Source organism: Nostoc sp. 'Peltigera membranacea cyanobiont' 210A (assembly GCF_002246015.1).
Lineage (GTDB): Bacteria > Cyanobacteriota > Cyanobacteriia > Cyanobacteriales > Nostocaceae > Nostoc.
Genome location: NZ_NOLJ01000003.1, coordinates 370,929 through 428,599 on the forward strand (window position 1 = coordinate 370,929; position 57,671 = coordinate 428,599).

51 protein-coding genes and 1 pseudogene (1 of these 52 only partly in view) are annotated in these 57,671 nt (G+C 41.4%); 16 read left to right on the forward strand and 36 right to left on the reverse strand.

The window, feature by feature from the left end:
- Positions 1–551 (reverse strand): annotated as a pseudogene (locus tag CDG76_RS10745) (cobaltochelatase subunit CobN); the annotation flags it as partial.
- Positions 552–645: 94 nt separating this feature from the next.
- Between CDG76_RS10745 and CDG76_RS10750 the strand changes: the two are divergent.
- A complete protein-coding gene (locus tag CDG76_RS10750) occupies positions 646–2,679 on the forward strand; it encodes a GAF domain-containing sensor histidine kinase (protein ID WP_094349015.1) in 2,034 nt (677 codons plus the stop codon).
- 291 nt (positions 2,680–2,970) lie between these two features.
- Here CDG76_RS10750 and CDG76_RS10755 read toward each other — a convergent pair whose 3' ends face one another.
- Positions 2,971–3,801 (reverse strand): ATP-grasp domain-containing protein, encoded by an 831-nt coding sequence (locus tag CDG76_RS10755; protein ID WP_094349016.1) that lies wholly within the window; start codon positions 3,799–3,801, stop codon positions 2,971–2,973.
- An 85-nt stretch (positions 3,802–3,886) separates the two neighbouring features.
- Positions 3,887–4,780 (reverse strand): hypothetical protein, encoded by an 894-nt coding sequence (locus CDG76_RS10760; protein ID WP_094349017.1) that lies wholly within the window; start codon positions 4,778–4,780, stop codon positions 3,887–3,889.
- Between the two features lie 135 nt (positions 4,781–4,915).
- Between CDG76_RS10760 and CDG76_RS10765 the strand changes: the two genes are divergently transcribed.
- From CDG76_RS10765 to CDG76_RS10780, 4 genes are read left to right on the forward strand one after another with little or no spacing between them, the layout of a single operon-like run.
- Complete coding sequence (locus CDG76_RS10765; protein ID WP_094349018.1) at positions 4,916–5,833, forward strand: metallophosphoesterase family protein; 918 nt, start codon at positions 4,916–4,918, stop codon at positions 5,831–5,833.
- 5 nt (positions 5,834–5,838) lie between these two features.
- Entirely contained in the window at positions 5,839–7,185 is a 1,347-nt protein-coding gene (locus CDG76_RS10770) for an AAA family ATPase (protein ID WP_094349019.1), read from the forward strand.
- The gene (locus CDG76_RS10775) at positions 7,182–7,832 is read left to right on the forward strand and encodes a retron system putative HNH endonuclease (RefSeq protein WP_094349020.1); all 651 of its coding nucleotides are present in this window, start codon (positions 7,182–7,184) and stop codon (positions 7,830–7,832) included. Before CDG76_RS10770 ends, CDG76_RS10775 begins: the two co-directional genes overlap by 4 nt.
- A 47-nt stretch (positions 7,833–7,879) precedes the next feature.
- Positions 7,880–8,173: an antibiotic biosynthesis monooxygenase family protein gene (locus CDG76_RS10780; protein WP_094349021.1), complete on the forward strand. Its 294-nt coding sequence runs from the start codon at positions 7,880–7,882 to the stop codon at positions 8,171–8,173.
- A gap of 58 nt (positions 8,174–8,231) precedes the next feature.
- On the opposite strand, the gene pcrA is transcribed toward CDG76_RS10780, so the two are convergent.
- The gene (pcrA, locus tag CDG76_RS10785; RefSeq protein ID WP_094349022.1) at positions 8,232–10,553 is read right to left on the reverse strand and encodes a DNA helicase PcrA; all 2,322 of its coding nucleotides are present in this window, start codon (positions 10,551–10,553) and stop codon (positions 8,232–8,234) included.
- A 143-nt stretch (positions 10,554–10,696) separates the two neighbouring features.
- Between pcrA and CDG76_RS37245 the strand changes: the two genes are divergently transcribed.
- The 4 genes from CDG76_RS37245 to CDG76_RS10800 all read left to right on the forward strand — a co-directional run bounded on the left by CDG76_RS37245 (position 10,697) and on the right by CDG76_RS10800 (position 13,390).
- Positions 10,697–10,873 carry a hypothetical protein gene (locus tag CDG76_RS37245; protein ID WP_190240837.1) on the forward strand — a complete coding sequence of 59 codons (177 nt, stop codon included), beginning with the start codon at positions 10,697–10,699 and terminating at the stop codon, positions 10,871–10,873.
- Positions 10,874–11,375: 502 nt separating this feature from the next.
- Positions 11,376–12,344: a sodium-dependent bicarbonate transport family permease gene (locus CDG76_RS10790; protein WP_094349023.1), complete on the forward strand. Its 969-nt coding sequence runs from the start codon at positions 11,376–11,378 to the stop codon at positions 12,342–12,344.
- Between the two features lie 4 nt (positions 12,345–12,348).
- Positions 12,349–12,660: a P-II family nitrogen regulator gene (locus CDG76_RS10795; RefSeq protein ID WP_094349024.1), complete on the forward strand. Its 312-nt coding sequence runs from the start codon at positions 12,349–12,351 to the stop codon at positions 12,658–12,660.
- Between the two features lie 28 nt (positions 12,661–12,688).
- Positions 12,689–13,390 carry a carbonic anhydrase gene (locus tag CDG76_RS10800; RefSeq protein WP_094349397.1) on the forward strand — a complete coding sequence of 234 codons (702 nt, stop codon included), beginning with the start codon at positions 12,689–12,691 and terminating at the stop codon, positions 13,388–13,390.
- 287 nt (positions 13,391–13,677) lie between these two features.
- Here the strand turns inward: CDG76_RS10800 and CDG76_RS10805 are convergent, their stop codons facing one another.
- A complete protein-coding gene (locus CDG76_RS10805) occupies positions 13,678–15,351 on the reverse strand; it encodes a sensor histidine kinase (protein WP_190240820.1) in 1,674 nt (557 codons plus the stop codon).
- A 1,016-nt stretch (positions 15,352–16,367) separates the two neighbouring features.
- Between CDG76_RS10805 and CDG76_RS10810 the strand changes: the two genes are divergently transcribed.
- A complete protein-coding gene (locus tag CDG76_RS10810) occupies positions 16,368–16,805 on the forward strand; it encodes a CAAD domain-containing protein (RefSeq protein ID WP_094349026.1) in 438 nt (145 codons plus the stop codon).
- Between the two features lie 226 nt (positions 16,806–17,031).
- Here CDG76_RS10810 and CDG76_RS10815 read toward each other — a convergent pair whose 3' ends face one another.
- The 3 genes from CDG76_RS10815 to CDG76_RS39045 form a co-directional block, all read right to left on the reverse strand.
- Positions 17,032–18,204, reverse strand: a complete 1,173-nt coding sequence (locus tag CDG76_RS10815; RefSeq protein WP_094349027.1) for an S-layer homology domain-containing protein — start codon at positions 18,202–18,204, stop codon at positions 17,032–17,034.
- A 154-nt stretch (positions 18,205–18,358) separates the two neighbouring features.
- The gene (locus CDG76_RS10820) at positions 18,359–19,192 is read right to left on the reverse strand and encodes a Uma2 family endonuclease (RefSeq protein WP_094349028.1); all 834 of its coding nucleotides are present in this window, start codon (positions 19,190–19,192) and stop codon (positions 18,359–18,361) included.
- Positions 19,193–19,226: 34 nt separating this feature from the next.
- Positions 19,227–19,352, reverse strand: a complete 126-nt coding sequence (locus CDG76_RS39045) for a hypothetical protein (RefSeq protein ID WP_262984319.1) — start codon at positions 19,350–19,352, stop codon at positions 19,227–19,229.
- A gap of 101 nt (positions 19,353–19,453) precedes the next feature.
- Between CDG76_RS39045 and CDG76_RS10825 the strand changes: the two genes are divergently transcribed.
- Positions 19,454–20,812: a sensor histidine kinase gene (locus tag CDG76_RS10825; RefSeq protein ID WP_094349029.1), complete on the forward strand. Its 1,359-nt coding sequence runs from the start codon at positions 19,454–19,456 to the stop codon at positions 20,810–20,812.
- A 29-nt stretch (positions 20,813–20,841) separates the two neighbouring features.
- On the opposite strand, the gene CDG76_RS10830 is transcribed toward CDG76_RS10825, so the two are convergent.
- The 3 genes from CDG76_RS10830 to CDG76_RS10840 form a co-directional block, all read right to left on the reverse strand.
- Complete coding sequence (locus CDG76_RS10830; protein ID WP_094349030.1) at positions 20,842–21,921, reverse strand: sensor histidine kinase; 1,080 nt, start codon at positions 21,919–21,921, stop codon at positions 20,842–20,844.
- Between the two features lie 7 nt (positions 21,922–21,928).
- Complete coding sequence (locus tag CDG76_RS10835) at positions 21,929–23,086, reverse strand: FIST signal transduction protein (RefSeq protein ID WP_094349031.1); 1,158 nt, start codon at positions 23,084–23,086, stop codon at positions 21,929–21,931.
- Between the two features lie 582 nt (positions 23,087–23,668).
- On the reverse strand, positions 23,669–25,165 hold the full coding sequence (locus CDG76_RS10840) for a glycosyl hydrolase family 57 (RefSeq protein WP_094349032.1): 1,497 nt from the start codon (positions 25,163–25,165) through the stop codon (positions 23,669–23,671).
- A gap of 435 nt (positions 25,166–25,600) precedes the next feature.
- Here CDG76_RS10840 and CDG76_RS10845 point away from each other — a divergent pair, with 435 nt between their 5' ends.
- Entirely contained in the window at positions 25,601–26,860 is a 1,260-nt protein-coding gene (locus CDG76_RS10845) for a ScyD/ScyE family protein (protein ID WP_094349033.1), read from the forward strand.
- Positions 26,861–27,017: 157 nt separating this feature from the next.
- Here the strand turns inward: CDG76_RS10845 and CDG76_RS10850 are convergent, their stop codons facing one another.
- The 3 genes from CDG76_RS10850 to CDG76_RS10860 all read right to left on the reverse strand — a co-directional run bounded on the left by CDG76_RS10850 (position 27,018) and on the right by CDG76_RS10860 (position 31,969).
- The gene (locus CDG76_RS10850) at positions 27,018–27,839 is read right to left on the reverse strand and encodes an SDR family NAD(P)-dependent oxidoreductase (RefSeq protein ID WP_094349034.1); all 822 of its coding nucleotides are present in this window, start codon (positions 27,837–27,839) and stop codon (positions 27,018–27,020) included.
- Positions 27,840–29,060: 1,221 nt separating this feature from the next.
- A complete protein-coding gene (locus tag CDG76_RS10855; protein WP_094349035.1) occupies positions 29,061–31,205 on the reverse strand; it encodes a peptidase domain-containing ABC transporter in 2,145 nt (714 codons plus the stop codon).
- A gap of 575 nt (positions 31,206–31,780) precedes the next feature.
- Positions 31,781–31,969, reverse strand: coding sequence for a hypothetical protein (locus tag CDG76_RS10860; protein ID WP_094349036.1), 189 nt, complete (start codon positions 31,967–31,969; stop codon positions 31,781–31,783).
- A gap of 1,173 nt (positions 31,970–33,142) precedes the next feature.
- Here CDG76_RS10860 and CDG76_RS10865 point away from each other — a divergent pair.
- Positions 33,143–34,474, forward strand: coding sequence for an HlyD family efflux transporter periplasmic adaptor subunit (locus CDG76_RS10865; protein WP_094349037.1), 1,332 nt, complete (start codon positions 33,143–33,145; stop codon positions 34,472–34,474).
- Positions 34,475–34,717: 243 nt separating this feature from the next.
- Here the strand turns inward: CDG76_RS10865 and CDG76_RS10870 are convergent, their stop codons facing one another.
- Entirely contained in the window at positions 34,718–36,433 is a 1,716-nt protein-coding gene (locus CDG76_RS10870) for an alpha/beta hydrolase (protein ID WP_094349038.1), read from the reverse strand.
- 244 nt (positions 36,434–36,677) lie between these two features.
- Between CDG76_RS10870 and CDG76_RS10875 the strand changes: the two genes are divergently transcribed.
- Entirely contained in the window at positions 36,678–36,872 is a 195-nt protein-coding gene (locus tag CDG76_RS10875) for a hypothetical protein (protein ID WP_094349039.1), read from the forward strand.
- 20 nt (positions 36,873–36,892) lie between these two features.
- Here the strand turns inward: CDG76_RS10875 and CDG76_RS10880 are convergent, their stop codons facing one another.
- The 4 genes from CDG76_RS10880 to CDG76_RS10895 form a co-directional block, all read right to left on the reverse strand.
- Positions 36,893–37,810 (reverse strand): ion channel, encoded by a 918-nt coding sequence (locus CDG76_RS10880; protein ID WP_094349040.1) that lies wholly within the window; start codon positions 37,808–37,810, stop codon positions 36,893–36,895.
- A gap of 177 nt (positions 37,811–37,987) precedes the next feature.
- Positions 37,988–38,878, reverse strand: a complete 891-nt coding sequence (locus tag CDG76_RS10885) for a YsnF/AvaK domain-containing protein (RefSeq protein WP_094349041.1) — start codon at positions 38,876–38,878, stop codon at positions 37,988–37,990.
- A gap of 367 nt (positions 38,879–39,245) precedes the next feature.
- A complete protein-coding gene (locus tag CDG76_RS10890) occupies positions 39,246–40,154 on the reverse strand; it encodes a DUF2382 domain-containing protein (RefSeq protein ID WP_094349042.1) in 909 nt (302 codons plus the stop codon).
- Positions 40,155–40,604: 450 nt separating this feature from the next.
- Positions 40,605–41,417: a DUF2382 domain-containing protein gene (locus tag CDG76_RS10895; RefSeq protein WP_094349043.1), complete on the reverse strand. Its 813-nt coding sequence runs from the start codon at positions 41,415–41,417 to the stop codon at positions 40,605–40,607.
- A 235-nt stretch (positions 41,418–41,652) separates the two neighbouring features.
- Between CDG76_RS10895 and CDG76_RS10900 the strand changes: the two genes are divergently transcribed.
- Positions 41,653–42,387 (forward strand): DUF1995 family protein, encoded by a 735-nt coding sequence (locus CDG76_RS10900; RefSeq protein WP_094349044.1) that lies wholly within the window; start codon positions 41,653–41,655, stop codon positions 42,385–42,387.
- A gap of 185 nt (positions 42,388–42,572) precedes the next feature.
- On the opposite strand, the gene CDG76_RS10905 is transcribed toward CDG76_RS10900, so the two are convergent.
- The 3 genes from CDG76_RS10905 to CDG76_RS10915 form a co-directional block, all read right to left on the reverse strand.
- Entirely contained in the window at positions 42,573–42,908 is a 336-nt protein-coding gene (locus tag CDG76_RS10905) for a XisI protein (RefSeq protein WP_094349045.1), read from the reverse strand.
- On the reverse strand, positions 42,896–43,315 hold the full coding sequence (locus CDG76_RS10910; protein WP_094349046.1) for a XisH family protein: 420 nt from the start codon (positions 43,313–43,315) through the stop codon (positions 42,896–42,898). The genes CDG76_RS10905 and CDG76_RS10910 overlap by 13 nt, the downstream gene beginning before the upstream one ends.
- A 107-nt stretch (positions 43,316–43,422) precedes the next feature.
- Complete coding sequence (locus CDG76_RS10915; protein ID WP_094349398.1) at positions 43,423–46,443, reverse strand: zinc-dependent metalloprotease; 3,021 nt, start codon at positions 46,441–46,443, stop codon at positions 43,423–43,425.
- A 544-nt stretch (positions 46,444–46,987) separates the two neighbouring features.
- On the opposite strand from CDG76_RS10915, the gene CDG76_RS10920 reads away from it, so the two are divergent.
- The gene (locus CDG76_RS10920) at positions 46,988–48,757 is read left to right on the forward strand and encodes a pentapeptide repeat-containing protein (RefSeq protein WP_094349047.1); all 1,770 of its coding nucleotides are present in this window, start codon (positions 46,988–46,990) and stop codon (positions 48,755–48,757) included.
- Between the two features lie 171 nt (positions 48,758–48,928).
- Here CDG76_RS10920 and CDG76_RS10925 read toward each other — a convergent pair whose 3' ends face one another.
- The 14 genes from CDG76_RS10925 to CDG76_RS10990 form a co-directional block, all read right to left on the reverse strand.
- Positions 48,929–49,849: an NAD(+) kinase gene (locus CDG76_RS10925; protein ID WP_094349048.1), complete on the reverse strand. Its 921-nt coding sequence runs from the start codon at positions 49,847–49,849 to the stop codon at positions 48,929–48,931.
- A gap of 6 nt (positions 49,850–49,855) precedes the next feature.
- Positions 49,856–50,161, reverse strand: coding sequence for an NADH-quinone oxidoreductase subunit NuoK (nuoK, locus tag CDG76_RS10930; protein WP_006199065.1), 306 nt, complete (start codon positions 50,159–50,161; stop codon positions 49,856–49,858).
- A gap of 58 nt (positions 50,162–50,219) precedes the next feature.
- Positions 50,220–50,834, reverse strand: a complete 615-nt coding sequence (locus tag CDG76_RS10935; RefSeq protein ID WP_094349049.1) for an NADH-quinone oxidoreductase subunit J — start codon at positions 50,832–50,834, stop codon at positions 50,220–50,222.
- Positions 50,835–50,967: 133 nt separating this feature from the next.
- Positions 50,968–51,552, reverse strand: a complete 585-nt coding sequence (ndhI, locus tag CDG76_RS10940; protein WP_094349399.1) for an NAD(P)H-quinone oxidoreductase subunit I — start codon at positions 51,550–51,552, stop codon at positions 50,968–50,970.
- Positions 51,553–51,655: 103 nt separating this feature from the next.
- On the reverse strand, positions 51,656–52,774 hold the full coding sequence (nuoH, locus tag CDG76_RS10945; RefSeq protein WP_094349050.1) for an NADH-quinone oxidoreductase subunit NuoH: 1,119 nt from the start codon (positions 52,772–52,774) through the stop codon (positions 51,656–51,658).
- A 323-nt stretch (positions 52,775–53,097) separates the two neighbouring features.
- On the reverse strand, positions 53,098–54,234 hold the full coding sequence (locus tag CDG76_RS10950; RefSeq protein WP_094349051.1) for a citrate synthase: 1,137 nt from the start codon (positions 54,232–54,234) through the stop codon (positions 53,098–53,100).
- A 108-nt stretch (positions 54,235–54,342) separates the two neighbouring features.
- Positions 54,343–54,837 carry a phosphohistidine phosphatase SixA gene (gene sixA, locus CDG76_RS10955; RefSeq protein WP_094349052.1) on the reverse strand — a complete coding sequence of 165 codons (495 nt, stop codon included), beginning with the start codon at positions 54,835–54,837 and terminating at the stop codon, positions 54,343–54,345.
- Positions 54,838–55,097: 260 nt separating this feature from the next.
- The gene (locus CDG76_RS10960; RefSeq protein ID WP_223265209.1) at positions 55,098–55,382 is read right to left on the reverse strand and encodes a hypothetical protein; all 285 of its coding nucleotides are present in this window, start codon (positions 55,380–55,382) and stop codon (positions 55,098–55,100) included.
- Positions 55,357–55,602 carry a hypothetical protein gene (locus CDG76_RS10965; RefSeq protein ID WP_094349053.1) on the reverse strand — a complete coding sequence of 82 codons (246 nt, stop codon included), beginning with the start codon at positions 55,600–55,602 and terminating at the stop codon, positions 55,357–55,359. The genes CDG76_RS10960 and CDG76_RS10965 overlap by 26 nt, the downstream gene beginning before the upstream one ends.
- 58 nt (positions 55,603–55,660) lie before the next feature.
- Positions 55,661–55,846 carry a PIN domain-containing protein gene (locus CDG76_RS10970; protein ID WP_094349054.1) on the reverse strand — a complete coding sequence of 62 codons (186 nt, stop codon included), beginning with the start codon at positions 55,844–55,846 and terminating at the stop codon, positions 55,661–55,663.
- Positions 55,847–55,938: 92 nt separating this feature from the next.
- The gene (locus CDG76_RS10975) at positions 55,939–56,280 is read right to left on the reverse strand and encodes a hypothetical protein (RefSeq protein ID WP_094349055.1); all 342 of its coding nucleotides are present in this window, start codon (positions 56,278–56,280) and stop codon (positions 55,939–55,941) included.
- A 75-nt stretch (positions 56,281–56,355) separates the two neighbouring features.
- Complete coding sequence (locus CDG76_RS10980) at positions 56,356–56,844, reverse strand: DUF3368 domain-containing protein (RefSeq protein ID WP_094349056.1); 489 nt, start codon at positions 56,842–56,844, stop codon at positions 56,356–56,358.
- Positions 56,837–57,088 carry a UPF0175 family protein gene (locus CDG76_RS10985; protein WP_094349057.1) on the reverse strand — a complete coding sequence of 84 codons (252 nt, stop codon included), beginning with the start codon at positions 57,086–57,088 and terminating at the stop codon, positions 56,837–56,839. The genes CDG76_RS10980 and CDG76_RS10985 overlap by 8 nt, the downstream gene beginning before the upstream one ends.
- Before the next feature lie 101 nt (positions 57,089–57,189).
- Positions 57,190–57,671 carry the end of a DHH family phosphoesterase gene (locus tag CDG76_RS10990; protein ID WP_094349058.1) on the reverse strand. The gene runs 802 nt beyond the window's last position, so the window shows 482 of its 1,284 coding nt (coding positions 803–1,284); its start codon lies off the right edge, out of view; it ends in the stop codon at positions 57,190–57,192.

Consider the following 57,671-nt stretch of genomic DNA (forward strand, 5'->3'; position numbering starts at 1 on the left):
ACTCCCCACTCATACAATCCCACGCGCGGAATCGCCTGAGGTGGTGGGGGATTATATGCAGTTAATAAGCAACTATCGGAGATAAATTGCAGAGCATTAACGAAATTTTCCACGCCGCCTTCGCTAAAATACTGCCATATTTGGTTAACAATAGCCAAGGGCACGGTAGACTGGGAAATTAAATCGGGATCAAAAGCGTCATCCCCTGGCATTACAATGAGGGTTCTACCATTACGTTGCACAATTTCTTGCACTACTTCTAAGCCATAACCCCAGTAAGAGCGTCCTCCTAATAAGCGCAAAATAATTACTTGGGCAAGTTCCAAAACTTGCTCTCCATAAGTATCTATGCTTAATTGTTGCTGTAACTGCAATAGGTTGGCGACTCTTAATGCCGGAAAGCTTGGGGGTAACTTTGTCACCGCAGCTGCCAAGGTTTGAATGTCAGTATCAGCAGCCGTAATCAACACGAAAGGCGCGGGAGTTTGTTCTAAAAAAATTAAACCCTCTGACTGATTCCATCCACCCGATGTGCTACTTATACGATGCATAATCCTGTGTTACCGTTTTAAGTTATTGGTTAGTACATAATCAAAACAAACTTTTTTCCCTGGATTCAGCCCTCTCTTACCAAAATGATTGAAAATGCTTAGTTCTCCTGATTTGAGCTTTTCTCGAACCTTGCCTATTGTTGTATTTAATCAGCTTGGGGAGTTGTTAGAACAGATGGCTCAAACGGTGGGAAGTGCCGTTTTGATACTGACAGAAGCTGTGTTGGTGCGGATTTACATACCTGTGGAGTGGCAAAGGCAAAGGTTTACATTAGTGGTTTCTGAGCAGTTTAGCGTCCTTTTGGTAGGAACCTTTGAGCAAGGAAGCAGGGAAACAGAGGGGCAAGAAACTTACTCAGAAATCAATGCTCAGTTGACGTTTAATTTGGAGGCGATCGCTTCTTTTGTCTACGAATTGAGAGACTTGTTTGAGTGCGATTCTGATACTCACCAAAATCTCGAACGCTATCAGCAAATTATTAGACCTAATGATGCCACGCTCCAAAGTCAATTTACGCTGTTGTTATTAGAATATCTCCTAACTCAACCAAACCAAGAAATAATAGCACCTCTAAGCCCAGTTGGGCCAGCAGTTTATATCTGTCAGCCAGTGGAAGATGCTTTAAAAAAACAGATTTCCCAAGAGCGGTTGTTAAATCAGGTAACAACGCAGATCCGCAAAAGCCTGGATTTGCCTGTCATTATGGCAACGGTAATTACACAGGTGCGTAAGTTTCTGGAATTAGACAGATTAGTAATTTATAAATTTGAAGGTTCCCAAGTCAATAGTCAACAATACCAATCTGATAGTATTCCCCTCAATGAAACGGCACTGGCAATAGGCATGAAACTATCAGTTAGGGAACCTTCTGAAATCGATTTTTATATACACGAGAACAACAATAAAGACTCACCTTTTATATCAGTCAATAATCAACCTCTACTAGAAGATTATCAAAAATATGGAGGTTATATTGTCTATGAAGCCCGTGCTACAGATGCCATTGCATCGGTGTTGAATTACACGGAGAAAAATTGCTTTATCCGAACCTCTCAGTGTTGGGAGAAGTATCGACAAGGCTTTATCTTAGCTGTGGATGATGTCGAAAAAACTTATGCTCTGGAAGAGTGTTTGTTAAATTTTTTAAGGGAATGCCAAGTTAGGGCTAAGTTCGCTGCACCGATTATGTTTGAGGACAAACTGTGGGGATTGCTGATTGCTCATCATTGCGATGAACCCCACCAATGGAATGATAGCGAAAAAAACTTGCTGGTTGCGATCGCAGAACAATTAGCGATCGCTATTCACCAAGCTGAGTTAATGCAAACCCTCACCCAAGAAAAACAAAATCTCGAACAACGAGTTATTGAGCGCACAATGGCTCTGCGTGATGCTCTCCTCGCCGCCGAAGCTGCTAGCCGGATCAGAAGTGAGTTTCTCGCTACTATCAGTCATGAATTGCTCACGCCTTTAACTTATGTGATTGGAATGTCTTCGACGTTATTACGCTGGCCTTTGGGTGAATTGAGTCAACGACAACGCGGTTATCTGCAAACAATCCACGACAGTGGAGAACATTTATTAGAAATGATTAATGACATCCTCGATTTATCGCAAATCGAGGCTGGTAAGACAGCTTTAAATATTTCGGAATTTTCTTTGGTGAATGTTGCCGAAAATGCTGTCAAGTCACTGCGAAAAAAAGCAACAAGCGAACAAATTAATCTTATACTTGATTTGCAAATCGATCCCAGGCGCGATCGCTTTACCGCCGATGCAAAACGAGTAGAACAAATTCTTTTGAATCTGTTAACTAATGCGATTAAATTTACCCCTGAGAGTGGCAGCGTTACCTTACGTCTTTGGGTGGAAGACGACACCGCTATTTTTCAAGTAGAAGACACCGGAATTGGTATTCCTGAAGAACAATTACCATTACTGTTTGAGAAATTTCAGCAACTCGATACACCTTATCGCCGCCGCTACGAAGGAACTGGGCTTGGACTGGCTTTAACTAAACAACTTGTACAACTCCATCGGGGTCGAATTGAAGTAGAATCAACTGTAAGTATCGGCTCAATTTTTACTGTATGGATACCAACTCAGGCAGTGAGAGTGGTAGATTAGGAGTTAAGTAAGAGACGCGATGAATTGCCGTCTTTACAATAATCGGTATTTTGTAGAGACGGCGATTTATCGCATCTTTGTGATGATTTATATCATGTCCGCATAATTAATTATGCTAACCACGGTCATTGCACCCCACACGCCAGATGCTCCACTTGGGGAGACCCCAAGACCGCACTGGCTCCCCTTAATCCCCTCCCCGCTTGCGGGGAGGGGAGACAAAACGTAGTTTTGGCGGGGGTGGGGTTCTTCGGGTTAAATAAGCAATCAAGCGGACATGATATTGTTTCTTCAATTTGAGGCTAGGCTATCGAGCATTTTTTCAAAAATTTTCAACACATGCTCCTCTCCATTGTCTCTAATAAAAATGCCAAAATTTGGGTGAGAGTTGATTTCAATTAACCAATATTGATTATCTCGATCTAATACGATATCAAAACCACCATAATCAAGGTCTAACTCTTCAAAAACTGGTTGAGCAAAATTAGTAATCTCTGATATTATTTGTGGATCGTTAATATACTTGGCTTTCGCACCATCCCAGTGTAGAGGACTGAGATTACCGACAAATTTCGCATCAGATATATCTTTTTCATAGAGCAAAACCAACTCTTTATTTAAGAAAACGGCTCTATATTCAGATTTGATGTGAATAAATTCTTGAGCAAGAGCGACGTAATCATACTTATTATTGATATTAAAAATTTCTTTTAAAGCAGTCTCAATTTCATCTATATTCTTACATAAAAAGACATTATGTCCGCTTGCACCGGAGTTTCTTTTAATAATTACTGGTGTTTCAAAACTTTCTTTTATTTCCAATACGATATCTTGAATAGTTGGAAATTTTAAGTAAATCTTATATTTGGTGTCACAAAAAGGGGAAAGAAAACCCACTGTCCGAGGAAGTTTAACTTTTTTATTTAAAACATGATAAGTATATTCTTTGTCTTTGAGCAGGTGTGCTACTGCTTGATTAAGCAACGGAGTACTATAGTTACAAAAATAATGCTGTTTACGATTCAATTTTATTTTGACTAAGTTTTCCGAAGGATGAAGAATTTCATAGCTAATGTTTAAGTTTTCACAAGCTTTCAGCAATAGCAAAACATTGTCTAACATAAATACTTAAAGTTAAACTCCAAATTACGAATTACGTTAGCGTAGCGGGGCGTAGCCCATTACGAATTACGAATTACGAATTATTTTAACTTGCTGTTTGCCGTTTAAAAATTACTATCTCAGTCCCAACAACCGGGTTACGAGCTATGAGTGTATTTTGGGAGTCGATAATTTCTAAATGAGTAAAATCAAGTTCTTGAGAGCGTTGTAATATCTCCGCAGCTAGTTTGTCTTGCTGAGATTCATTGAGAGTGTACCAATCATTACTAATTTTGACAGTCAAGTTACTGGTACGGAAGTTGGCTTGAATAGACTTTATCAGACCAGAGGCAACGCGATCGCTAATTTCGGCTACCTGATTTTCAATAGCCGCAATCAAAGCTTGTTCAGGTGTCAATTCTATGATTGGTGTCGGCGTTGGTGTTGGGATTGGCGTTGGTGTTGGCGTTGGCGTAGGAATTGGTTCTGGTTCCGGCGTTGGTGGCGTAATCTGTACTTCTGGCAGTGGCGTAATTTCCTCTGGTGGCTGTGGTTCTGGTGCGACTGACTCCGGTGGAGTAGTTATCGTTGGTGTTGGTATCGGAACCTCTTCAACCGGGGGAACAGTTGCTACTTCAGTCGGTTTACCAGTAAAGATAGTCGTAGTTGTCCAAACGAGAATTACAGCAACTCCAGTCACAATTCCCGTCAAAGCTGTATCTGATAACTTTGTTGACAAATTTGATGGTAAAAACAAGCGGATTGTCCTTAACAGTCCACCCCATCGCAACTGAAGCTGCTGGAAAAAACTGGGTTTTTCCTCAGTACCAGGTGGGGGTGCTGTCTCTAGTTTTTCCACTGTTACTTCTAAAACCCCAATCGTTCCTTGGAGAAGTTGGATAATTTTAGCCTTCCAAAATGGCTGAACTCTCTGGTAAGGTTTTTGGGGAGGTTGAGTTATCTGCTCATCCGTCGGTTTTGACTGATTGTCTTGTGACATGGAACTTTCACCAAAAGCAGCGAATCAAAGACAAACAACGTACATTATTACTGGTGCTGCCTTCTTTTGCATTAATGTATCACTTCATTGCTCATTGTTTCCGCTAAACTGACTATTTATTAAATTTGGTGACTTATGAAACTGAAACGCCGTCAATTTTTATTTTTAAGTAGCGTCAGCGCCATTGGTACAGGATTTTTAAGCTGGATGTTAGCTCATCAAAATCATCAAAGTGCTGATATTAGTGATTCAACAACAGCTATAGCCGCCAACCCAGCCAAAAAAGACTTGTTATTACGTTTTGTGTCTGTAGCAGATACGGGGACTGGGGCTAAAGGACAGTATGCTGTGGCTGGAGCGATGAATGCGTACCATAAGAAAAATCCTTATGATTTAGTCGTTTTAGCTGGAGACAACATTTACAATAACGGCGAAATTGAGAAAATTAATGAAGTTTTTGAGCGTCCTTATCAAGGTTTACTCAAGCAAGGTGTGAAATTTCAGGCTTGTTTAGGTAATCACGATATTCGTACCGCCAATGGCGATCCACAAGTCAAATATGCTGGCTTTAATATGAAGGGACGTTACTATACATTTCGCCGTGGGACTGTGCAATTTTTTGCTTTAGATACTAACAGTAATGCTGATTGGAAAAACCAGCTACCTTGGTTAGAAAAAGAATTAAGTCTTAGTAATGCTCCCTGGAAAGTGGTGTTTGGTCATCATCCGATTTATTCATCGGGTCAGTATGGTAATAATCCAGATTTTATTAAAACTTTTACTCCCCTATTTAAAAAATACGGCGTTCAACTTTACATCAATGGCCACGAGCATAATTATGAACGGACTCGTGCGATTGATGGTACAACTTATTTAATTTGTGGCGCAGGTGCTGGTAATCGTCCTGTAGGGCGTTCTGAGTGGACAGGGTATTCTACTAGTGACTTAAGCTTTGCCTCTTATGAAGTGTATAAAGATAGAATAGAAATAAGTGCGATCGCTACTAATAATCGCGTTTTTGATAAAGGTCTTATTCAGTTAAAATCAGCGTAATTATTATGAAACTCAAGCGCTTGAAAATGCAATCCTTCCGTGGAATCGGCGATTTGACGCTTGAGTTCGATGAAACGAGTCCAACGGCGCTGATTGGTATTAACGGTGTGGGCAAATCTAGTATTCTTGATTGTCTCGCTATTCTTTTGTCACAGATGATAAGGGATATTGCATATGCAGAGTCAATAAAGACAAATATGCAATTTATCAATAACTTATCTTATCGTTCTAGCAATCGTCATGAATACGATAAATCTATTCCGGGAAAACCGGATATCGAAGAACGTTTCTTCAGCGAAGACGATATTACAAACGGACACAAAGAGACACATAATAGGATTAAAATTTTTCTGCAATCAAGGGAAGTAAGCTGGTTTGTTACAAACTCTAGTAAAGAAAGCAACGAAGATATAAAGAAAGAAAATGCGGAGTTAAACACAGTTACTCAAGATATTTACCGTCAGTGGAAATCAAATTCTAAGTTTAACTTGCCTTTAGCAGTTTATTACCCAGTGAAACGTTCGGTTCTTGGGATTGACATGGAGATTACAGAAACGCATTCATTGAAACAGATAGATGCTTACGATCAAGCACTAAACGGAGTACAAATTAGTTTCCATAGATTCTTTCAATGGTTTAGATCATTGGAAGATTTAGAAAACGAAGAAAGGCGGGATAATCCTGAATTTAAAACCCAGCAGCTAGAAGCAGTAAGACAATCTATTTATTCATTAATTCCAGGGTTTTCTAACTTACGGGTACGGCGTTCACCCCTGCGAATGACTGTGCGAAAACAAGGTGAAGAGCTTACAGTCAATCAACTATCTGATGGGGAGAAATGCTTGCTGGCTATGGTGGGTGATTTAGCAAGACGATTAGCAATCGCCAACCCAGGTTTAACAGAACCGCTTCAAGGTGAGGGTGTTGTTTTAATTGATGAAATTGAACTACATTTACACCCCAAATGGCAACGAGAAATTATTCCAGCTTTGACAAGAACATTCCCCAATTGCCAATTTATTGTCACCACACATTCACCTCAAGTAATTAGCCAAGTCAAGCCGGAAGGAATTTATATTCTAGAAAAAACAGACGAAGGTGTTGTTGCTAAAAAACCAGAAAGTTCTTTTGGGAGAGATAGCAATCGCATCTTAGAAGACCTCATGGGTGTTCCAGAACGTCCGCAGGAAATTAAGGAAAGTCTTTTAGAGCTTTTTCGACTAATTGATGCTGGAAATATTGAAGGTGCTAGGCAATTACGTCAACAATTGGCTATTGAAATTGGAGCAGATGAGCCAGAGTTTGTTAAAGCGGATGTACTCATTCGGCGGAAGGAAATTCTCAACCGATGAAGTACATCAAAAAGAGTCAGGAACCAGAAAAATTTACCAAGTGGAAGGCTCTGGAAAATGATGATTGGAAACCTAGCTGGGATGATAATTTTCAAACACCAGAAAAACCTGTTGTACACGATGCTCTACTGAAGGAACAGGGATGTATATGTTGCTATTGTGGAATGCGTATCACTATAAAAACTAGCCACATAGAACACCTCAAACCTCGTAGTACTTATCCAAATTTGGCACTTGAGTACACAAATCTCATCGCTTCATGTCAAGGAGAAAGTGAAGAACCTCCTACTGTTCCGGTGCATTGCGGACATAAGAAAAAGTATTGGTACGATGAAAATTTGATAGTTTCACCTTTGGAAATAAACTGTGCTGATTTTTTTAAATATCCTGCTTCTGGTGAAATTCAACCGACAGATAATCCAGGTAAAAAAGCTGTTGCTGAAACAACAATTAAGAAGCTTGCACTTGACATTGACAAACTGCAAAAGATGCGTAGAGTAGCAATTGATGCTGCATTGCTGGCTACTGAAGATTTGACTGAAATAGAAATACAACTGCTTGCTGAAGGTTATCAGGAGTTAGATGCTAATGAGCAATACACTCCCTTTTGCGCTGCAATTACCTATTTACTCAAGAATTATTTTTGATTCACATTATACTAAATAGTATTAACTTAATTCTTACCAAATAGTATATGATTCTTGAGGCAGTCATACTTCATGTTAAATCTGGTCTAGAATCAGATTTTGAAGTTGCTTTCAAAAAAGCTTCTAAAATTATCTCCTCAATGGACGGATATTTATCCCATCAATTGCATAAATGTATAGAAGTTTCAGGTAAATACTTATTACTTGTTAGATGGGAAACTTTAGAATCTCATACTGTAGGATTTAGAAGTTCTGCTGAGTATCAAGAGTGGAAAAAACTTCTGCATCATTTTTATGAACCATTTCCTACTGTTGAACATTTTGATGAAATTGAAATGTAAAAAACAAAATCCCCAACTTTTTAGAAAAGTTGGGGATCTGTGCTTTGTGGCTTTGTTTTTAAACTTTTTGCAACTGCGCTACCCTTGGGTCAACTATTTTTTGTCCCAAACTAGCAAATTTAATTGCCACAGACATCTTATTACCCGTTCCGAAAACATGAGTAATTTCACCCAGACCAAAGGTTTTGTGTAATACTCTATCGCCTACTTGCCAATTCTGCGTTGAGTCTTGTTTCCCACTAGTAGTAGAGGCAGCTTTAGTATACGTTTGACGACTCAGGCGTTGAGTAGATAATAATTCTTCTGGCAATTCGTCGAGAAATTGCGATCGCATCGCAGGTTCACGAGAACCATACAAACGCCGTTCCCGTGCGTGTGATAAAAATAACCTTTCTTGGGCGCGAGTAATGCCCACATAACACAAGCGGCGTTCTTCTTCCAAAGATGCAGGATCGCTCAGTGAACGGTAGCCGGGAAATAGCCCCTGTTCTAATCCCACCAAAAACACCACGGGAAATTCCAAACCTTTGGATGCGTGCAAAGTCATCAAAGAAACGGCTGTCTGTCCTTCTTTTAAGTTATCCAAATCGGAACTCAGGGCGGCACTACTTAAAAAATCTCGCAGAGAAACCTCTTCATTTTCTTCTTGAAATTGCAGTGCAGCGTTATAAAGTTCCTGAACGTTTTGTACCCGATCTGTGGCTTCATCTGTGCCTTGATTCATCAAGTCTTGAACGTAACCAGAATCTTCTAGTATTCCTTGCAAAACCTCTGTCACCGGAAGCGTAGCGACTTGTCCTTGCCAACGGCTGATCGTTGCGGCAAAGTTATTTACAGCTTTTGTCGCTCGTCCAGCTAATGTATTAACTGATGTTTCATCGCTGAGTATTTCCCACAAAGTTGTCCCTAATTGCTGAGATGCGTTCATCAAAGCGTCAATAGTGGTTTTGCCAATTCCCCGCCGGGGAGTATTAATAACTCGTAATAAACTGACTGTATCAGCTGGATTATTTATTGCTCTTAAATAAGCAACGACATCTTTAATTTCTTTGCGATCGTAAAATCTCATTCCCCCCACAACTGTGTAAGGAATTTGATATTTCACCAACAATTCTTCAAAGGGACGAGATTGAGCATTTGTCCGATAAAGTATGGCAAAACTACCCCAATCTAACTCTGGATTTTGCTGTTCTAAAGTGCTAATCTGATTAATTACAAATGCCGCTTCTGCAAGTTCTTCATCGGCTTTGTGACAAGTAATCTGTTCACCCGTCCCCCGCGTCGCTTTCAGGACTTTATCAATCCGTTGGGTGTTATTTTCAATCAGTTCATTAGCCGCTTGCAGAATGTTTTCACAAGAACGATAGTTTTCTTCTAGCTTCACCATCGTTCGGGTGTCATCATCTACCAAACCATCGCCAAAGTCTTCCTGAAATCCTAGCAAGATGGTGAAATCTGCCATCCGAAAGCTGTAAATTGATTGGTCTGCATCGCCGACAACAAAAACTGAGCGATTTTCCCATTGCCATTCGCTCTTTTTGGTTTCGCCATTAGTAACTAATAAATTAATAAGTTGATACTGAGTGCGGTTAGTATCCTGATATTCATCTACGAGGATATGACGAAATTTGCGATGCCAGTAACCCAATACCTGCTCGTTTTGTTGAAATAATCTAGTAGGTACAAGAATAAGATCGTCAAAGTCAAGAGCGTTATTTTGCGCTAACTTATCTTGATATAAATTGTAAACTTGGGCAATTACCCGTCCGCGATAATTTGGTTGATCTTGCTCAAATTCTTGGGGTGATAAACCTTGGTTTTTAGCGTTACTAATAGCGTAGCGAACAGAGCGGGCGTCAAACTTCTTATCGTCTAAATTTAGCTCTTTATTAACGATTTCTTTGATCAGACTGATAACATCTGATTCATCAAAAATAGAGAAATTACGATTCCACTTGCGTCCTTTTTCGTCTACGTATTTTTCAATATCAAAGCGCAGAATGCGAGAAAATAGACTGTGGAAAGTGCCACACCACAAATCTTTGATCGTGTTTTTGTAAACTTGCGATCGCAGTAGCGTTTGTTGGTATTCTGTCAACAAATCCAACCGCTTACCGTGTTGTTTCATTGCCAGTTGTTCCGCAAACAGCCGTTGAATCCGTTCTTTCATCTCCCGCGCGGCTTTATTGGTAAAAGTAACCGCCAGGATATTTTCTGGATCGACACGGTGTTTCAGAATCAGATTTGCAATGCGATAAGTCAGCGCTCGTGTTTTACCGGAACCTGCGCCAGCAACAACTAGCAACGGGCCGCAGTAATGTTCGACAGCTTGACGTTGGCTAGGGTTAAGGTGACTGAGAAAGTCGATGGTTGTTGTCATAGATGTGAAAAAGCGATGTCTCCGAGGGTCACTGAGCGCAGCCGTTCGCGCAGCGTCTCGTAGAGAAGTGCGGGCTACGCCTACGCCTGGGGTCACATCAATAGAAAGTCGCTATTGCCCAGATTACAACATCCTAACGAAACTTGGTCAACAAAGATTGTGTGGCAATCTTCTTAACCAGAATGGTACTGCAAATCATCCCTTTCGACCAAAAATTGCTGGATGAAGGTTGGATGTTATACAGCCAGCGTCCTGATAAAGATTGGGGACTAACTGACTGTATTAGCTTTGCGGTGATGACACAGGAAGGGATTACTTAAGCCTTTACATCTGACCGGCATTTTGAGCAAGCAGGATTTACAAAACTGTTGTAAATCAAAAAATACTGGGATTTAGACAAAGTTTGTGTTGTGGCAATTCATAATTGCCCTGACAATACGTTAACTTTTCTACGTAGAAAAGTTAGCCACTAGTTATTCCGGCGCGTTGTGTCGTAAAATCAGCCACGGGGAATCAAACATCAAAACATGATGAGCAAGCTTTAACTTGTTCTGTTGTCAACAGTAGGGGCAATTAAATTAATAAATTGCCCCAATACGTTTTCGTGGGGACATGAAAATGTTTCCTAGACCGTGGTTTATTTGCTTGCAAAACGCTGTACATATCTAACTGAGAGTATAGTCACCAATCGGACTATTCACACCTTGAGTACCCAATTGACATTAGGTAACAATACACGATACATCATCATTGAACCGTTAAATTTTTAAAGATGAAAAATTTCTTTAATTGCAGGTTTTACCAGTATAAAGAGGGGTGGATATGGATTTTAGCTTAATTGTATCCAACATTTTGAATCCGCCAATCTTGTTTTTCTTTTTAGGCATGACTGCTGTTTTTGTCAAGTCTGATTTGGAAATTCCCCCACCAGTACCCAAACTCCTTTCGTTGTATTTGCTGTTTGCAATTGGTTTTAAAGGAGGGGTAGAACTAATCAAAAGCGGACTGAATCAGGAAGTAATTTTAACACTCCTGGCAGCAATGTTGATGGCTTGTTTTGTTCCAATTTACACCTTTTTTATCTTAAAGTGGAAACTGGATACTTACGATGCTGCGGCGATCGCAGCAACCTACGGTTCTATCAGTGCCGTCACTTTCATCACTGCCGGCGCTTTTCTCACTGAGCTTGGTATTCAGTATGATGGTTACATGGTAGCAGCTCTTGCCCTGATGGAATCTCCGGCGATCATTGTTGGTCTGATTTTGGTGAGTATATTCACCGCCGATGAAAAGCGAGAGTTTGCTTGGTCAGAAGTTTTGCAAGAAGCATTTCTTAATAGTTCAGTTTTTCTACTAGTTGGTAGCCTCTTAATCGGTGTCTTGACAGGAGAACGTGGTTGGCACGTATTAGAACCCTTTGCTCAAGGGTTGTTTTATGGCATTCTCACCTTCTTTTTACTAGATATGGGACTGGTGGCTGCCAGAAGAATTAAAGACTTGCAAAAAACCGGAGTTTTCCTGATTTTATTTGCCATACTAATTCCAATACTCAATGCAGGCATTGGGTTAGCGATCGCCAAATTCATCGGTATGCCTCAGGGAAATTCGCTGTTATTCGCTGTATTGTGTGCCAGCGCTTCTTACATTGCTGTGCCGGCGGCGATGCGGATGACTGTTCCCGAAGCAAATCCCAGCCTATATGTTTCTACCGCTCTAGCAGTCACATTTCCGTTCAATATTATTGTGGGAATTCCGCTATATCTCTACGGAATTAACCTATTCTGGAGGTAATAATATGCACGTAGTTAAAAAGATAGAAATTATCGCCAACTCTTTTGAACTTGCCAAAATTTTAGATAGTTTAGACAAGTCCGGTGTACATAGTCATGCCGTCATTAGAAATGTTGTTGGCAAAGGATTACGAGGAACAACAGAAGATTTAGACATGACCATGCTTGATAATGTTTACATCCTCGCGTTTTGTATGCCAGAAGAACTCAAGCGTGTTGTCGAAAATATCAGACCACTGCTTAATAAGTTCGGAGGTACTTGCTACGTTTCCGATGTGATGGAGATTCGCTCTGTCAGATGTGTCGCGTCGATTTAAGAGAGTTATAAATTCAATGAAGCATTTCATGGAACGTCGTGACTTTTTGAAGTTAGGAATGACCGGGGCATTTGGAATGATGCTATCTGCCAGCGATTTACTCTGGCGGGTAGAACAGGCTAAAGCTGCCGAAATCCCCTCAACTTCTGCTGAATCCCTCAATCCCGATGCCGCCTTACAAAAGCTGATCGAGGGAAATCAGCGATTTGTCAATCATCATCCCCAATACCCCGATCAATCTGAACTGCGGCTGCACGAAGTTGCTCAAGCTCAACATCCATTTGCAACCATCCTTAGTTGTGCGGATTCACGAGTCCCCGCAGAAATTGTTTTCGATCAAGGCATTGGAGACATTTTTGATGTGCGGATTGCCGGAAATATTGCCACACATGAAGCGATCGGTAGTATTGAATATGCAGTTGTCTTATTAGGTTCTCCGCTGCTGATGGTGATGGGTCATGAGCGTTGTGGCGCAGTAACCGCCGCTGTCCAAAAGGAATCATTACCTGGTGATATTAGTACTTTTGTTAAGGCAATTAAGCCAGCCCTGAAAAGGGTCAAGGATCAGCCGGGTGATGCAGTTGAAAACGCTGTGGTGGCAAATGTCCAATATCAAATTGAACGGTTGCAGCGATCAAAGCTTTTAACTAAGCAGGTGGAGTCGGGCAAATTGAAAATTGTCGGGGGTCGTTACGATTTAGATACAGGGAGAGTGACTATTATTACTTAATTTGGCAGAGGATTATTAATAATTAAACAATTGAAAATTCAAAAATTCTTGGAGACTCTGATTCCCATCTGAAAAACTCTTTGCTATTCACTGATATCATGTCCGGGTGCTTACCCATAATAAAAGAACCCCACCCCCGCCAAAGCTGTGCTTTGTCTCCCCNGGGGAGACAAAGCACAGCTTTGGCGGGGGTGGGGTTCTTATGATTAGGTGAAAAGAGAAAGGAGTAGGGGGAGATGAGGGGAATAACCTATGCCCCAGTTCCCAGTCCCCAGTCCCCAATACCCTCAATCCTGCACAGTCATTGGCAGACGAATAGTGAAAGTAGAGCCAATTCCTGGCTGACTTTTGACAATAATTTCACCACCCATCATCTGGCAAAAGTGGCGGCTAATTGCCAACCCCAATCCCGTACCTCCATACTTTTTCGTAGTCGAGGTATCTCCTTGTGTAAAAGGTTGAAATAACTGCTGCTGTTGACGGTTAGACATACCGATACCTGTGTCGGTAACAGTGAAAATAATGCTGCCTAAAGGAGCATCCGGTCGAAATTCATCCTTTTCTCTGTTGACTGTCAAAGTAACCTTGCCGTTTGTAGTGAATTTACTGGCGTTGCTGAGTAAGTTTAACAATACCTGCCGCATCCTAGTTTGATCGGCATACATGGTGCCAAGTTGCTCATCAAAATCCACTTCTAAAACATTGGCATTTTTTTCTATAGCTGGTTTGACTGTGAGAACAACGTTATGAATCAGCGTTGCAATCTCGAATGTTTCAGGATAGAGGGTCATTTTCCCCGCTTCGATTTTTGACAAGTCGAGGATTTCGTTAATCAAGTGCAGTAGATGCCTACCAGCAGCGTTAATTGTTTCTAAATCTGTGATAAAATCTGCCGATAAACCAAGATCGGTAGCGTCGTCTTGTAGTAGTTGGCTTAAGCCAATGACAGCATTTAATGGTGTGCGTAATTCGTGGCTGACATTGGCCAAAAATACGCTTTTTGCTTTGCTAGCAGCTTCGGCTAATTCTTTAGCTTGTTGTAGTTCTTTTGTTCGCTGAGATACTCGCTCAATCAGATGATTTAGAGATTTGGCGAGTAGGCCAATTTCATCTTCAGTGGTAACGGGCGCTCGTAAATCGAAATTATGTTTCCTGGCAACTTGTTCAGCTACTTGGGTTACAGTGATCACTGGTTCAGCGATCGCTCGACTGGTACGCCAAGCTACAATAGCTGCGATCGCTACCGAAACCAGCATACTCGCGATCACGATGAATCGCTCAACTATTCTCGCCTGCTCAACGGCTCTTTGCCTTTCTTGCTCTTGATCTTCAGCAGTTTGCAGGATGTTAGTCAAGCTTTGAGAAAGCTGATCTAGTTGCATGGCTGTTTCACCACGCATTATTGTTAATAACTGCGATCGGGCCGAAGAAATCTGCTGAGGCTGCACTTTTTGAGAGTCAATTTTCTGTAAGACGACCTCGATTTGGTCAACGTAGGCATTTAAATTATTTTTGTAATCCAGCAATAACGTCTGTAAAGTCGAACTTGTTGCTGCTAGTCTTTTAGGTTTACTATCAAGAAATCCGCCAATTTTTGACTCTAGTTGCTTGGCTTTTTCAACATTCTTCAGAAAATCAGCTTTTTTGTTTTGCAGTTGTTGTGAATTTTCTAATACAGCAACTAGGTTAGAACTATGTAATTGCGCCCCTACTACTGCATCCTTATAATTACTCAGTAGTTGTCCTTGTTCATAAGCTTGATTGAATTGTCTAACTTCCCTTCCCCGGTAGTAATTAGCAATCACTAACCCAGTCAGTGAGCCAAAAAAGCCAATTCCAATAGCTACAAAGTACCCATAGCCAATTTTTTGATGGATACGCCAAGAACTAGCTTTGAGTTTCCCTCGTGAAGGAAATTCTATAGTTGGGAGTTCGTCTGTCGATGGCTCTTCGGCTGACACTTTTTTGCTTTCTGAACTGCTGTAGATAGGGGTTGGCTTTTGAGGAAGGCATTTCTCAAACCTCCTTGCCTTCCCGCAAAAATAATCAAATTAGTCTAGATTGTCAAAATACCTTAATTTAGTCATTAACATCTACATTATCTTCTTTTATCGCAAGAGCAAATGATTGCTTGCGAGATAATTAGCATCATCTTAGATAAGATAAGTAATTTTTACAACAAATTTTATAAGTATAATTACTAAGTTTAATAGAATTTACTTTTTTTAGGAGCAACGATATAGTTTCCTGCACTAAAGACCCTCCTGAGAGCGTCTTCTCCTTACTACACTACTTTCCACAATATGCGGTTGATAGCAAGCAATGAGTTCTTGCGATCGCCTACGCCATTACTCTACCTTATAAAATTAATACAATCAGGAGAAAAACAAAAGGTTTGATACTTCTTGGGGATTAGGGATTGGGCAAAAGAGTGCTGAGTTTTGTTTATCTCCTTGCCTCCCTAATCCCAGGCACCTATATCATAAAACAGCTTCTAAGTCTAGTCTAGATGAACACAGAAAAATTTTTATTAGGTATTAATATCAAGACGAATGCGTTAATTGACGAACGCGGCTTAAGATAGCTTTAATATCGGCTAAAATCGGCTTCTAGGCTTATATAAATGAGAAGCGGAGTGATTTTTGCATGATTTGTACTTAGATTTAGTACGATTATGAGCAAATGCCACGGAATGGGATAATCACAACCTGAGGATTCCAATTGATTCCAAAAATAGAACTCAGGAAGTTGATTATAATACATCCTGCTGCCTTCTGAGTTCTATCCTCCTACTGACTGTCTACCTTGTAGTTGATGCAGTAGATAGTATGGGGCAAGTATGGTTATAGGACACTAAAATCTTTTTGTGCCTTTCACCAAATTGTACTGATTCGCAAGTACATTACCTAATCAACAACCTTTTGGTTGTAATTATCCAGATTAGAAAAACTCAACTGTCAAATTAATAGGAGTGAAAATGCCAGAACAAGAATTTACCGAAAACGCATCTAAAGAGACTACAGTGGCAGAGATCAACAACCAAACGGGAACTATCACCAAACTCCAGCCTCCGGCACAGCCTCAAGACGAATGGGTAAAATACGGGGAGCAAATTTCTACCTTTTTAGCAACATTACCAGATTATTTGGGAAGCTTCTTTAATCAATATAAGCAACCCCTGGTAACAGTTGGTTTAATTGTAGGATCAATTGTTGCCGTTAAAGTACTCTTGGCAATATTAGATGCTTTGAATGATATCCCTTTGGTAGCACCTACTTTTGAGCTGATCGGTATTGGTTACTCTGCCTGGTTTGTTTACCGCTATTTACTCAAAGCCTCAACCAGGAAAGAGTTAACTAGTGAAATCACCACTCTTAAATCACAAGTTGTCGGTAAACAAATTCCAGAAGCTTAATATCTAATTATCGCTTCTCTATGAGACGCTACGCGTAGCTTGCTCCTGTGAGAAGTACGCTCTAATTCTAAATCCCCGAAGACTGGACACCGACTTTCGGCGTCCAGTCTTCTCTCAAAGTTCCTGACAAAATTTTTAACAATTTGTAATATCAAGACTACACCCATAACGCTAGTACCCGTAGAAGTCGCTGCCTGCGATCCTTGGTTTAATTACGAATTAGTAATTATTGTTGAGGCGAACCTCCGGTGGGCAATTTAACTTTTGGGTTCGGTTTTGGAGTCTGTGGAAGTTCTGTAGATATTTTAGGCGATGCCTGCGGCGGGCTACTCCTACGCACTATATTAGGAGATGTAATTGCCGACAGTTTGCCCCGTTTGACTAAAGCTTGATGAATCATCGCCGCCACTTCTGCCCGACTAGCTACTTTGTTGGGATCGAGGACTTGGGGATTTGGATAGTTAACTACCAGACCATTGGTTGTAGCAGCAGCTATTTTGCCTATAGCATAAGGTGGAATATCTTTAGCATCTTTATAGACACTAATAATCTGATTTGGCGAAGTGGGGGCTTTCAAATTTAACCCACTAACAAGGGCAACTAAAACTTGCACTCGTGAAATATTTTGTTGTGGTTTGAAGGTTTTTTTCGGGTAGCCCTTGAGAAATCCCGCACTGATAGCTTGGTCAATTGCTGAAGTTGCCCAGAATTTTGTTGGTACATCTTGAAATGCGATCGCAGTTTTAGACGGTTCTTGGTCAAAAGCTTTTTCTAGTATGGCAGCAAATTCGGCGCGGTTTACAGGCTGATTTGGTCTAAAAGAATAATCAGGAAACCCTTTGAGAATCCCACGGGCAGAAAGAACGTCTATAAAACGCCGACTCCAAAAGTTATTGGGCACATCATTAAATGCAATTGGCGGCGGAATGATTGATTTTGGTCTTGCCGGAGTTACTAAAGGCAACGCTGATGATTTGAGTGATGACTCAAGTTCTGTTGGAGGGGATACAGGCGTTTGTGGTTGTGGGGATGGAGTTGGGATTACCAAAATAGATGGTAACATGGCGCGGTAAGGAGTTGCGCTGTTAGTTGGGAATGAAGGTGTCTTGGGTTCAACAACAGCTTCCGGTGAAGAATAGGGCAAAACGTTGTTGGGGACTGTATAAGGTTCTACCTTGGCAGTAGGAGAGGGCAATACTGGATTTGGTCGAACACTAGGAGACGGAGTGGAGGAAGGCAACAGCAGCCCGTTTAAGTTCCAACTAGAATCTCTGCGGGACAACGACCAAAAAAGAATCGCTCCGATAGTGGTAAAGGCAACCAGAATGGCTATAAATTCATCAAAGCCAAGGGCAGTTTTTTGAGATGACTCCGGTTCGGAAGGAGGTCTATTTGTCATCGTGATTACCCTGGTAGCAGTAAAAATTTGTGTCTAAACAAATTAAGCCACAGATGACTCTTTTACACCAGCCCTTTTTTAATTCGTAATTCGTAATGACGCTCGCGGACTCGCTACCGCTACGCTAACGTAATTCGTAATTTGTAGTACGGTATTAGATTTCTGGTTCAACGCCGAGCGATCGCAATTGGGCAGCTAGGCGATCGGCTCTTTGGGATTCCTGTTCTGCTCTTTGGGATTCCTGTTCTGCTCTTTGGGATTCCTGTTCTGCTCTTTGGGATTCCTGTTCTGCTCTTTGGGATTCCTGTTCTGCTCTTTCATCGCCACTCAACAACAAATTGCCTTCTAAATCCCACCAACGCAGCCAGGGTAATTCTACATTCTGATAAACTCCCTGCCATAAACCTAATTCAACACCCAAAGCAACTATAGGATAATGTCCTCGTTCATTTGCTGGTAATATCTGATACCGTCCTTCAATCAGATGATAAACTTCTAGGTTGGCTTTACTCGCTTCATAAATGCCGTAGAAGGCAGGACGAATCACTTGCTCATAAATCCAAAATTTACCCTTCAAAGGAGTTTTATCCCGTTCTTCACTACCGTCCCCAGAGACAAATTCTAAGACAATCAACGGGGCAATAAACTCTCGCCACAACACATAAGAACGTCGCGTTTGCCCATTGAGCAAAAATGGTACATTCGGTACATAAAACCAATCTGGTGCTTCTGCGCCTTTTTCAAGGGGATCGGTTAAGCGCCAGTAAATGCCTAAGTCTTGCCCTATACAGTATTCACCTTCAGGATTTAATTGTTTGAGGATGGGTGTAATAGAGTCAGTTAGTAGGATGCTTTGGGGATGCTCTTGCCAATTTTTGCCTTCGGCACGCTCCGCGAACACGAACGTACCATTAGACTCAGGAAGTTGAGTATGATCCGGGAAGGGAAAAGGAGTGAGAGCGTTGGGTGGATTGGTTACAGAGGTCATAACGCTACCTTTGCACTCTTCGTAAAGGTTATTTTTAGTTTAGCTTGCGTAGGCGTAGCCCGTCGTAGACATCGCTCTCTAAATATTCTCCGCCCAAATCAGAAATCGCACGCCAATTACTTCCAGTCACCTGAGAAAGATTTTCACCTTGACAGACCACTAGTCTTACTAAATACCCAAACCAAAACCGGATTTTGAGGGTGGCAGAATGTAAAATATTAACTTATTGTTTACCTGTCTTTGAAAAAATCAGGGTGTCTAGTGCCAGAAGAATTCAGTTACCAAATTTCACCACCATTTTTGTCTGAGGGAAGCGATCGCGATCTTAGTTTAGATTCAACCCTCCAAGAACTACCAATGTATAACTTCTCGGTGGAAATCAGCCACACTGGGATGGAAGTGGCTAGTTTTTTGGACAAATACCCCTTGCTACCAGGAGTAATTTTGGTAGAACAGGGACATTTCATTGGGATGATTTCGCGACGGCGACTACTAGAATTTTTGATTCGTCCATTCGGACAAGAGTTATTTGTTCAGCAACCATTAGCTGTTCTCTACAGCTATGTGCGGACATCGATGTTGCTTGTTACTGATACAACATCGATTTTAACAACAATGCAACTTAGCTTAAAGCGATCGCCAGAATTATTAGCAGAACCAATTGTAGTACAAACCGAATCTGGTGCTTATAGATTGTTAGATGTCCAAGAATTAAATATTATTTCTTGGCAAATTCGGGGAATCGACAATCTAATCCGCTATGAACGCAGTCAAGCCCAAATGATTCAAAATGATAAAATGGCAAACTTGGGGCGTTTAGTAGACGGCGTAGCCCACGAAGTTTTAGACCCAGTGGGTTTTATTTGGGGTAACATAATTTATGTTTCAAACTACAGTCAAGATTTACTCAAACTAATAGCCGCTTACGATCGAGAGTTGCCATCAGTTTCTCAGGCAATTAATCAGATTAAAGAAGAGATTGAATTTGATTTTTTAGAGCAAGATTTGTCGCGATCGCTTGCTAGTATTCGCACGGGAGCGGAAAGATTAAAAAAACTCGTTACTAGTTTACAAAACTTCTGTCATATTGATGAAGTTTTTCCCAAGCCAGTAGACTTACACGCCTGTATAGATAGCATTATTTTATTAATTAATAGCCGTCTTCAAGGAGAAATCGAAATCGTCAAATACTACGGTCAATTACCCCCAGTGTATTGCTTTATGGGGCAATTAAACCAGGTTTTGATGAATATTTTAAGTGAAGTTGTGGATACTTTACTCAATGAAGCAGTGCGACAGCAGTTACATTTAGAAGAGACAAAGACTGTTCAAAAACCCCGAATTGAGATTACCACAGAAGTTATATCACAAGAAGCAAGCAAACCAGATGCACCAGATTCTCGCTGGGTTTTAATTCGCATTGCTGACAATGGCTCTGGAATGTCTGAAGAATTGCAACAGCAAATTATGGAGTCTTTTTCTCTGGAAACAAAGAATGGTAAAAATACTGGTTTAGCAGTAAGTTATCGAATTATCACCGTCAGACATGGCGGAAAATTAAATTTCCATTCACAGATTGGTATAGGTACAAAATTTGAAATTTTATTGCCTTTAGTTTGATTGATTACGAATTACGAATTAACGTTATGTTAGATTACTGGACAAACTTCCTGCTGGATAGGAATTTGAATCACAAACTCCGTTCCTTTTCCAGGTGTTGAAAAAACTTCTAACTTGCCGCCATGTTTTTCGGTGATGATTTGATAGCTGATAGCCATTCCCATTCCTGTTCCCTTACCAACAGGTTTGGTTGTGAAGAAGGGATTGAAAATCTGTTTTTGAATAGATTCAGGAATTCCAGAGCCATTATCTGCGATCGCAATTTTTACCCATTGCAAATCAACGACAGAGGTACGAATCGTGATACAACTGGGATGATCGCGGATTTCCTGATAAGTTCGTTGAGCATTGAGTTCTTCGAGAGCATCGAGAGCATTTACTAGAATATTCATAAACACTTGGTTTAGCTGTCCAGCGTAGCACTCTACATGAGATAAATTGCCGTATTCTCTGATAATTTGAACCCCTGAGCTTTTATCAGTGGCTTTCAGGCGGTGCTGCAAAATCATCAAAGTATTGTCGATGCCTTCATGAATATCTACGGCTTTGAACTCACTTTCATCCAGGCGCGAGAAGTTACGCAGTGACAGCACAATCTCTCGAATACGCTCCGTCCCAATATTCATTGAGTGCAATACCATAATTGCGTCTTTTTCTAGAAACTCTAAATCGATGGTTTTGCGTTCGGTTTGAATTTCAGCAGGTGGATTGGGGAAATAACGGTGATAAAGCTGGACAAGTCGCAATAAGTCATGGGTATATTGGCTGATATGGGTGATATTTCCGTAAATAAAGCTAACGGGATTGTTGATTTCATGAGCAATCCCAGCCACCATTTGACCAAGAGCAGACATCTTTTCACTTTGAATTATTTGAGCCTGCATTTTATGCAAACTATTTAACGTATTTTCTAACTCTTGGCCTCTTTGCTGCAAGTTTGTTTGAGAGTCTTCTAACTCACAAATGACTTTCTTAAGTAAAAACTCTTTTGTTGCAATGTCAGTTTCTAACTGGCGGCGTTCATTTTGGCATCGTTCCAGCTTTTTGTGCAAGATGCGGTTTGTTTTTTCTAACTCTTGAATCTGTATGGAATTGTCTTGGTTATCCATACACCACTCATTTTGTCCCTATTAACAGCGTGACAAAGGTTTTGTTATGAAATTGGGTTTGACCTCCACCCACTAAAGGAGCAATTTCACCATAAGCATAGAAACCACAACAAGGTAATGCCTTTGGTAAATGAGTTTTGACAAGCTGATACTCAACTCTTGCTAAAGTTCCCAGAATTCGCCGACGGGCTGCACAGGAAATAAGTAATGCTGCCGTTGGCTCCACACCGGGATAATCTGCAATAGCATTCTTCAAAGATGTCTCAGAAGCTGACAAAATATTGTCACGAGTCGCATCGGTAATTTGTACAACTGCCTGTTCAGGAATATCTGAGAAGAACGTGACGCTACCAGACTGTTGATCGTAGCCATTGGGTGCCCGTAAATAGAAATGATCTTGATCCTCAAAAACTGCTAGGGCATGAATGGCATAATTGGATGCAAATCTTTCTTCACCGAGATAATGCTGATAGAAATCTAAGGCACGTTGTCCATCAATTTCATAGACTACGTTGCCATCTACTTTAGTTACACGGCTACGTTGGCTGATGGGAGTCCAACCACTTGCAACTCCGTGGGAAAATAGTAGTTTTCCAGAGAATAGTAGCACTGGAACTGAATCACTCAGTACTTCACCTTGGAAGAATTGGTAGGTTTTGTCAAAGGTATAGTCGTCGGCAGTCATTCCCCCAATGATGGGAATATATTCTCCCAGGCTTTGTTTTAAACCTTCTAAAATTAAAACCCCATTGCTGGTTAGACTATCGGGGAAGGTAAGGCACAATTGTGGTACAAATGAACTCTTTGCCTGTGCTTGTGCGATCGCTTCTTGGGCTGCAAGGGCTGGATTTTTGGATACTCCTCGGCCAATACCGGAGTGAATTTCCACTTCATCGCTAGCAAACAGCATTAAGGTCAGAGAATCTTGCTGAAACTCCAGAATTGAAGAAATTTCTCCATTTGTCGTTCCACCAATCAACTCAATTCCGGGAAAAGCGTCTTGGATGCGTTGCAAAATTAACGCATGGTCAAAGTCTATAGCAGTGAATAAAATTCCAGCTTGGGGAAGGAAGCCGGCAAGAGAACGGCTACATTCTTGAAGAACTTCAGCGATCGCATTTTGAGATTCAGGATCGTCGCTATGACCAACAACAACTCGAAACACAACTACCTCATTGTAAGTTTAAAGACTGGGTAGCTTATCCAATTGGGATCTCAGCACCCAGAAACCTACATTTAGATTTCCCACTTACTTGAACTAAATCTCAACTCACCTGACTTTTTCTCGAAACAGAATTCAGGAGTCAGAATTCAGTAAGGGACTTCCAAGAAATAAATTATCCATCTTGTGGGGTGCGTGTCTCGCCATTGGTGTCAACTTAAGCCGAAAACTATATCGGACAGGCGTTTTGCAAATCCCTCACGCCCTCATCCCCTAACCCCTTCTCCCAAGGGAGAAGGGGAATTGAATGTCTAGCTCCCCTCTCACGGATGGGAGAGGGGCTGGGGGTGAGGGCAAAACGTTGTCACCAAGCGGGTTTAGCGTTAAGTTGACACCTATGGCGTCTCGCCCACCCTAAATCTGGGACGGGCAAGATGCCCATCCCACAAGAAAATTTGAGATGTTTTTTTATTTGGAAGTCCCTAAGACTTACATACACTCCACGAATTCTTGACATCCTTCTCTACGAGAGGCTGCGCGTAAAGTCTCGCAGAGAGGTCTTGATTCTGACTCCTGAATTCTTCTTCAATTCATCTGCAATAAATTTTCTCCACGTTGGTAAATTTCCCGTGCGTGATCAGTCCAAGCACCTTGTCCCCAATAACGAAAACAACTGGTTTGCAACAACAGGTTATGTAGAAGAACGTTACGGTATTGAGACTGTCTAGTAATTGGTTCTGCTGAGTCAGTTTGCAGCAATGGATCAAACTTCTGATGGAATAAACTACTTAATTGATACATGGGAGACAACACATTTTCATATCCTTTTACCCAACTGATATGATTTGTCCACGAGGCTCCATCCAGATGAAAATTAGAGTTTGTTTGCTTTAATTCTTGAATGGCATTCTCTACAGCTTGCGGTTGAATATTATCTGGTGAAACTCGCTCCCAAATTTGATGTTGTCCCACTGGTTGACAAGTTGGATAATCTTCGGCTTTGCATCCAGCAGCTTCGATTAATTCTAAATATTCTGTACCACACACACCAACAACACCTGATTTTCCTCCCCCATTATTTACCATATCCCACCACGCTTGTTTAAAAGCGCTAGGAAATTCATTCATCATCACGCCGCCATTTTCACCATCGCCAATTTGGCTAACTATTGGTGGTACAAATACACTACCAATTTGTTGTTTGGATAATGTTTTCGCTTCATAATAAGGCTGCATTTGAGCAACTAATTTAGTATCCGAACCTTGGGTTTTAATTAAAGCTGTGATACTAATTGTTTCGCCTTGAGAATTACGGGCAATTAGACGATGTGGTAAATGTTTATGAGTGAGAGATTGACCGGTAAGAGTTTCTACAGAATGTTCTTGAACAAGTAGCCAGCGATATCCACATTCTTTCAGTGCTTTCACAAATTCAAAGAGAGCATCAGGGTGATTTGGTAGGTGCATTTCTGGGGGCGAAAATCCTTTGACTCGCGCTAGTGCTTCCCAGCCAAAAATTGCCGCAAAGTGATGTTGCCATGCAACGATATGTAATTTAATATCTGCTATGGGTGTGGAAGGAATAACTGCATGACCCCACATTGTACCCAGCCATTCTACATAAGGTTGGTAGGTGCGATCGCAAGTAATCCGTTTGAGATTATCGAGAACATCACCGCGTCCCATTTGCCGCAGTCCCCACAGAAGATTACCTGAGTAATCCAACATCACACGCGGATTGCAACCTTGATTTACAAGTTCGGGGATCAAGTCACCCATACGGCTGTAACAATGGGCAAAGGGATCTGCATTATGGTTATCCCCTTCATGGGGATGTTCAAACATATATTGCAGATTGCTGATGAGTGTACCGCCATTTCCAGCAGGTATAGTTGGCTGGTGCATGTGCAAAGCGATCGCAAACACAGCATTTACGTCTTCTAAGCGGATATTCGTTGTTGGTAAAAATACTGGTCGATCTTGGTTAACCACAGAGAGAACCTCTGTTTCCCAACCAGAAATATTCGGCAAGCCATCAATGATTTCGGGCAAAGGAGTCAGGGTTGTGGGGAAGGAAAGCATTTCTGATTGCTCCGAAACAAGGTATGTCTAATTATGCGATCGCACAACAATTTCTGCTCTGCAACTTTATGTATTGATGCAAACTGCGATCGTCTTGTAGTCCCGCAATATTTGTGTAGTGCAACAGTTGGGATATTACACTTATAAAAAAAGTGTTGGAAAATATACAGCAATCTATTTGATTTTGTTGCTACAGACGTAAAGATGTAGGCCCATACAGCCGATTCATTATGTTGCAAAGATTTTTGGAAATGGTATGATACAACTCAAAATTCAGAAATTCAGATTTCATCTAGGTTTCTGGGTTTGAATCTGTTTCCCTCTTTTAAATAAGCTGTAAAATCTATAAAAGCTATACGCATTAAATATTATTACTTATCAAGATAAAATTTTCTCTTTTATGCTTTACGCAAATTTAATTTTAGGAGGAGTCTCATGAAACTAAAACAATTTGGAATTACATTTTTGAGTGTTTGTATTGCTGCTTTTTCAGGAATGAAAGCAGCAGAGGCGGCATCATTTTCGGTAATTGCTGATGGTCTTAATAATCCACGAGGTTTAACTTTTGGTAATGACGGGAGTCTCTACGTCACCGAAGCAGGAACAGGCGGCAGTGGAGCTTGTGTTCCTTCACCGAGCGTTGCAAACCAATCTTTATGTTATGGCACAACTGGTGCAGTCACCAAAATTAGAAATGGTAAGCAAGAACGTATACTTACAGGACTTCCTTCTTTAGCATTACCAGATGGTACTGATACTTCTGGGCCTCAAGATATCAAATTTGATGCTACTGGCAAGCCTTATATTGCAATTGGGTATGGTTCAAATCCCACATTTAGGGCGGCATTAGGTAATACTGACTTAGGAAAAATCATCACTGCTAATTTCAATGCAAATTCGTGGACTAGTGTTGCTGATTTAGCTAATTATGAACTTGCAAATAATCCAGACAAAGGCGATCTAATTAGCAATCCCTTCTCTCTTCTTTTAGATGGAAATAATATTGTTGCAGTTGATACTGGTGCTAATGAATTACTCAGTGTAGGGACTGATGGAAGTAATTTAAAGGCGATCGCCACAATTCCTCGACAGACATTAACTAATCCAATTTTTCCCTCTGGCGCATCATCATCGCCATTTGAAATCCAAGCAGTACCCACAAATATCGCCAAAGGCCCAGATGGCGCTTATTATATCAGCCAATTAACCGGTTTTCCTTTTCCAGAAGGTAAAGCAAAAATCTATCGAGTTGGTGCTGATGGTCAACCAACAGTTTATACCGATGGCTTTACTCAACTTACTGACTTAGATTTTGATGCTGAGGGTAATTTATATGCTTTGCAGTACGCTAATCAGTCACTCTGGAAAGGTAATCTAGATGGTTCTCTAATAAAAATAGCAAGCGATGGGACTCGCACAACTATTCTTAGTGGTAATGGATTAGAGTCTCCTACTGCTTTGACTATTGGTGCTGATGGTGCTATTTACGTGACAAACCGAGGCGATCGCCCTGGAGTTGGACAAGTTATCAAAATTGAGAATTTCAAGTCTGTTCCTGAATTTACTTCTACTTTCAGCTTATTAGCATTTCTTAGCACTGTGAGCATTAGTTTGTTGCACAAGGGTAAAGCCAAGGGACTTCCAACTAAAAAAATAATCCCATCCCTGCGGGACGCTACGCGAACGCTTTGGTGAGCAGGGGAAGCAGGGGAGGAAGAATCTAACGATCATCTTCGCTCCCAAAATTGAATAATTTAATTTCTGGAAATCCCCAAGGACTGAAGATTTCGGACAAGTTTGTTCAGGAATGCTGAGTGTTGAGTCAGCGATCGCCCTCGGCGTTATCCCTTCTCTACGAGACGCTACGCGAAGGGATAAGTTTTTCAATCAGCCGTTGTCTACTTGGTGCTGGCGGTGTCGCTATTCGTAAAATTAGCTCTAACAACCAAGGGGCGAGGCGTTGACACAACACGGCTAAATGACTTTGCCATCCAACTAAAATTTCTGATGAATCATTTTGCATTCCGGTGACGAGTGCTTTAGCCACTTGCTGGGGAGTCATGGGGATCACCCAGCGAAATAATTTTAAGTCGCGCACCATGTCTGTGTCTGTCAGGGAAGGCAATAATGCAATGACGCGAATATTGTGTTCAGCTAATTCTTGGCGCAAGGCTTGGGTAAATCCTAAGATGGCAAACTTGGTTGCTGAGTATGTCGCCATCGTTGGCGCTGCAACTTTCCCCATCAGGCTCGATACATTGACAATTGTCCCTTGTCTTTGGCTGGCCATGCGTCGAGCAATCAAACTAGTAAGGTTGTACATTCCTAACAAGTTCACTGAGAGTTCTTCTTGAACTTGGGGCATTTTAGATTGCAAAAATGAGCTTTGGTATGCGACTCCTGCACAATTAACCAGCAGGTGAATCTGTCCGTAATTGCGCCAGAGTTGAGCGACAGCGATATTTACTTCAATTGTTTGAGTCAAATCTAAGGCGACGATCGCAGCTTCTGTACCCATAGCCTCGATTTCCTTGGCTACCTCCAATAACTTGCGGCGATCGCGTGCTACCAATATCATCCGCTTAATGCCTTGTTGCGCTAATTCGATGGCGATCGCTCGTCCAATTCCACGCGAAGCCCCTGTAATTAGGGCAACTTTACCTTGAATCTCCATTAGTTTTATTCTCCAAAATTTAAGTCTTACCAAACTCTTCGTTATTGCCGATACACACAAGCAAGAGCTACTCACTTGTCGGCACAAAGTAAGACAAATAATCAATCGCAATTGAAATCAAACTGAAACTAAGCCTTTAGCAATGAGACATTTCTTGGTTAATCTGCAATCCCTCATAGTTGTCTATATGAGGCAGAACTTTCTCGTTTTGAACCCGTCAAAGCCTAACACACTTGGCTGAATGGGTATAGCTCATAGATTTTATTTCTCCTAGATCCGAGCGTTCATCAGCATTGCTGTCATACACACGTTAGCAATTAAATCAAGCTATTGCAATATTCTTTAATAAGGATTTCTTAATACTTCTTAACGACAAGTATATATATACAAAAGATTTTATTAAATAAGTTTTTATGAATCCCTCAGTATAAATATCTCATTTTCCTGACAAATAGCCTGTTTTAGGAAATTGTGATATCTAATTCATGGTTTAGAAACAAAAAAGACATATAACATTTTGGCTGATGGTTGCAATAGTTAGAACTCTCAACTAACTCATATAATTGCAACAGTATATTTACTGTTTCCTTGAAAAGTAAGGTTGATGGCTTTTATTTATTGAAAACAATGAAAAAGGCCTAGATTGCTGTCTGAAATTAGCTACCAAAACTTTCGGATAAATAGTAGTTTGTTTAGGTTTATCTTTGAGTTCATCAAAGTAATGCTTGAGACTTGCCTCGTCTGTAGCAAACTTCAATCATTCGCGAACAATAAGATCCCCGATTTCTCTAATAAATCGGGGATTTAACTGTAAGTCAATATGATTTCTAATTGATGATTCCGCCGAAAATTGCACTCCGTACATTTACGTAATTATTAATTATTACTCCACGGTTAAATTTACTTACTCGCAGCAAGGATGGATATCAATACTGCTCGGTTGAGAATATTCGTAAGTTCAGTTTGAAGTTGTGCTAATTTTTGAAATGCACGTAGTGGACTGTCTAGGCAAAATAGTGCATTAGACGTAGACGTAGGTTGGGTGGAGCGCAACCCAACATATATTAGGATGTTGGGTTACGCAAAGCCTCCACCCAACCTACAATTTTTTTGCAACTGCCTTCCCGATGCGGAAAGGGGGAAAATTCAAAGTCTCTCTCCTCTTAGGAGAGAGATTTAGAGAGAGGTTTTCCACATACCGTGAAAAGCCCATCAGCTTAATTAAGGGGTTAAAAAGTCTAAATGGTTTCCTGGTTGGGCACGCAAATCTTCCACAGTCCCCTGAATTTGTAATTTACCTTGATTTAATAGCACAATCCAATCAGCACGGGCAATTACTCTAGGACGGTGGCTAATCAGAATCGTAGTTTTGCCTTGGCGATGCAATAATAACTGATTCAAAACTTTAACTTCACTAACAGGATCTAGTCCAGCCGTTGATTCATCTAAAATTAGGACTGGTGGATCGTTGATGATGGCTCTTGCTATAGCTAATCTTTGCCGTTGTCCACCAGAAATATTTGAGCCAAATTCACCTAATACAGTTTGATATTTTTCAGGTAGTTTACTAATAAAATCGTCTGCCTCAGCAATTTGACAAGCAGCGACAATTTGCTCAAAGGTGACGTGAGGAGAACCTAACCGAAAGTTTTCAATAATTGAGCGACTCCAAAAATGAGCATCTTGCGGAACGAGGACTACTTGTTGCCGCAAACAATCAAGGGCTAGGTCTTGCAGATTATAAATACCAATGCGAATATTACCAGAATTAGGTGTATATAATCCTGCAATCAGTTTAGCAAGAGAACTTTTACCACAGCCAGATGTACCAATTAGAGCAATAACTTTACCGCCAGGAATAGTTAGGGAGAAATCTTGCAGTAACTCTAGCCTTCCAGGATAGTGAAAGTTGAGATTTGTGCAAATAATATCAGCCTTGCTAGGAATCTTCGTAAAAGGTTTTTTAGTATCGCCTGGATTTTCAGGTGTGGAATCGATAACTTCTGTTAAGCGCTGTGTGGCAGTTTTGGCACGAGTGAATTCATCTATAAAGTTGAGCATAGTACTAATGAATGATAAAAAATTACCATTCATCCCGTTAAATGCCAGCAGTTGACCGATGCTGAGTTCCTTGTTAATAACCAGGATGCTGCCGAAACCAATCAGACTAATGCTGCCAATACTAGAAACTAAGCTAGAGAAGATACCGTTAATAATTCCAATCTGAACTGTGCGAAATGTTTGATTTGCTAAACGCCCAAATCGGTTCTGGAATTCTTCCCAAAACTGGGGGGCGGCAGTAGTAGTTTTGAGTGTCAAGGCGCCTTTAAAGCTTTCAACAAGAACACCTTGGTTTTCTGCATCTAAGACTAATACACTTCTGATTTTTTGTTGAAGTGTAGGCAGAAAAATAATCGTAGACAAACTCATTACAATCGCAATAATTAGACCAACTAAGGTAAGTTTCCAGCTATAGAACAGCATAAAACTCAAAGAAACTGCTGCAATCAATAATTGGCTTGGTAAACTAATAATTGCTTGAGAAATTAGTTGATTAATTTGTTGAATATCTTGCAATCTGCTCACAATCTCGCCACTACGACGCGATTCATAGTAAGTCAAAGGCAACCGCAGGATTGTCCTAGCAAATTCTAGAATTAATCCTAACTCCAGCCGTTGGGCAAAATGGGCAATCAGGTTATATTGAACTAGTTTTAAACTACTTGACACAAGATTCATCACCACAACGGCAATAATTACACCAGCAAGAAGTTGGGTGTCACCCCGAACTAGTACATCATCCGTCAGAATTTGGAGCAGGATGGGAGAAGCTAATGAAAGCAGACCAATAATTAAAGCGCAGAGAAAAGCCTCGAATAGTATGTTTCCATAAGGCAATACACGCCGCACAAAGCGTCCAAATCCATCAATTTTATCATCGGGTTGAGCATAAAAGCGAACCGAATCTGGCTCCAGTAAGAGCATCACCTTATCTGACCAAGCCTCCGTTAACTCTTTTTTAGAGACATAACGGATGTTAGCTGCTGGGTCGGCAACTATATATTTCTTGCCTTTTTGGCCATACAAAACAACCCAGTGGTAGCCTCTCCAGTGAATGATTGCTGGCAGTGGCGCTTGGTTCATCTTGTCTAATATTTCATTTGATGCTCTGACCGAGCGCGCATTGAAACCAAGTGCTTCGGCTCCCCGCCTCAGTCCTAACAATGTTGTTCCTAATTGACCAGTGCCTACCGCTTCCCGGATGTGATTTAGTGTAAAGTTGCGCTGATAATGTTTGGCAATGGAAGCAAGACAAGCCGCTCCACAATCTTCTTCACTATGTTGTGTAACAACTTGGTATTTCATTTCGCACTCCAGTATTTATATCGTGACAAAACCAAAAAAATAGCAGGGTCTTATCCCTGCATGGTTAAAAATTTAACCCATAGTTTAGTCGTACTATGATTTTAATACTTAGACAAAATATCGTATTTTGATGCTCAGAGGGCTTTAATCAGCAACTTATGTTAGTTATCTTAAATTCACTTTGTTAAATAAAAGTTGATACAAACTGTATTAATTTTTACATATCCTTACCTGTCTTTAAGATTGATCAAAGGTTATGGATATAGTGAGCGAAAAGCCCAAGTAAAGTGTTATTGATAATTACCGCAATTATCAATAACACTTTGTTAACTTTTTTAAAGAAAAGTAGATGGCTAGGAATAAACGTATGTTAGGATGACTGCCATAGAGAAACAGCTAATGGCTACTAGGATTAAGTCGATTAGCAATTAAGCCGCACGCAAAATTAATTTAACCTGCGTCAACAGTGTAAATTACTTGAAACGTGAACTTTTATCCTGAGTAGAGACACGTTAATCGTGTCTTTACGTTTATTATTTCCCTTCTACTGAACTTCATACAAATTGCCTATTGCCCTATTTCTCGATAGAAACGTTGCTGTAGTTGCTAGCATATGCAGATGGGTAAAAACCATATGCTTTAGCACTAGCATATTGTTTTACTATTACTACATTATTATCGGACACGTTAAAGGAACGATAACCACCACCAGACAGATTGGCTTCTTCGTTGGTGCTTAATGCGGTAAACAAAGTGCTTTCCATAGTTTTAGTTCTCACTTGATTGTTGGGTTTTAGATAACATCACACTACATTCATCAATGCGAACAAGGCATTCATGAGTGCTTGTGTGCTGTTACGAACATTATATGGGTGAAACTAGTTTGATAAAACAACTATTTTCTTAAGAAATATATATTACAAGTTCTTTGCAAACATACTACTTGGCTAATATTTATACTATTTTCACTGTTTTCTGAAAAAACCATGAATTTTATTCTATTTAAAGAGATAAATATTCTGGATTTAATTGTATGGCAAAAATATATATGCGTATAAAGATTTTTCAGAAAAATAATATCTAATTTTATACTAAAATTAATGAGTGAATTAACGTATTAATACTGTTAGTGGGCACAAAACCCTAAAGAAAGAGTATCAAATCAGTCAAATAGTATTTTGTTATACAAAATCATGAAAAACCAAATTTGGAGTTCTCCAAAAATTTTACTTGATTTTTAAATTCACGTATTATCACGTAAGTATTGTTCTTTTTTTATTTTGCTTATACAGAGACTATTGAAAATAGCATAAAAGATTGTGATAACAACGCTTTTAAACTAGCTTAACTACTTATTAATTAGAATAGAAAAGAAAAGTTTTTCTCTCTATTATAGAAATTTTTATAAGTAAATAAAGAAAAGATAAAATTTTAAAAGCAAATTATAAAGATTTGGTCTTTTTACTAAAAGGCACTAATTGTTATATAAACTTAGGCTATGGATCACTTTTTAGCTATTACTGATGGAGAAACCTCTAAGACAAGCAGCTTATCTTCTCCCAAGGGAAGAGGCTAAGAAGACTAAGCTTTCAGAGGATGTTTGAAAAGTCGCAAAGTATACTAAAAAACCCTTTCCAAACCTCTCCCAAAAGGTCGAGAGGCTTTGAAATCCTCCCTTTTCTTCTAAAAAAGGGGGTTAGGGACGTTAGATATCTGAGGCTTAAATATTAGCAATAATACTTTTCAAACAACCTTTCAGAGTGAGAAAGGAGGCTCCTAACTTGAAAATGCTCGTTCAATAAATATCTATATATATAGATGTAATGTCGCTCCGCATTTTCATACTTGGTAGTGTACGAATTTCATAACGATTACCTTCTTACACCAGCTAGCTATTTGCTAGATTGTTTGCACAACCAAAATGTTTTTTAACTTATATGCTTATTGACCCCCAACCGGACTTTCTCCGCCCAGTTGAAAGCGACGAATATCTGCCTCCAATTAGCAGTTGGACATCGCTGGGAGGGATATTTTTAATTGGAAGTGTTGGCGCTGCCTTCGGTCTTGCAAGTGTCATTCAATACAACATAGTAGTGAGAGCAGATGGTACTGTCCGTCCAACGGGAGAAATACGGTTAGTGCAAGCAGCGGTAGAGGGAACTGTTAGAAGCATTAGGGTGAAAGAAAATCAAGTTGTGAAAAGGGGAGATGAGATTGCACTGCTCTACGACACCCAATTACAAAGCAAAAAAAGCCAAATTGCTGGAAATATTCGGCAGAATCATTTACAAAGAACCCAAATCGATGCACAACTAAGAGCGCTACAGAATCAAATCACAGCTGAGTCGAACTCGATGCGGCGGGCGGTTATCTCTGCACAAGCTGACCTGAGTCGTAATCAACGGGATTACAAAGACAAGCAAATTACCACTAAGGCAGAAGTGGAAGAAGTAGAAGCCTCTGTGGAGTTAGCGAGGGAAGAACTGAAGCGATATCAGCAGCTAGCAAATACTGGAGCGATCGCAGCTTTACAGATTAAGGAAAAAGAACAAGCTTTCAAAGCAGCACTTGCCAGATTAGAACGGATCAAAACTGGACTCAATCCCACTAGCGCAAATGTGGAGATTGCCCAAGAAAGGATTCCCCAAGAACAGGCAAAGGGTGAGTCTACCCTAGCTGCATTGAACAAAGAAAGACAAGAACTTATTGGGCGTCAAGTAGAAATTCAAAATCAAATCAGCAGCGCTCAAGAAGAGCTAAAACAACTCTCAACAGAACTGCAAAAAACTGTAATTCAGGCTTCCGAGGCAGGTACGATCCTGAAACTAGAATTAAGGAATCCTGGGCAAGTTGTACGTATTGGGGATGCGATCGCTCAAATTGCTCCTAGTAAAGCACCTCTGGTCATCAAAGCCCGTATTGCCGCTTCTGATATTAGCAAAGTAAAGGTGTGTAAAGTTGTAGAAGTAACAAAATGTTCAGAGGGTGAAGTACAAATGCGGCTTTCTGCCTATCCGTACCCAGATTACGGCATTCTCAAAGGAGCTGTTAGAGCCATAACCGGCGACGCTATTACATCTCAAGCTAACGGCAATCCAATTGCACCTTACTATGAGGTGACAATTGAGCCAGAGAGACTTTATTTAAAAAAGGGCGATAAATCCTATCCAATTCAACCAGGAATGGAAGTTACAACTGATATCATTTCCAAAAAAGAAACCGTAATGACATTTATTCTGAGAAAAGCAAGGCTGCTAACAGATTTGTAGGCTTATTCTTGTATTCCACGCTATGAGAACCACTTAGGAATTTACGCATTAGACCTCTTGCACGAATGTAAAATTAGCCCTCATCCCCCAACCCCTTCTCCCACACTTGGGAGAAGGGGAGCCAATTTTAAAGTCCATTTCAAAGTCCATTTCAAAGTCCCTCTCCTTTGGGAGAGGGATTTAGGGTGAGGGCTTTTGATCCCTCCAATCCCCCTGCAACCCTGCAAAAGCAACAGGGCTGTTTCATTGCCTCAAAGGTTGATAAGGGGTAGAAGTAGGTTGAGGATTTGATGGTTTGCTTGACTGGGGAGTTGATCCACTCCAAACTTGATTGAACTGAGCTACCGACAACGACTGTAAAATACTGAGATTAAGCGGCTCTTTGCTGATAAATGTAGCGTAGGAAGGCTGCAAATAAGAACGATATTCAGGGCGGTTGAGGAGATGGGTTTCTAAAAAAGCGACACTGAGGGCGTTGAGATAAGAATAAACAGCAGCACGATCGGGGCCCAGCAAGGCGGGTGGCACAGGTAAGACATCGTTTTCAGGAGTAGGTTCGGCGATCGCTGAAAAGTGGGTGGCATTTTCGATCAAAGCCAAGTACTTATTAGAGCCAGAAAGCCAGGTAAAGGGGCGAATTTGCTCAAATACGGGTGGTGCAAAAACATCTTGACTACCTGTTACCAACATGACGGGAGTTTTAATTTGACTGATTCCTCCCTGACCCAAAACTGAGCTGTCAATGGGATTAATCGCAATGACGGCTTTGATGCGATCGTCTTTGAGTTCGTAATTTTTTGGAGGTAAATCAGTTGCTTGACACTGCAAAAACAGCGATAAATTAAAGGATGAATTATCGGGCTTGCAATCTTGTCTCAGTTGCTCAAAGTTAATATTGGCTCCTGCTAAAGTCAAAACAGTATAACCACCAAAGGATTGACCGATCGCCCCAACTTGCTGAAAATTGAGTTTTCCTTGGAGAGTCGGATCGGATTTATCTAGACGCTGGAGTTCATTGAGTAGATATTTGATATCCAAAGGTCGGTTGATAAATTCTGTTGCATCAGGCGGCCCTGCCAAACCCGCAAAATATTGTTGAAAACGTTCGGCATTACTACCAGGATGTTCCAGTACAGCAACGGCAAAACCATAAGATGCTAGATGTTCAGCCAGGTAGACAAAGGTAGAGCGATCTGAGGCCAGTCCGTGAGAAATTACAATTAGGGGAAAGGGAGGCGAGAGTAATTCTCCAGGTTTTTGTGAACCTGCTGAAGGGAGATAGATATCTACAGGTAGACGGCGTGAGCGAGAAATGTCATTTAACTCCAGGCTTTTTTTCTGCCAGGTAAATTTTCCTGGCGATCGCAAATCTGGTTTTTGGGAGAAATCAATGTTGGAAGTGGCTGCTTGAGCGATCGCTTCTTTTTGAAGAGAGGCAAAAACCTCATCCTTTCTTTTAATCAATTGCGACAAGTCATCGACTATCCTCAACCCCTCTGTGAAATTCACCCGTATAGTATCACTAGGAAATTTCCGCAGTAAATTCACAACCGTTAACCCCTCTTTTTGATCGGCAGCAGACAAAATTAAAGAGGCACGTATGGCATAGAAGCCATTGTTTCGAGACTCAGTGAGGAGTAATTTTCCCAGTTGTTGTACCAACTGCTCGCCTATCGGTGAGTAGGTAACTTGAGATACTAGTGTAGGAGTGAGATTAAAGCGCTGCTGGAGTAGATCCCGCAGTTGAGCGAGTTGTTCAGGAGTCGCACGGCTAGCATAAAATGACAAATCTTGATCGATTTTGCCAACTTTCGCAAAGGTTTCCAGCGAATCCACCGATAAGGAAAATTCGCCGAAGGGAGGATAATAAAAGCTAATGCGTTCAGCCCCCAATCCAGGAGTAGCGGTCAAGAACGTAGATAGCAAACCTAAACCCAGATATCTCAAAAATTTTTTCATTAGAAAAACCCACTATCTAACCCTGGCAAACAACTTTGGGCAGGGAGGAAAGCGTGGCGGGATCTATAACCGCTTTCCTGTTGAATTGGTTTAGATATATCAAACAGGCTACAAGCACAATAAAGCAAGTACTTACCATAAATTTGACAGTAGCTTTGAACGATCAAAATACATGAGTAGCAAATTTTTCAGTCAAACAGCATCAGTAGCGCGATAATAGATATAGAGATCAAAATTAAGTTATATGTCCTTTGCTTCCTGCGCCTGTTGTGTTGTCGTCCTCAACCAACAACAAGAGCAAAATATCTCCCACCAAAACCAGTGCCAGGATGTGCCAGTTAACCACAGTAAGAGCACGGTTAAAAATTGCACTGTAATTGAAAATGGTCGGGTGGTCGTTAAACCCTTACAACCACCACTCAATCAGACTTCCGAGTAACTTTCAGAAATTTCACCCCTTTACTCTAAAGGTAAAACATCGTGGAAACGGTTGTAATCAATGTAGCGATGTCCATCGGGTGTGTGGTGAAAGATATCGACAAATTGATTGTTCCACAAAATCTCATTGGCACTATAGCTATGACGGGCATGGACAACCTGGGCAACCGTTTCATCAATGCCACTCAAAGAGACAATCAGTATAGTATTTGTCTGGGTTAAGGATTCTGGTGTCATCCCATATAAAGGACTAAACTCATCAATGACATGCATCACTGACCAGCTTAACGTGAAGCTAGGTGTTTGGTTCCTCACCAGTTTGAGATCGTGGAACCGGCGCATGAATTGTCCTTCTAAGGTTACTTCGTCGCGCATCAAGTAGACTCGCATCTGCGCCTCCAGAATTATATTGCGACGCTGATTAGCGCTGCGAAATATCAGAGTCGGCATCGCATTATGAGCTGTAATGACAGCAACACGGCTAAAGAGTACACGGGCTGTAGGTCGAGAGAATCGAGCAAACGCGAGTCCTGTCATCACAGCAATTCCCACCAAACCGATCATTGCTTCAATAGTGACAATAATGTTGGCGTAAGTTGTTTTCGGATACATTGCCCCATAGCCAATAGATGCTAAGGTTTGGACGCTAAAGAAAAAGACATCTAAAAAAGAGCCAGGTCGGGCGTTGGCAATACAATCTCCTCCTATCAAGTAAGCTAGGGCAAATAGAGCATTAATAGTTACGTAAAAAGTACAAATCAGGAGCAGAAAGCCAGTCCAGGGAATCGTTAGCAGCAGATGATAAGGATCGCGCCAGTAGGAATGCCATACACCCATACCTATAATCTCAAATTTTCCATCTTGAACATGAATCTGAATAGGTGGGATCAGACGCTGCTGTCGTTTCTTGGGTGAAAGTCTCTTCAGTCGAAATTTCATTGCAAGCAGCCAAAAGAACGGCAACTGCTTAGTATTGTAAATTAAGTTGCATTAGAGACATTCACTCTAGACAATTAGGCAGTGGGCAGTGGAAATTTAAACTTTCTTTTCTTAAATCAGCAAAAAAATAGGGTGTGCAATGCCCACCCTACTAATTTATCTGCTAGAAACTTATTGTTATGGCTTTAGTGATTGACCTTTAGAACAGCGGTCAAACCACTCTTGGTATTTTTTTTGGTGCGACTCATCTTCAACAGCAATGGTAACACGCACCTGCTTACAGCCGTTATTTCGCTCTAGTGCGATCGCATTCAATAATAAATTAGCAATTTTAGGTGAGCTAAATTCGCCGCTTACCGTCAAACCGTTGTTATGTGTAGCTTCAATTTTTTCGACTTCGGTCAAATCAAGCCCAGGAATTTCTTCTTGTCCTAAATCAATTTCTGCGAGTTGTTTGTGTTCTGGGCTTATTTGTTCCACAATCAGCTTTTCGCGCCGGACAGGAACTTGTACCATCCGGGTTTCAATTACTTTGCGAACAATTACTTCACCAACTTTACGCTTACTGGTTTCAACAAATAGGCGTTCTTCTAGTAGACGAATAATCTGTTCTTCAGGAACCTGTTCTAAATTATTTAATGACTCAACTGGGTTATTTGTTATTTGATTGTTAGCTAGTTGCTCAGTTGAGTTAAAATCGCCTGGTGTTTCTGATTCTAAATATTCAGGCATATATTCAATTTCTGATTTGTTTAAGTCTATGAAAACAGATTTAGTCGGCTTGTCTATTTGTTTTATTCTCTGGCTCTGCAACCGAAATAAAGAAGGATGTTGATCAGCTAACTGCTGGCTATATTCAGCAGTTTGTTGATTAGCCTGGTTAGATATAACGAGGTTTAGCCGACGATTACCATCCACAATTAAATCATGAACTACTCCTACTAGCTGACCTTGCTTATCAAACACAGCAAAATTGTTCACCTTCTTTCTTAAATCTGCCAGCGAGGAGATAGTACGAGAATTACCATTTGCCTGTAAAGTGTTTTTTGCCATAGTTTGGCTATTCATCTGGAAAGTTTACTAACTGCTTTCTACTTAGCTAAATTAAATGTATTAATCATCTGGATACTATTTAGAAAATATTTGCGACTGATGGATTTATCCAACTCATATCCAGAGTAATATTTGCAATCAAAAATTCTAAGTGATATCAATACTTTTCGGTTAAGGGGGAAAGGGTAAGGGTTTGAATTTCCCTTTATCCCTTTGCCCTTAACCTTTACCCAGACCAAAAGAGAGATTGTTGGGTTTATCTGAAAAGTATTGTAAGTGGTATCAGCTATTGTGAGCAAAGGTCAAGCTAATTCAATTGCTTCACTTGTACTGTGTAGAATTAATTATTAGTCATTAGCGATTAACTAATGACTATTTTTAGTTAGCGTTCCTCAATCGGAAGATTGCCAGAATTCACATCTAACTCTTCACGACGCACGGTTTCTTGAGTTTCAACTGTGTCTTGATCGACCACTTTTCTAACTCTGACTTCTTCACGCAAAAATGCTTCTTTGCGAATTTCAGGAGTTTCTTCGTGGATTTCTATGCGAGCAACTTCGCCTTCACGGAAGTCTGCTTCGCGCCCAGAAACAGCCGTACCCGCATCTGCTGGAGTTACACGCTCAATTACAACTCGTTCTCTTTCTACTGGCACTGCAACCCTTGCGGTATCAGTTTCAACACGCTTGCCAATCGTTACTTCTCCAGTTTTTTGGCGTCGTTTGCTGGCAATCAGCCGTTCTTCATACAATCTCAGAGTTTGATGATCTTGCTCATTTAACCCGTATAAAGCAGGCTCATTTTCATAAGTGTAGCTATCACGGGCGTAAGTAGGAGTTGTACCTAATGCTGCTACAGGCGCTCCTAAAGGATCTAATCCTGCTAAAGGGTCTAATGGTGTTGCAGCTTCTACAGGAAGGTTGTTGTAGTCTGTGGGTTGGCGATATACCCCACGTACCCGTTCTTCATAGTCGTAATCAAGGGTTTGACGTTCATCGAACTCAGGCAAATCTTCAGCTTGCTCTCTAGTCAAGCCAATTGTGTAAACGCGATCAATGTTATAGTCGATACGGGCGCGGCCAATTGGTAGTAATACTTTTTTACCAAAAATCCAGAAGCCTAAGTCAACAACTAGATAGCGAAAATGACCTTCTTCATCAACTAAAACATCGCTAACAGTACCAACTTTTTCATCAGTTCCCTGTGTATAGACACCTAGCCCTTTAATGTCATGACCATCAAAACTCTCTTGATAGCTAGGCTCAAAATCTTCTAGTTTGTAAAGAACCATTATGTTTTACCTCAAATATTTTTTTGTCATCTCTTAATAACTAAACTAGACATTTATTTATTTTTGTACATCCTTCTGCCGAATGAATTATTTCCAGGGTTAAATAATCGAAAGTTATAGAGATTTTTGATCGATATGGCTAACTAGAGACATCAAATTGAGCGCATCTCACTTTACTTTTGTAAAGATATGTCTAGCTTTAGTACATGGGATTTACCAGATATATTAAAATCACCACCGCAAGATTTTGGATCTTTAGATATATACAAAATGTAAATTTTTTGAATGTTCAAATTCCCGACTTCTTAGAAGTCGGGAATCTTGTCGTTGAATAGAATAAACACAGGCAGAGATAAAAATTAACTTTGCCTGCATGATTATTTCAAATAAATCTACTAAACAAATTGATGAGCCAGCTAATTAAATAGCTTCAGGTGTGGCGATCGCATTTTATTGCACATCTAAATTACCCGCAGTATCAACATCCAATTCCTCTCGACGAATGGTGCCTTCTGCTTCCACAGTGTCCCGTTCTACTACTTTCTTCACCCGGACTTCTTCACGCACAAATGCTTCTTTATGTATCTCAGGAGTTTCTTCATACACTTCTATGCGTGCTACTTCCCCTTCTTCAAACTTAACTTCATTGGGATTTACAACTTTTCCTGCTTCTGTTGGTGTAACTCGCTCAATCAGAACTCGTTCTTTTTGAACGGGTACTGTAACGCTTACAGTTTCTGTTTCAATATGCTTACCAACCGTTACTTCTCCAGTTTTGATGCGTCGTTTGTTGGCAATTAATCGTTCTTCATAGAGTTTAAAAGTTTGATGAGATTGCTCATTCAACCCATATAAATCTGGATCTTTTTGGTAATTGTATGTATCGCGATCGGAAATCATACCGCTGGTTGGAGAACGAAATACACTACGTACCTTTTCTTCGTAATCATTATTAACGATCGCGTCTTCTGTATGATCGGGTAAACCTTCTATTTGCTGTCTGCTTAACCCGTCAACATAGACGCGTCTTTCTGGATAACTGATCCGGCAAAGACCAATTGGTAGTAAGATTTTCTTGCTAACAAAATCTAAGCTTATATCAATAATTAAATACCGGAAATGACCATCATCATCAACTAAAACGTCAGCAACTGAGCCAACTCTGTCTCCTCCGCCAGTATAAAGATCCAGCGCTTTGAGATCGTCTCCGCCAAAAGTGTCTCGATAATTTTGGTCAAAATGTTCAAGTTTATGAAGAGGCATACGCTGTTCCTAAGTTGTTTATAAGGTTTATTTTCTAGTGTAAAAAATATTGTGCTAAGTATCCTCCTGCTGGCGACTGAGTTCAATGGAGATATTTGAGGATTTATATTATTAGAGGAACACTCAATGAAACAGCCCTGCGTTTTCAGGGGATTGGGAAATCTCGTCTGCGTAAGTCCTAATTAAGAGCCAATACTGAAACAATGGGAGTAGACACTACAGAACCATGCAGATTATGAGTGAACTTCCAAATACTCTTGAAGATGCGATCGCCCAATCTCGTACAGCCGTTCAAGCTGCCCTTGCAGATGGCTGTACTCGCTTACAAGTTGAGTTCCTGTTCCCGGAACTGAAGTTTATGCCAGTAGCGGAACAATTTCTACCGGCATTTACAGATTATGATTCCCGTTTGAAGATTTTCTTTGCTGACGCTGGCGCTGCGGCCCTAGCCCGGCGTGATTGGGCAGATGCACCATTTCAAATTTTGGATATTGGTACGGGTAGGGCTGCTTCTTTGCAGACAAAAATTCAGCCAGAGGATGAAATTTTCTTATTCATCGCCCCCACATCCGTAGAAGTGCCGCAGTTGGAAAAGCTGTGTGAAGTAATAGGCGATCGCCCTTTAGTCTTGTTGAATCCTCGCTTAGAAGATGCTGGAACCGTGGGCATTGGTTATACAGCGAGAAAAATCCGCGAGCGTTTTATAAATACCATTGAATCCGCCTATTACGTGCGCCCCATAGACGATGAAAGTGCCCTATATCGCTGCTACCCAGGACAGTGGGAAGTTTGGCTGGAAACCGACGGCGAATATCAAAGAATTGCCGAATTACCCACAAAACCATCTGGTGATGATTTGGATCTCATTGTTTTAAAAGGACAACCGCAAACAACAACAGACGCGACACCTGCGAGAAAGCCCAATGTGTTTAAGAGTTTGCAACGGTTCATAAAGGCATTGAGTAGTTAGGATAATGCAGAGGTAGCAGAGATAGATTTTATTATCTGCTGCCTCATTTTGAGTTTTTATACATCGCATTGGTTATGCTGAATGGGAAAAATTGAGCAATCTAGATGTGTATCGCGTACACTTTATCAAGGGTGCAACACACGTAGAGCAAATGATATTTTTACAAGTAGTTTAGCAACAAGCTTTTAACTCACAGCATAATCTGTATACTGCCGTATGTAAGGCGGGTGAAACCCAACGACAATATCGTGTTTTGGTACTCCCATCGCCGTAAGTTGCTCACCTACATCCTCTTCTGTACCATTCCACTGAATCCAAATTTTGCCGTTTTTGATATCAAAATGCATCACTGGGCCAAAAACCCTACGTCTATTTTGCCAACCAATATATATCAGTTGGTAATGGTCTTGTTCTACGTCAAAAATTGTTTGAGCTTCAATTTCATTATTAGAGGAGGCGCGTTGAGCATATTCTGTAAGTAATTGCCGAATACACTCTCGATATTTATCTAAATCTGCCATCGGATAATTTCCTCCGTTTCCACATCATAAACTATCAGATTGATTTGACTACGCTGGATAATAGTTTTGATAAATGGTTTATTTAAAAAATCGTTATAAGTGTTTAAAGGCACTGCTAAATACAAAACTCGCTCGGAATCTATCTCTTCTAATGCATATCGATAATTAATAAACTGTCCCACCGCAGTATGAAACTCAGAAATAGTTGAAGTGCCGATGAAACTTTTAACTTCAACCGCTATTATTTGTCCTTCTCTTTCTGCCGCAATAATTCTCTCTGCTCCCAAATCGATGTACATATCGGTAATATTTTCTATGCGAATTAGCAAAGGGTCATGAGTAATTCGCCATCCGTCCTTTTGTAATGCCGATTTCACAACATTGTGAAATTTGTCTCTAGCTGACATAAACTATTTTTTCAGCCTGTATGAGCATTCTAAATATATTTTGCCAAAATTAGGGGAAAAGAAGAGAAGTAAGGAATTTTACTATTACTTCCTTACTTCTATCTTTTTTAATTCGTCTGCAACGGCGCGTTTAAAACTTTCTCGATGCGATCGCGCGTTTCTAATAAGTGCGCTTTGGTATATTCATCCTCAGAATTAACTCCCTTAAGTTTTTCATCAAGCTGTTTGAGTTTATACCAAGCTAAAGTGCGAGCATCTTCTGGAACATTTTCTTTTCGCAATACCATACTAGTCAAAATGTCCAAATACTGACGCTGCAAGCCTCGCCGCAAACTGGCGATCTTTATCGGTTTAGCTTTTGGTTGGATGACTTCCGTCCAAATACCTGATTGTAAAGTGTCAAATAGTTCTGGTAGAGTCAAAGCTTTTCCTTCGGGAGTTTTGAGTTCAATATCCTTGAGACGAGAGAGGCGATCGCCTGAGAGTAAATCTCGCAACACAGAACCCTGCATTAGTAGCACCAAGTCATGAATGGGAAAATCCAAACGACCAACTTGTGGAGAACTACCCCAATGTCGCCAACGGGAAGGTGCTAATTTATTCAGTAATTCTGGTGAAAAATTGAGGGCATCTTCTGCGAATACATATTTTTGTAGCGTTTCTAAAGCTTGGCGTTGTTCTTCAACTGGTACTGGTTCAAATGGTAAACGGTGTTGGGGAACTCCAGAGACTTTCTCGGCAGGTAGCTCGCTGGGGTGAATGCGATAGAAAGATTGTCCTCCGATGTATTTTGTGGTGAAATATATTTGCTGGAAATAGTTACCCAATACTGTACTAAAACGTTCGCTGACATCGCTGTAACTATCACCAGCCATTGGGAAACGCTTATCGAGACGTTCCCACATCACCCGCGAATTATTCAATTGCCACTGAGAATAAAGCAGCACATTACCGCTATTATCCCAAGCATTAGCGGTTGGGTCGAGGTCATATACATCTTCATCTGTGGAATAACTCAACTCTGGCTTGTAGGATTGTGCAGCAATTTCCTCCAAAATTGGCTTTTCTGCTAGAGGAGTTGATGTCTGAATTGTTGTGTAGCCGTATTTAATTGCCCAGTCATCATAAGGCCCCACCATACTAGGAAAATAATCTCCTTGTTTTGTATTTTGAGGGGCGATATTTGGGGGAATATAATCCATGACAGAAGTTGTCAGACCTTTATTTTTGGTAATTTCTGTATTATTCATCTCCTGCGGTGGTAGCAGTGTACTACCACGGAAGTTATGACGTAAACCAAGAGTATGTCCAACTTCGTGAGCGATGATTAAACGTAAATATTGATTAATATATTCTTTTACCTTGTCTGGAGTAGCCATAGTATCAGGCAGCAGAGACATTGCCAGCGAACCAAAGGCAAACTGGTTAGCAGCTTCCATGCCGTAGCATAAATCGTACTCGCCTGCCATTTTCGATAAACGATTCAACAACCCCTCTTGTCCTTGCATCTTCTGGGGTACACCATTGTTTTTCCCATCTAAACCATTGGCGCAAAGTAGACGATTTTGCATCAAAGCTGATAAAGTCGTGCGATTTTCTGTTTGGCTGGGTTGGACGATTTTGCGATATTCACCCTTGAGTGCCCGGATAAAGCTAGCATCTACGAGAATGTCTGCATCCAAAATTTCCCCTGTCAATGGGTTAACGCGAGATGGCCCCATCGCAAAGTAGCCATCGACTGTGTTAATCCAGCGAATCGTGTTGTAACGAATATCTGCCGGGTCCCAGGTAGCATCATCTGGCATTTGGCGGACTTCAATTGCATCCTTGAATCCGGCTTTGAGAAAAGCTTTGTTCCACATGAGAACGCCTTCTTTCATCGCATCGCGGTACTCTAAGGGCACAGCGTTATCAATCCAGAAAACAATCGGTTTTTTGGGGTGAGAAATGACTGCTTTCGGGTCTTGTTTTTCTAAATGCCAGCGATTTATGTAACGGACAAAAGAATCGCCGCGATCGTCGTCTTTGGATAAATCTTGATAAGCGGTGATGAAATAGCCGATGCGATCGTCAGCAAGGCGCGGTCGATAATCTCGATCGGGTAGTTGGGAGAAACTGTAGTGGACGCGCAGAGTAAAGCCACGGTTGTCAGCTAGCGATCCAAAGCCGGCAATTTCATTGTCGCCGTCAACGCTATTAGAGTAATTCAAAATTGACTCGACTTCTAAGTTTTGGGGAAAGGCTTTAGCAGTACCAAAATAGGACTGGCTTGTGCTTTTTGGAATTCCTAAACCTACAGATAATCCAGCTAAGTCTGTGAGTAACAAATCTTCCAAGTCAATGAGAATAGTTTTGCGTTCTGGATGAATGCTTTTAATGGCAATGGTGTAGAGAACAGAGTCACTAAACGATCGCGTCAGCGATCGCACCTGGGGATCTCCCTCACGAGTGCGAAAATTCACATTGCGAATAACAAAGTGTAGTTTATCATCCACCCGTTTGAAATAAAACAAAAAATCTTGCAGAGGCATACCACTGTAAATACCCCGTTCGCCAATACCCGATTCCAGGGTTGCCGTAGCTAGGTAATTTTTATTAAGTTGTTCTGGCTTAATTTCTAGATAAATCTTATTCTTTTCTTTATTACGATAAAGGGTGAACAATCCCCCAGATTTTTGGGTGTTTTTAATTACTTCGTTAAATGGCTCTAAATCATCCTTTGCTGCTGGTTTCGCGGTAGTACTAGGCTTTGTATTTGCTTTCTCTGAGGGGTTTGCAACTTGTAAAAAGGGTTGTTGACCTGCTTGTTTCAGGTTTTTTACTATCCAAATAAACGGTTGAGGCTGTGCGTGTTTATTTTGATTAACTACCCAAACTTGATTTGACGGTAGCCTCTGTTTCTGAGGAATACTAATATTATTTAATGATAAGGCTGAGATTTTCGTTGAAGAAGTTTCTGTCGATAACTGACTATTGGATTTCTCTCCACTTCTGACTGTAACCACATTTTCTCCAACAATATGCTTGGCTGTATCACCATTGTTAACAAACGGTGACTTAGCGCTAGCTGTCGCTATCCCTAAAAATAAACTATGTAACAAAATCATATAAAAGGTTAATCTGTTCATCGCATTCATTACCTGATAACTATCTCTCGTTAATTTTTAACTTTTGCAAAGCCATATAGCCTGCACTCTGGCGATTCTCTTAGCTGCTTTATATTAGGCAACAAACTTTTGACTTAAATTTTAGTTGCCATTTTTCAGCTTTGTTGTGCTGTTTTAGTGTAGGATTTTTCCTAACAATTGCATCTGCCACAAACAGTAAGCATGATTTTTACATCAGACTAGGAAATTTCTGGGATAAAAATTATAACAAATTCGCTAAATCATAGAATTAGTTGATCTGGGAAATAATTTTGAAGTTAACACTTTATTTACATTATGAGAGGAAGCTTAAGGCTACTACACTGAGCGAGAAACCGCCATCTAGAAGCGCCGTTGGCAAATTCATCAGAAGTAACCTGCCGTAAACATCGCCAACTCATGATTTTTTTACTATAGTATTTATTTATACTATTGATTGTTGGCAATGCCAAGCAAACTGGCATAGAAAAGTTTTTAATTCAGGATTATCAAAAACAGTTATTTAAATGTAACAACGGAAACAAAAATGTCAACATATTTATCTCAAGTTTGGCAGCTGCTGAGAAATTATGTGAGGGGTACAAGGTTACAAGAGATGCCAAAGACCACATCCCTAGACACTGAAGCAGTTTTACCTCTAGGAAAAAATATTAAAGAACCAGACAAAAGCGTTAGATTAGCTCAAGATAATTTGCAGGAATATTTATACTCTCCAAGACTGCAAAAAAGCTTAGAAAAATGGACAGTACTAAAGAACGGTTTGACTTCTCAGATAGACGATCGCACATTGGGCACTTTACCCACTGGGTTTTGCTTTAAAGTATGCGATCGCCAGATGCATGAAGAGATTTATAATTTATTGGGCAATGCTGCCCTGAAACCTGAGATAGTCAAGCAACTAATGGAATTGGTTGTGACTGGTCAAAAAATTCGCCCAGAATTGCTTTTTGGGCGGCTAGAAGATTTTTATCGTCGCTGGTGTCAAGGAGAATTTATCGATGGCACACCAGATGATAACCTGCCTCAGAAAACAAAGTTAAAGCTAGCGGCACAAAATATTGCGATCGGGTTGAGACAGGTAGACATATATACAGGGCTGAACGTACTGATTTTATTACTAGAGTTACACCGTTACGCCCAAGGGCAAGATGAACTCAAACAAAAAATCACCTTCTATCCATCTGCCCAACCGGACACAGACAATTTTTTCACATCCCAACTGCTGCGGATTATTAATTATAGCGATGCCCTGGAAATTGGCAACTTTAGCAGTATAGTTGGACAATTTCTCAAAGGCGGCAACTTTAGAGGTGCTTACCTCGGCGATGCCAACCTTACCGGGGCAGATTTTAGCGGTGCTGACCTCAGTCTTGCTTATCTCGGCGATGCCAACTTAACTGGCGTAAACTTCAGCGGTGCCAACCTTAGCGGTGCCAACCTCGGCGATGCCAACCTCAGCGGTGCCAACCTCAGCGGTGTTAACCTCAGCGGTGCCGACCTCAGCAGCACCAACCTCAGTGGTGCTAACCTTAGCTGTGCCAACCTTAGCCGCGCCGACCTCAATCGCGCCGACCTTAGCAATACCAACCTTAGCCGCGCCGACCTTAGCCGCGCCGACCTCAACCGCGCTGACCTTAGCAGCACTAACCTCAGCCATGCTGACCTAAGTAACGCTATCCTTTTCGGTGCAAATCTGAGTGAAGCCAACCTTAATAGCGTCAGCCTTAGCCATGCCGACCTTTGCCGCGCCGACCTCAGTGGTGCTGATTTGAGTCACGCCATCCTCAACGGTACTAACCTTAGTGACACAATTCTTTTCAGTACCAACCTCAGCGATGCTATCCTTGTTGCCGCAGACCTCAGCTATGCCAAACTTAACGGTGCCAAACTTAACAATGCCAGACTTAACGGTGCAATGTTCTTAGGTGCCGACCTTAGCGGTGTAGACCTGAGTCGGGTGATTCTCAACGAAGCTGACCTCAGCGGCGTGATTCTCAACGACGCCGACCTCAGTGGCGCTGACCTCACTGACGCTATCCTGTTTGGCACAGACTTTAGCTATGCCAACCTTAACAGTGCTAACCTCAGTGGCAGTAACCTCAGTGGTGCTATCCTCAACGGCGCGGATCTTAGCCATAGCAACCTCAGTTACGCCATTCTCGGTGGTGCAGACCTTAGCGACGCCAATCTAGAAGAGATGATCTGGGGTAAAAAGCAGCAGTGGGAAGATGTGCGAGGATTAGAAACAGCAGTTAATATACCGGAGGCGTTGAAGGAGGAACTGGGACTGAATTAAGATGAGGCGAGATTTTATCCTAAACTTTAAAGAGCTAATACATTTATGTATAAGTTTTCCCCTAACTAGAAAGCCCCCAGATGAATCCAGGGGCTTGGGTAATTTTGGTTGCGATGCCTACGGCGGGCTACGCCTACGCAATCTGCGGTAAATGCACTCTAAAATACTTAATTAATTACGGTGATTATTGCTGTAGTGAACCCTTGTACCTGCCCACAGCAACTTCTCCCGTAGCGTCTGATAGTAGGAATTGTTCTCGCGCAAAATAATAAATTTAGCCCGACACTCTGCCATCCGTACATCAACACGGTGTCCGGGCCAAATTGAAGTTCCCAAAACCCCATCTGTCCACAGCTTGGTACTCAAATCGTAATCCCCCAAAGGCCAAATACTCACCACAGAACCAGGGGGTAAAACGAGGGGACGACTAGAAAGGCTCATTGCACAAATAGGAGTGACGGTAAGCGCCTCCATACCATCATGCATAATTGGCCCATTAGCAGAAACGGTATAACCTGTGGAACCTGTAGGAGTGGAAATAATCAACCCATCCCCGACGTATTGATCGACTACCTCACCATCGATTTCCATTTCCAGAATTGAGGTGATCATTCGGTCAGCGGAGGCGGGTTTGACACAAAATTCATTCAAAGCCAGGTAATGTTCACTCACTGGTTCCAAATTAGAACCATGACCTTCATACACCGCAGCTTGTAACATCATGCGTCGTTGGATAGCATAGCGATCCTCAAACAGCCGATCCCAAACTTTCTCTGTATCCTGAAACTCTTCCACTGACTCAGTTAAAAACCCCAGATGACCTCCCACATTCACTCCCAGAATTGGGATACCAGCTGGGGCTAAATGTCTGGCACCAGTTAAAACAGTACCATCGCCACCGAGTACCAAAGCGAGATCGATTGGTTGACCCGCCGAAGCCAAAAAGACTGGATAGGGGTTGTCTTTCGGCCCGCTAGGCCCCATCAACACTTGGCAATCGCGACTTTCTAGTTGTTTCGCACAGATTTCTGCCCATTGTTTACTTCGGGCATCCCGCGCTTTATAAGCAATGATTACCTGCTTGAGTTGCACGCACAATTACCACTTCAGGAGATTAAACTGCTCCATATCGACGGTATCGCGGTTGCGATAAATGGCCAGCACGATCGCTAAACCCACCGCCGCCTCGGCTGCGGCCACGGTAATCACAAATACTGTGAAAACCTGACCCTTAATTAATGTTGAGTCGAGGAAGTTGGAAAATGCCATTAAATTCAGATTAACAGCATTGAGCAGTAATTCAATTGACATCAGCACCCGCACAGCGTTGCGGCTGGTAATTAAACCGTAGATGCCAATGCAGAATAAAGCTGCTGCTAGTAATAAAAAGTACTGGAGTTGCATGAATCTGAGTATCCCTCCTGAAAAAACTGGCTTTTATCTGCGATTCAGGTCGCAAATATTACTCTTTTGTTTCGCTGGTTGTTGATACTAGTTCTCTGGGGCGTTCTTGTAAAGTCAAAACAGTTTGCCCCAGTTTGGATGGTGTCAACAGGTCTGGCAAATACTCGCGGCGTGCCAAAATAATTGCTCCTACCATTGCTATCAGCAGCAAAATGGAAGCTAATTCAAAAGGTAGTAAAAAGTCAGTGAAGAAATGTTCTCCAATCAAAACAATAGAACTTTCACCACCCGCCACAGGAGCAGCTGAATACGCCCAAGGAGTAGCCAGCACCATCGTACTTAAAAGACCAAACAATCCTACACTGACTACACCCGTCAGTACTTTCCGCACCCAAGAGTTAGGAAATGCTACAAAATCTTGCCGCTTGTTCACCAACATAATGGCAAACAAAATCAGCACGTTAACCGCCCCTACGTAAATTAGTATTTGTGCAGCTGCAACAAAATCAGCATTTAGCAACAGGTACATTCCCGCTATGCTAATGAACACACCCCCCAGCAAAAAGGCAGAATAGACGATGTTGGAGAACAGCACCACACCAATGGCTGCCCCAATCATCATCACGCCCAGTATGCCAAGTGATACTAACTGTACTCCTTCTGCTAGATTCACTGTTTTTTGTCCTTAGTCAATTGTCACTGGTCATTGGTCATTGGTCATTGGTCATTAGTCATTGGTCATTAGTCATTGGTCAAATAACAATTGGACAAAGGAGAAATGACAATGGACAAATGACAAATGACATTTATTTTTCTGTTTGTTCTACCAAGTCTTCTGGACGCGCACCTGCACGTGGCGCATCTGCGGGCAGTCCATGTGGTTCGAGGACGCCTTTGGGTAGGTAAACTAGTTCGCGCAGTGGTGTCACCATTGGATCGTCTGTTACTTTATACGGCAGACGACCTAGCGCCACGTTGTCATAATTCAATTCATGGCGATCGTAAGTGGCAAGCTCATATTCTTCTGTCATAGATAGACAGTTAGTGGGGCAAAATTCCACACAATTACCACAAAAGATACAAACTCCAAAGTCAATGCTGTAGTGGTTGAGTTTTTTCTTTTTGCTGGCTTTGTCGTATTCCCAATCTACTACAGGTAGGTTAATTGGACAAACGCGAACGCAAACTTCGCAAGCGATGCACTTATCAAATTCAAAGTGAATCCTACCGCGAAACCGTTCGCCAGGAATTAGTTTCTCGTAAGGGTACTGTACAGTAATTGGACGCCGCCGCATGTGGTCGAAGGTGACAGAAAGTCCCTGACCAATGTAACGCGCAGCTTGTACTGTTTCTTTGGCGTAATCACCAACTTGTTTCAGGAACTTTAGCATTTTGTGTCTCTCTCTTTGTAAGCTATCAGCGTTATTTGTCCCTTGTCCTTCGTCCTTGGTCATTAGTCATTTGTACTAATGACTAATGACTAATGACTAATGACTAACCACCAAAAGCGAAGGGAAAGGCTAGTTTCAGGGCGGCGGTTAATAGGAGATTAACCAAACCAACTGGCAACAAAAACTTCCATCCTAAATCTAACAGTTGGTCAATCCGTACCCGTGGCACTGTCCAGCGCAGCAGGATGGCAACAAACACTAGTAAATAGGCTTTGAACACGGTCATCGTGATACCCAAAGCCGCAGTTACTATCTGGAACACGGGATTTAATTCACTGACTCCCACCCAACCAGCGATCAAGTTGAGGGGAATAGGAAAGTCCCAACCGCCCAAGTAGAGAATTGCTACTAGTAGGGAAGAAAGGATCAAGTTAACGTATGAACCCAGGTAGAACAGACCAAATTTCATGCCTGAGTATTCAGTCTGATATCCGGCGACGATTTCTTCTTCCGCTTCGGGTAAGTCAAAGGGTAATCGTTCGCATTCAGCGAGGACGGCTATCCAAAAGATCAGAAAACCAATTGGTTGTCGCCAAATGTTCCAGCCTAAGATGCCGTAGCCAGACTGCTGATTGACAATATCAACGGTGTCGAGGCTATTAGACATCATAGCGATCGCTAACACCGCCAGTGACAAAGGAATTTCATAGCTAATAGATTGCGCTGCTGCCCGCAACCCTCCTAAGAGGGAGTATTTGTTATTAGATGCGTAGCCAGCCATCAATAAACCAATGGGTTGAATGCTTGACAAGGCAATCCACAAGAATACGCCCATGCCCACATTGCTAATTACGATATTCTGTCCAAAGGGCACAATCAGGAACGACAGAAACACCGGAATTACAACAATAATTGGCCCCAGAGTAAACAGCCAGGGGTCAGACTTGGCTGGTACTATATCTTCTTTAAATACCAGCTTCAGACCATCCGCTACAGGCACCAGCAACCCAAAAGGGCCCTGGTATTCTGGGCCAATTCGCTGCTGTGCGGAGGCAGAAATTTTCCGTTCTAGCCAAGTAGCAACTAATACCCCCACTGTTGCCCCAATCAGCATCAGTATCATTGGCAGCGGCATCCAAATCGCTTTGGCTGTTCCTGCTGGTATACCTAAATCCCGGAGGGATTCAATAAAAGTTCCTTGGAGGTCAATTCCTGAATTCATGTTTCCGCTCTTTAAGACATCGAGTCATGGTGAGTTACAACTATTACTTGAATTAATAACTGTAAATTCACCCATTTATAATTTTTGCTGTGATGACGCCCGATTGAAAATTTGTTGCCAATTCCCATGCCTAGTATATCGTTGGATGGTTTGACCACCCTGAAGCGAGATAAGAACTTCTACTTATGGTTGGCATTGAGATTGCTATTGAGGGGACTAGGGACTGGGGACTGGGGACTGGGGACTGGGGACTGGGAGAATAAACAATGCCCAATGCCCAATGCCCAATGCCCCATGCCCCGTACCCCATGCCCAATCCCTAGTTACCGTTGCTCAATGGGGGTATAAGTAACTTCGTGCAGACCGTTGTAAACCTGGGTAGGACGGAAAATCCGGTTTTCTGCTAGTTGTTCTTTCCAGTGGGCTAGCCAACCGGCAACACGAGCGATCGCAAATATTGGCGTAAACAAGTCTGTGGGAATACCCATCTTCCTATACACCAAACCGGAATAAAAGTCAATATTGGGATAAATCCCCTTGCTACCGAGTTTTTCTTCTACCACTCGTTCCATTTCTTGAGCAATGTCATAAAACTTGTCATGCCCAAACTTCTCAAACAATTGCTCTGCTAGTCCTTGTAAAATTATGGCTCGTGGGTCTTTCACTTTATACACACGATGTCCAAACCCCATAATCTTAGATTTACTTTGCAGACAGTCCTCTATGTAGGGACGGACATTTTCTACAGAGCCAATTTTTTCTAACATCTGAATTACTTCTTCATTGGCTCCACCATGCAGAGGGCCACCCAAAGTCCCTACGGCACTAGCAACCACAGCATAAGGATCGGTTAAGGTGGAAGCTGTCACCCTGGCACTGAAAGTGGAAGCATTCATTGTATGCTCGACTTGAAGTATCAAGCAGATATCAAAAATCCGCGCCATGAGAGGATCGGGTTCTCGCTCATCGAGCATGTATAGAAAGTTGGCGGAGTAGTCTAAGTCATCACGGGGACGCACAGGATCATTGCCTTTCCGCATCAGTTGGAACGCCGCCACCATCGTGGGAATGGTTGCTATCAGGCGCACCACCGAATCTCTAATGTAGACAGGATTATGTAAATCGCGGAGCGAATAAAACAAACCTAAAGCAGCAGCAGAGGCTTGTAGGGCATCCATTGGGTGGCCGCTTTCTGGAAAGCATTTCATCATGTCCCGAATGCGGTATTTTATCCGCCGGTGGTAACGAACTTCATGCTCAAATGTTTCCAGTTCTTCCTTGCTTGGCAGTTTACCCCAGATTAAGAGATAAGCAGTTTCTAAGAATGTACTTTTTTCTGCTAGTTCTTCAATCCGAATGCCACGATATTCTAGTATTCCCTTTTGCCCATCAACATAGCTAATACTTGATTGGGCGGCGGGAATGCCTTCTAAACCAGGCTTGTATTCGCACACCATCATGGCAACACCATTTGCTTTGTGAAATATCTGATCAAGCTAACTTACCAGAAATTTATTGTCGCCATAACAGTAGCCGTTCTAACAACAATCGAAAATGTTGAAAAACTGTTATAGCAGGTACTTGGGTGGTGTCAACCAAAACATCTGACTCCGACCCAGAGGAGAACCTGTTTCTGGTAGTTTTATCCCAATCATACCTGCTTTTTTCAAGACTAAGCTTCCTTTGACTTCCCCCGATATGAGAATTTCTGCCCAACTGGTCAAATCAGGTTCATGTCCAACCAGCGCCAGTTGGGTATTTTGGGAATAATTTCTTGGTTCTAACCAGTCTTTTAGCCAACTAGAAATTTGACCATCGTGAGCGAGGTGGCTAGATTCCTCTAACTGAAAGCTTAGTTTTTCTCCTATGAGGATATCAGCGGTTTGGCGGGCCCGCACGAAGGGACTGGTGAGAATTAAATCAAAGTTTAAACCTAATTTAACAAGTTTCTGGGCAACTTTCTCAGTTTTTTGCCTTCCTTCTTTGGTAAGGCTGCGCTCCTCATCTTTGATGCCTAATCCCTTGTCTTCGGCGATGCCATGACGAATTAAATATAGTTCCATACTTTTAGTTTTATTAGCGTAGCCCTTGCTTAGTTAGGATTTATGTCTGGTGTGAATTAACTTAATCCTAGTCTTAATCATTATTACCTATTCGTTGATCTGCCATCTGTCCGGCGCAACACGGTGTTAGATGTTCTAGTTACGGATATGGCAATAGGTTTAAACCTTGAATAAATCTGTAATCTCGTTGGTTTTTTGTGATAAACGGGTAATTCCACACTATTGCTGTAGCTGCAATAAGACTATCAGGAATGGCTAAATTATGACTGAGCCGATAAGAGCAATAAATCAACTGCTGTGTCAGATACAGCCTGGTCAATCTTAATGATGTAAAACTGTTTGAGGAAATTTTCTAGTGTTTGTAATTCTACTTTGTTACGACAACCAACCATTAGTTCCATTTGTGTGATTATGCTAATTGCCAAGTTAGAACTCGCTTTCAGATTTTGCAAACACTTTACTGCTTCCAGAACACCGCGACCTGCATCAATTAAAATATCAGTATCAAAGATGGTTGAGTTAGTCATGTGACTTTGACCACTCATTTGCTCGAATACCACGCACCCACGCAGTGCTATCAGCTAAATCTTGGCGATCGCTCCACATCCCAATAAAGCTATCATTTATCAAGTCAATATCTGGCGACTGAGAGGCAGATTCAACTACTGCATATCTTTGTCGCAAAAAAGCAATAAAGTCCATGAGTTGACGCTGTGCTTCAGGAGGAAGGGATAAAAACTCATTCAACAATTCTTGCTGTGTCATTCTTATGTCTCTCAAAAAGCAGAACTGATACAGATTTTAACGCTATGTCATCAGCTATTTACTCAGATAGCTTTGTCAAAAACTCATCTGGCAGCATTGCCGGAACTAAAGAAGCCACAAAATCAGGTGTGTTTCGCGTCACAATTATTTCTAAACCTGCCGTAAGCGCCGCAGCACTTGTTACCGCATCCTCAAAATCCACGATTGGGCTATTCAGAGCTTGCCGAATGACTTCATCTGTCACACTGGCCTATATCTAAAATGGTAGATTAGAGGGTTTTCAGAGAAATTGGTCTTAGGTTACGCTAACGCTACCCAAGTTACGACTGGACAAAACTATAAAGATTCAAAAATCTGCTTTACTTGGCTCACAGGAGTTTTGTTCGAGAAAGTATGTAAAATTTTTCCCCTTATGGAACGCTCACGCAATTCAATTTCACCAGTGGTGTGGTTATAAGAGAAAGCATAGGGAGTGTGATTAATTTTGACCCAGAGTACATTCTTGGTTTCACCGTCACGAACCATAACCTTTATAGGCTCATCGTCTTTTCTCCAGACAATTGCACCTGCAAGCGCCAGAGAAATTTCGTTTACACCTCCAGCGTGATGGTCAGCGCGTTCCATTACTCCATCGATATAGCTCTTTAAAGTCTGAATATCTGTTACTTCTAGTGGCATTCTTAACTCCTTTTTACCTGGAATTTTAACTAGTTTATATACGAAAATTTACCGTATATCTACTTGATCCAGTAATCAGGAAGCTTCACCTGCAAGTTTTAAGACAAATCGCTGTGTTTCATAATCTACACGAAAACCAAGAGAGTTTAACTGATCGAGCAAAGGGGAGAGTATATTCAGATGTCCTGCTTGTTTTGCTTTGAGCAAAATACCCAGAGTACCTGTGAATGCAATATTTAACTCCTTCGCATAAGCCCTAGCTAATCCATCGTCTAAAATGGCTAGAGCATCCGGCATATTTACAGCAAGGGAAATAACTTCACGTTCACCCATACCCAAATTGGGTAAAGTAGGAATCAGTTGCTCGGCAGAGACAGGAACAGTTTTTACCCATGTAAAAGTATTCAAGTTAGGTAGCGAAACACCAAGAGCAAGCCCCTGCGCTATCTCAGAAGCCACACCAGGCGGAATAATCACTTGACTATACAAATTAGATAACAAATCAAATAAGTTAAGCTGGTAGAGATATTGCAATGCTGAAGTATCAACAATCACATTAGGCACGCGCTAAATCCTCAATCAGTTCAGCCTCCGTGAGTTTGAAGGTGCTGATATCATATTTTGCTAGTTGTGAAAGGAATACAACTTTGGGAATACCCGCTAAATTAGCTGCTGCTCCTGAAGAGAGTTTGCCAAGTTCGTATAACTTCATAGCAGCAGCGAGAAGAACTTCACCTTGTAGCTGTTCTGGTTTTACATTGAGAGCTAATACAGTTTCTTCTGGAATAGTCAAAGTGAGTTGGTACATGATAATATATGCGCTGCTTTGTTTAGGATCATAATAACGCGCTCATATAACCAAACACTTTGACTCCAGCATGAGTTACGAGTTTGCCTTATCCTCTGCCTCTACTCCGACTGAATCGGATTATCTCTGGGATTAACTAACCTCAACAGTTTTTGCTTAATTTGAGCGTCGAATACTTCCCATTTCATTTTCGCATAAGCAGAATTTTCGTTGCTGCCAGATAAGAAGCCCATTGGAATTTCAAAGCCACCTGCGCTTGTTCTTCCACCGCCGAAAAAGCGCCCCGCACTATCTTGTCCAAAGGCTTCTTTGATGAATTCATCGGGGTCAAGGGTAAGTTTACTGGTTCTCAGGGAGCCGATGACTATTTCTAGTTCTTCGTCTTCATCGTGAACAATGCCGTAAACTACTGCTGTGTGGACGTTTTCTTCAGTGACAAGAAAATCAGCCGCTTGGGGGATGGCGTCACGGTCTTCGTAACGTAAGTAACCAACACCAGCAATGGAAAAGTTATTTTGGACGATGCGATTTTTTAGCGATCGCTCGATCACATCCATTACCCGCTTGGAACGGTTGGCCTGTA

Bases quoted from the DNA above. Each gene is read 5' to 3' on its own strand.
- CDG76_RS10750 (WP_094349015.1), top strand. From the start codon at position 646: ATGCTTAGTTCTCCTGATTTGAGCTTTTCTCGAACCTTGCCTATTGTT.
- CDG76_RS10755 (WP_094349016.1), bottom strand. From the start codon at position 3,801: ATGTTAGACAATGTTTTGCTATTGCTGAAAGCTTGTGAAAACTTAAAC.
- CDG76_RS10760 (WP_094349017.1), bottom strand. From the start codon at position 4,780: ATGTCACAAGACAATCAGTCAAAACCGACGGATGAGCAGATAACTCAA.
- CDG76_RS10765 (WP_094349018.1), top strand. From the start codon at position 4,916: ATGAAACTGAAACGCCGTCAATTTTTATTTTTAAGTAGCGTCAGCGCC.
- CDG76_RS10770 (WP_094349019.1), top strand. From the start codon at position 5,839: ATGAAACTCAAGCGCTTGAAAATGCAATCCTTCCGTGGAATCGGCGAT.
- CDG76_RS10775 (WP_094349020.1), top strand. From the start codon at position 7,182: ATGAAGTACATCAAAAAGAGTCAGGAACCAGAAAAATTTACCAAGTGG.
- CDG76_RS10780 (WP_094349021.1), top strand. From the start codon at position 7,880: ATGATTCTTGAGGCAGTCATACTTCATGTTAAATCTGGTCTAGAATCA.
- pcrA (WP_094349022.1), bottom strand. From the start codon at position 10,553: ATGACAACAACCATCGACTTTCTCAGTCACCTTAACCCTAGCCAACGT.
- CDG76_RS10790 (WP_094349023.1), top strand. From the start codon at position 11,376: ATGGATTTTAGCTTAATTGTATCCAACATTTTGAATCCGCCAATCTTG.
- CDG76_RS10795 (WP_094349024.1), top strand. From the start codon at position 12,349: ATGCACGTAGTTAAAAAGATAGAAATTATCGCCAACTCTTTTGAACTT.
- CDG76_RS10800 (WP_094349397.1), top strand. From the start codon at position 12,689: ATGGAACGTCGTGACTTTTTGAAGTTAGGAATGACCGGGGCATTTGGA.
- CDG76_RS10810 (WP_094349026.1), top strand. From the start codon at position 16,368: ATGCCAGAACAAGAATTTACCGAAAACGCATCTAAAGAGACTACAGTG.
- CDG76_RS10815 (WP_094349027.1), bottom strand. From the start codon at position 18,204: ATGACAAATAGACCTCCTTCCGAACCGGAGTCATCTCAAAAAACTGCC.
- CDG76_RS10820 (WP_094349028.1), bottom strand. From the start codon at position 19,192: ATGACCTCTGTAACCAATCCACCCAACGCTCTCACTCCTTTTCCCTTC.
- CDG76_RS10830 (WP_094349030.1), bottom strand. From the start codon at position 21,921: ATGGATAACCAAGACAATTCCATACAGATTCAAGAGTTAGAAAAAACA.
- CDG76_RS10840 (WP_094349032.1), bottom strand. From the start codon at position 25,165: ATGCTTTCCTTCCCCACAACCCTGACTCCTTTGCCCGAAATCATTGAT.
- CDG76_RS10845 (WP_094349033.1), top strand. From the start codon at position 25,601: ATGAAACTAAAACAATTTGGAATTACATTTTTGAGTGTTTGTATTGCT.
- CDG76_RS10850 (WP_094349034.1), bottom strand. From the start codon at position 27,839: ATGGAGATTCAAGGTAAAGTTGCCCTAATTACAGGGGCTTCGCGTGGA.
- CDG76_RS10855 (WP_094349035.1), bottom strand. From the start codon at position 31,205: ATGAAATACCAAGTTGTTACACAACATAGTGAAGAAGATTGTGGAGCG.
- CDG76_RS10860 (WP_094349036.1), bottom strand. From the start codon at position 31,969: ATGGAAAGCACTTTGTTTACCGCATTAAGCACCAACGAAGAAGCCAAT.
- CDG76_RS10865 (WP_094349037.1), top strand. From the start codon at position 33,143: ATGCTTATTGACCCCCAACCGGACTTTCTCCGCCCAGTTGAAAGCGAC.
- CDG76_RS10870 (WP_094349038.1), bottom strand. From the start codon at position 36,433: ATGAAAAAATTTTTGAGATATCTGGGTTTAGGTTTGCTATCTACGTTC.
- CDG76_RS10875 (WP_094349039.1), top strand. From the start codon at position 36,678: ATGTCCTTTGCTTCCTGCGCCTGTTGTGTTGTCGTCCTCAACCAACAA.
- CDG76_RS10880 (WP_094349040.1), bottom strand. From the start codon at position 37,810: ATGAAATTTCGACTGAAGAGACTTTCACCCAAGAAACGACAGCAGCGT.
- CDG76_RS10885 (WP_094349041.1), bottom strand. From the start codon at position 38,878: ATGAATAGCCAAACTATGGCAAAAAACACTTTACAGGCAAATGGTAAT.
- CDG76_RS10890 (WP_094349042.1), bottom strand. From the start codon at position 40,154: ATGGTTCTTTACAAACTAGAAGATTTTGAGCCTAGCTATCAAGAGAGT.
- CDG76_RS10895 (WP_094349043.1), bottom strand. From the start codon at position 41,417: ATGCCTCTTCATAAACTTGAACATTTTGACCAAAATTATCGAGACACT.
- CDG76_RS10900 (WP_094349044.1), top strand. From the start codon at position 41,653: ATGAGTGAACTTCCAAATACTCTTGAAGATGCGATCGCCCAATCTCGT.
- CDG76_RS10905 (WP_094349045.1), bottom strand. From the start codon at position 42,908: ATGGCAGATTTAGATAAATATCGAGAGTGTATTCGGCAATTACTTACA.
- CDG76_RS10910 (WP_094349046.1), bottom strand. From the start codon at position 43,315: ATGTCAGCTAGAGACAAATTTCACAATGTTGTGAAATCGGCATTACAA.
- CDG76_RS10915 (WP_094349398.1), bottom strand. From the start codon at position 46,443: ATGAACAGATTAACCTTTTATATGATTTTGTTACATAGTTTATTTTTA.
- CDG76_RS10920 (WP_094349047.1), top strand. From the start codon at position 46,988: ATGTCAACATATTTATCTCAAGTTTGGCAGCTGCTGAGAAATTATGTG.
- nuoK (WP_006199065.1), bottom strand. From the start codon at position 50,161: ATGCAACTCCAGTACTTTTTATTACTAGCAGCAGCTTTATTCTGCATT.
- ndhI (WP_094349399.1), bottom strand. From the start codon at position 51,552: ATGCTAAAGTTCCTGAAACAAGTTGGTGATTACGCCAAAGAAACAGTA.
- nuoH (WP_094349050.1), bottom strand. From the start codon at position 52,774: ATGAATTCAGGAATTGACCTCCAAGGAACTTTTATTGAATCCCTCCGG.
- CDG76_RS10950 (WP_094349051.1), bottom strand. From the start codon at position 54,234: ATGATGGTGTGCGAATACAAGCCTGGTTTAGAAGGCATTCCCGCCGCC.
- sixA (WP_094349052.1), bottom strand. From the start codon at position 54,837: ATGGAACTATATTTAATTCGTCATGGCATCGCCGAAGACAAGGGATTA.
- CDG76_RS10960 (WP_223265209.1), bottom strand. From the start codon at position 55,382: ATGAGTGGTCAAAGTCACATGACTAACTCAACCATCTTTGATACTGAT.
- CDG76_RS10965 (WP_094349053.1), bottom strand. From the start codon at position 55,602: ATGACACAGCAAGAATTGTTGAATGAGTTTTTATCCCTTCCTCCTGAA.
- CDG76_RS10975 (WP_094349055.1), bottom strand. From the start codon at position 56,280: ATGCCACTAGAAGTAACAGATATTCAGACTTTAAAGAGCTATATCGAT.
- CDG76_RS10985 (WP_094349057.1), bottom strand. From the start codon at position 57,088: ATGTACCAACTCACTTTGACTATTCCAGAAGAAACTGTATTAGCTCTC.